Raw genomic sequence first — 53,975 nt, 5'->3', positions numbered from 1 at the left:
GTGGGTCCTCTGCTCGTATTTTGGTTTTGGGGGGTTTGTTTGTTTTTCGTTTTTTTTTTTTTTTTTTTTTTTTTGCCCCCCCCCCCCCCCCCCCCACCCGGCGTGGTTATTCGCGATGAACTATCACCAGTACTACCCCGTCGACATCGTCAACGGCCCCGGCACCCGCTGCACCCTCTTTGTATCAGGCTGCGTTCACGAGTGCCCCGGCTGCTATAACAAAAGCACCTGGCGCCTGAACTCGGGTATGCCGTTTACCGCTGAGATGGAAGACCGCATCATCAATGACCTGAACGACACGCGCATTAAACGTCAGGGGATCTCGCTCTCCGGCGGCGACCCGCTCCATCCGCAAAACGTGCCGGCGATCCTGAAGCTGGTAAAACGCATCCGCCGCGAGTGCGCGGGAAAAGACATCTGGGTCTGGACGGGTTATAAGCTGGATGAACTGAATGCGCAGCAGAAGGAAGTGGTGGATCTGATTAACGTCCTGGTCGACGGCAAGTTCGTGCAGGATCTTAAAGATCCTATGCTTATCTGGCGCGGCAGCAGCAACCAGGTTGTGCATCATCTGCGTTGAATGAAGGCGGATATCCGCTGTCCGCCTGAACGTCAAAACCGACTCACACTCTCCATTGCCTCAGCCTTAAACGCCGCAAAATCCTCGCACTGGCACAGGCGCGCCATCGCGCGTTCACGCAGGAAAGTGACAAAAATATCGTAAATCGCCATTGCCTCTTCGTACTCGCTTTTGCTGATGGCGAGCAGAAAAATGACATGGGCAGTTTCATCTCCCCACTGAATGCCCTGCGGCGCCAGCACGGTGTAGACCACCGTTTTTTGCGCCAGCAGGCCGAGGGAGTGCGGCAGCGCGATGCCGTCGCCGAGCATAGTGCTGACGATAGCTTCACGCTCGATAACCGATTCCAGAAATTCCGCACCGACAAAGCCTTCGCTTTCAAGCTGCCCACACAGTTCGCGGAACAGCGTTTGCTGGTCGACAGGCTTGTCGAGAATGCGGAAATGGGCCGCGTCGAAGTATTTCTCCAGCATCCACGGGCGGGTGCGGTCCACCAGCACCAGCTTGCCGATCTGCTCTAACTGATAATCGGTCGGGAACGGGGCGATTATCACCACCGGTTTGGATTTTTCGCTCACGCGAGCGGTAGAGATCACGAAGTCTTCGCCAATGGCATCGGCAAGTTCGTACTCGCGCAGGGTGAGCGTGCGCGTCACCTCAATCTGCGGGTATTTGCGCTGAAGCACCGCCTCGATCATGCGCACCATCGCGTTACCGGCGTCACATACCAGCAGCACGCGCGGCTGACGCTGGTAGCCGATGTTGTAGTGGCGCTCCAGACCGACACCGATATGCAGCACCAGAAAACCAATTTCGTTTTCGCTGATCACATACGGCGTGTATTTGCCCCAGCTCGACACCGCCGCGAGGGTCATATCCCACGCCATCGGGTAGTGCTGCTTGATGTTATCCAGCAGCGGATTGGGGATCATGATTTGATACCGCACGCGGGTAATCATGGTTTTGATGTGCGTGAGCAGATCTGCATGCAGTTGCTCGTCGCTCAACAGGTTGTAGTTATAGTGGGTGTTGATGTAGCGCAGGATATAGTTGACCAGGGCTTCGTCGTCGTCAGCATTAATGGCGCTGGGGGCGATCTCCTGGATCTGCCGCGCCGCAATGTGCACGCACAGCCAGCTCTCTTCCGATGGCGAAAGCGCCTTGCCCGCCAGCTCCTGGATAGCCACGGCGATATCTTTAGCCGCCTCGCGTACGTTCTCTTCCACGTCTTCAGCGTGGAATTCCGGCAGCGGATACCCCTCGCTGATGCGCCGCACCGACACCGCGCAGTACAGGCGCAGGAACAGCTCGCCTTCATCGGTCAGGCGAATGTGATGGCGCGTCAGCGCATCGTGCAGGACAGGGACCATCTTTTCCGCCACGCCCGCGTTGAGCGCCACGTCGGTCACCAGCGGGTTAAGGCTATCCTGCTGCGCCAGCTCCCACAGGAGGTCGGTCAGGCAGGCGCGGATCGCCATCTCGCTGCCAAACAGCTTCATGCCGTGGCGCGGGCGGGTTTCCAGCGTCAGGTTGTAACGGTGAAACCACTCGCGTACTTCCACCATGTCGCTCTGCAATGTGGCCCGGCTGACGAACCACTCATCGGCCAGATCCTCCAGCTTGAGGGAAAAGGCTGACGTCAGAAAACGCACCACCAGATAGTGCACGCGCTCCGGTCCGGTTCGCGGAATACGCAGCGCGCGCGGGTGGGACGACTGCAATTGTTGATAGCGCACCACATCATTGATTTTGAGCTGATAGCCGTTGCCCCGGCTCAAAATGAACTGCGCGCCGTGGCTGGCCAGCAGCGCGTTCAGGGCGGTGATATCCGCCCGGACGGTTCGCGTGGAGACCGACAGCCGCTGCGCCAGCTCGTCCTGCGGCAGCGTCTCGTTTTGCAACAGATCGAAAAGTTGTGCTAAACGTTGGTTCGGAAATCGCACGTCGTTGTCCTCTTACTGCTCAGGGTGAAATGACCATCTGGGATGGGCTGCCGACCGGGGTATAGTCTGACTCGGCGCTCAGCTTGCCGTCCGGCGCCACGCGGAAACGGGTAATGTTGTCGCTGCGCTGGTTCATGACGTACAGCCAGCGCCCCTGCTTATCAAGCGTCAGGGTGCGCGGATAGTCGCCCCGCGTCCAGACATCGTCCTGATGCGTCAGCGTGCCCTCCGCCGTTACGGTAAAGTGCCCGATGCTGTTATGCAAACGGTTAGCGACATACAGCTGTTTCCCGTCGGCGCTTAGCGCCAGCCCGGCAGCAAAACTGGTGCCTTTATAACCGTCCGGCAAGGCTGAAACCGTTTTACCCTCTTGCAGCCTGCCGTTGCTGTCCAGCGCATAATGGGTGAGCGTAGAGGCTTCTTCGTTAATCAGCCACAGGGCATCCCCCTTCGGCGTAAAGACGAAGTGGCGCGGCCCGGCCCCTTTTGAGGAGGCGCTGATAAACGGCGGATCGTTCGGGGTCAGCTTTCCGGTTCGATCGTCAAAACGGTACTGATAGATGCGATCCAGCCCCAGATCGGTGGAAAAAACGTATTTCCCGCTCGGATCGGCGGCGATCATGTGCGCGTGAGGGCCGTTATGATCGCTGATGGCGAAACTGCCCTCGACGGCAGCTTCCGGCTTTGCCGCGCCCGGTTCGCCTTTGTCCTGATGGGTGTCCGTAGCATCGCCCAGGCTGCCGTCTGCGTTAACGGGCAGCACCGCGACTGTTCCGCTGACGTAGTTTGCCACCAGCAGATGTTTGCCGTTCGGCGTCAGGGAAAGATACACCGGCCCCGCGCCGCCTGAGGCCACCTGATTCAGCTCGCTCAGCGCGCCGTTATCGCCGATGCGCAGCGCCTGCACCACGCCCTGCTCCACTTCGCTTGCCAGATACAGCGTTTTGCCGTCGTGTGAGACGGTAAGCTGCGCAGCGTTCGGGAGTTGGCTCACCAGCGTTTTATCGTTCAGCGCACCGGTTTGCGGGTCGACGGTAAAGCGGTACAGCCCTTCGCCGTTGGGATTATAGGTACCCACCCAGGCGTATTGCGTCTGGGCGACAGCGGCGGTGGCGAGCATTGAGAGTGAAGCGACAAGCAGGGTACGGGTGTGCATGGTGGCTCCTTCGGGTGTGTGCGGTGTGTTTCCCCTCACCCTAACCCTCTCCCCAAAGGGGAGAGGGGACGATTACGCCCTCTCCCCTTTGGGGAGAGGGCTGGGGTGAGGGGTAAGGTTTTATTTTACTTCACCAGCTTCTTCGTCATCGCCAGCAGCGTACGCACATCTTCCGGACGCGTATCACCGCTGGCTTTATCGATAATCGAGCTGTAGATATGCGGGATGATTTTGCTCACGCCCGCATCCAGGGCGATCTGCAAGATCGCCTCGAAGTTATCCAGATCGATACCTCCGGTCGGCTCCAGCCAGAAGTCGTGACGGGCGCAGGCTTCCGCCACCGCCTGGTATTCGTCACGGCATTTCAGGCCGCCCATCGGGAAGTACTTGATTGAGCTGCCGCCGAAATCTTTCAGCAGGGCGATAGCGGTTTCAACCGGCACAATGCCGTCCGGCGCGTTACTGCTCAGCGGGCCGGTGGAAATTTTCACCATGCCGACGGTGCCGGTCGGGGAGACCAGACCGTTGACCACGGACTCATTCTGCCCCAGCAGCGCGCGGCTGGTGGCCACGCCGGTAAAGACCTGATTGACGTGCTGCGGCTGTACCTGGCGGGAGATTTCACTCACCATCGCCGACTGGTTCGGATCGCCTGCGCCCAGCCCCACGGAGAGCGCGTTATCAATCAGTGCCGCGTACTCGCGCATATCCGCGACGGCGCTCGCCACGTCGGGGTAATTTTTGGAGAGCACGCCCACCAGCACATGACCTTCCGCCGCCTCGTAAATGGCGCTGGCGTTGGCTTTCGATCCTGCCAGCACGTTCAGGCAGACGCGGTCACGGTAAAAGTTGGGGGTCAGTTTCATGCGTTTTTCTCCTGTCCTAATACTTCGCTAATGCGGCGGTACACGATGTTCAGCTGATCAGCATTCACGCTGCGCACGTCCGCTTCGATAATCCCTTCGTTGGCTTTATAGCCACGGAAGTAAATGGCGTATTCACCCTGCTTCAGCTTCGCCACCAGGTCACCCGTGCCGACGCCGGTGGTCGCTTCGTCAAACTTAATCTCGGTGCGCGCGATATCGCGACCCGCGCTGTCCCAGACCACGCGGGCGGTGACGCCGTTCAGGGTGTTGAGCGCATCAATAAACGGCGTCATCTTCGCCACCATCTCGGCCCCGCTCTCCCTGGTGGCCGTCAGGTAGTGTTCGATGGCGCAGGTCAGGCCGAGGATCCCCTCTTTGCCCACCTTCATCGCGCGGCCAATGCCCGCCGTCTGGCGCTTCACCCACTCAACGTACTGGGTTTTGCCGATCACCAGGCCGCTGGTTGGGCCTTCAATCGCCTTCGCGCCGCTGTAGATCACCAGGTCCGCGCCGGAGCGGTAATAGGTATGCAGATCTTCTTCCGCCGCGGCATCAACGATCAGCGGCAGGTCGTGTTTACGCGCCACCACCGCCGCCTGCTCGACGCTGAGCATGCTTTTCTGTACGCAGTGGTGCGATTTAATGTAGAGGATAGCCGCTGTACGCGGGGTGATCGCTGCCGCCAGCTGATCGGCAGAGCATTCGTTGGCGTAGCCCGCTTCCACCAGCCTGCCGCCACCCAGCGCTACCATGGTGCCTACCGGCGCGCCAAAGTTAACGTTGTGGCCTTTCGGCAGGACGATCTCGTTGTTCTCAATCGGTGTGACGTGCAGGTTTTCCAGCAGCCAGTCGCTGTCTTTCACCAGTACCGCCGCCACGGACTGGGCAATGCCCGCTGACGCGCAGGAGACCACCGTTGCGCCTTCCACCTCCAGCAACTTCGCGATGTATTCGCCGGTTTTATTGACCAGATCCTTTATCTCGAAATAGTGATTCATGCCGTCCATCGCCGCCTGCACCACTTCCGGGCGCGGCGTGGAGACACCCAGCGCCGTCATGCGGCCAGAGGTGTTGATAACCTGCTTTAAGTTGTACTTCTCATAAATCGAAGGCATGTTCCGTGCTCCCTTGTTCGGTCATGTAGCCCTTGCCCGCGCGGATCGCGGCAAGCGGCACCAGAATGTGTTCAGCCTGCAGGCTGTCGTTTTCAGCATCCGTCAGCACCGTCGGCTGGCGTTTGAGGGTGAACAGCGTCAGATCAGCGTCGAGACCAGGCTGAATGCGGCCTTTGCGCGTCAGGCGCAGGCCGTCTGCGGCGTTGGCGGTGACGCAGTCAATCACCTGCGGCAATGACATGCCGATGGCGAGGAATTTCGACATCACGCTTGCCAGCGAGCCGACCGGGCCGTTGATGCGGTTGCGGCAGTAAATATCCGAGCTGATGGTGTGCGGCAGAATGCCCATCGCAATAGCGCGCTTCGCCACTTCAAAGCTGAAGCTCGCCGTACCGTGGCCAACGTCCAGACGCACGCCGCGCTTCAGCGCAGACGTGATGGAGGCGCGCAGCTCGCCGGAGGGCGTCAGGATGCGGTTAGGCTTGCCGTTGTAGCAGTGGGTGATGATGTCGCCGGAGCTTAACAGCTCGGCAATCTCATCGAGGTTCGGCGGGTTGTTGCCGATGTGCACCATCAGCGGCAGGTTGCCGTTCTCTTTCTGAATGGCTTTAGCGCGCTCCAGCGGGGTAATACCGTTTTCACCGACCACGCTGCTGCTCATGCGCGCCTTCAGGCCGACGATAAAATCCGGGTAGCGCGTCACCGCCTGCTTCACCGCATCAGCATCAATATTGGCCATATTGGCCAGCTCGTTCTGGGCAATCAGCCCCACGCGGGAGATGTTCAGCAGGGCAAACACCTCGGTGGATGCTTTGCGGGTGATGGCGTAAAAATCATCCACGTCGTCGGCCCCGGTACTGCCCGCGTCCACCACGGTGGTGACGCCGGTGGCAATGCCCACGCTGTCCGGCTCGTCGTGGTAAATTGGGGAGTTCGGGTAGCAGTGGACGTGGGAGTCAATCCAGCCCGCGCTGACGAACACGTCACCGTTAAGCTCAACCGTTTTACGAGCGGGAGCGTCAATTTGGCCTGTCGCGGCGATCTTCCCGTCCTGAATGGCGATATCGGTCAGGGTATCGTCGGCGAGGCGCGCACGGCGCAGGAGTAGATCAAACATGGGGTTCTCCTGATAAGGCGGGCACCGAAGCGCCCGCAGGTATTAAAGGGCGACCGGGAACAGCCAGCCCAAAATCATTGCGCCGAGGATGGCGCCACCGGTAATCGGCTTCTGCCAGATGTAGAACAGCAGCGCGCCCACCAGGGAACCGACGCCGATTGGAATGGAGGCGGTCATGGCGCTGAGGATAATCAACGGCCCGAGGAAGCGGCCGGAGGCGTTACCCGCGCCCATCATCACGTCTGCACCGTAGGTGGAGTTACTCTGGTTGATGGTGAACTTACGCGCCAGGATGATGACGTAGCCAATCGCCAGACCAATCACCAGGCCGGTAATCAGCGAGGCAATAAAGTTGGTCACCGGGAACATGATCCCCGCGCCCAGCAGCAGCGCCGGTACGCCGAGGCCCACGCCGGTCTGGATCGCCCCGCCGATGTCGAGAATCCCGACCAGCGACCCTTCGATGATACGGGCGAACAGGAAGCTCGCGCCGAACGCCGCCACCGCGCCGTAAACGCCGGTATCGATTCCCGCTTTCAGCATCGCCACGAAGGCCACTTCGTTAAACGCGCCGATGCCGTAGAGGTAGTACATGTGCGTCCCGGCGAAGACGCCGGAGGAGAGCAGGCCAACGAAGATCGGGAACGACCAGTCGGCATACCAAAAACCTTTATTCTGTTCCATGTCGAGGCTCCTGTTATTTACCGCTGAGCGAGTTGTGGATCATATCGAGCCAGTTCGGCACGGTCAGATGGAAGGATTCGATCATCTTCATGTCGAAGCCGCGGAAGAAGCCGCTCAGCACAAACAGCAGGACGATCGCCGCCATCATCACTTTGGTGACGTGGTTCCAGCCGCTCTCTTCCACGCCTTTACCGATCAGGATCCCCAGCACCAGGCCCGGCACGGCGTTACCCATGATCAGCTGCGCTGCGCCGCCAAAGATGGTGGCCCAGAAGCCCGATTTTTTACCCGCGTCGATGGCTGCCAGCCAGAAGATCACCGGCATCACGGTGTTGACCAACAGGTTCGCGGCAGGCACCAGCACCTTCACGGCGGTGACCTGAAGCGCAGCCGGAACGGAGGAGGCGGTCAGGTTAAGGAAGGTCACGACAATCATGCCGATAATGCCGCAGGCAATCGCCATTTTGCGCGGGTCATGCAGCGTTTCACCGACGTTACGGTTTTTGATCATCAGTGCAGCAGCACCCCAGTTCGGGATGATGCGGTGGTCAACGTCCTGTGTGAAGGCACCTGCGGCCACGGAAGAGGCCCAGGCGTTAAAGAAGAAACCTAACCCAAAGGAGAAGTGGGACGCCGGATCCCCTTCACAGGAGTTCAGTTCCCCCAATGTACGAAACGCGCCCATACCCTGAGTGGTAGGCGCATGAAACATGCGTGCAGCCCCGGCTCCAACACCGACGCCAACCAGGCCGCCAATGATGAGCGATTTTATTAATATAATTAAGAACATCAGTCTGCCCTTTTATGAATAATCAGCGTTGCGTGACGAAATCCACCTGGTCGAGATTGATGGCGGTCACGTTGACGGTCACATCCAGCTCCACGCTGTAGGTGCGTCTTTCCCGACGCAGAAAGAAGAACAAAAACGCTTCTTTTCGCACCGCTTCTTGCGCCTGAACAACCTGCACATCCTGTGGCTCAATACGCAGTAAGATATGCGGTGAGGCTTTCATCACCGCGGCCTGTACGTGGTTGAGGGCGTCGGCAAAGGCGCGCGCTTTGGCATCGCCCTTCCCCTTCACTCTCACCGTGGTCGTGAACTGTTCTTTCATGCTTACGCGCCGTATTTCTTCTGCCACGCCTGTACCAGACGCTCGCCCAGCTCTTCTTTATCCATAAAGCCAAAGCCCAGCACGTTGCAGCCTTCGTTGATAGCGGTCACCCCCTCATCCACGGAGCGCATGCCGTATTTGGCCTTGTAGCCGTATTTGGTCTGGGCGGTGATGGCACCCGCGCCGCCGCTGCCGCAGAACGAGATCCCGAAGGTGGCGTTTTCTGCTTTCATCACGTCACCGAGCTTCATATCCGCTGCCATGCCCGGTACGACAACCGCGCGTCCGCCGGCTTTTTCCACACCCGCAGCCACTTTCTGACCTTTACCCAGGCGATCGCCAATCACGACTGTAATCTGTTCCATGTGTTGCTCCTTAAAGGTTGTCTTTCGCGACTTCGAAGTGAACGGAGAGCAGCCAGGCTTCTTCATCAGGAAGATTGCCAAACTGCGCTACCACTTCACGGGCAAGTTGCATTGAATCTGGTGAAATTTCGTCGAACAGCTCTGCTTCAACCTCCGGCAGCGGCTCGCCGGTCACAGACCGGTGCGCCATTGCGCGAACGTGGGAGGTCAGCATCTGCTCCTGTACCGCGTTGGGGATGATGTTGTGCCGGGCCAGCAGGGCGTAGACCTGCTGAAGCATGGTGTTCGCGAGCTGTTCTGTTTGCACCGCCTGTTCCCCAACGTCGTTCATTACCGCTCCGTTAATCACTCGTCTTACCCCGTTAATGGCTCTGGAATAAAACTAACGTCGAGGGGGCGTTGTTTGTAGCGAGTTGTTTTCCACTTCGAAGTGGAAAGGCGAGCCGCGGCAGTGATCTGTGCCACATAAATGCGGTGAATCTGGATTAATCGCTGGATTTACGTGATGAATATCACGCTATTACGCGGCACTAAACAGGTAAGCGGAGTGGAAAAGATTACGAGCAGGCTCGTAGAAATGTGACGTGGATAAGGTTTTCTTATGGGGAGGGAGAAGAGTGTGAGCGGGGATGCTTAACGCGCCCCGCTCATCCAGACTATCAACGATACTTTTTGTGATACGCGTTGCGGGTCGCCGCAAACTGGTCGGCTGCCGCCTGGGCTTCCTTCACTTTGCCTTCGTTCGCCAGCTTCAGCGCGCCGTCGATCTGGCCGACCAGCACGTCAAAACCGTGGCGGTAGTCTTTCATCTCGGCGCTGTCCGCCGCTTTGCTTTCCAGCTTCGGCGGCGTCGCTTTTTGCGCATCCAGCGCCGCTTCACGCATTTTGGTCAGTGCGTCTTTCATCTCCGCCGCATCGTCGGTTTTCTGCACCACCTTCAGGTTTTGACTGAGGATGTCCATGTTGTCTTCAAGATCGGCAGCAAACGCAGATGAGCCAAAAACCAGCGTTGAAGCCGCGACGATCGCTAACAGGTGTTTACGCATTGCTCACTTCCTTTTTTATTATAAATCACGCTTTTACGGGGATTATTGCCCGGCGATTTTCATCTCCGGCAGTAATACAGAACCACACTGAATATTGCTGCGTGTTTCAATATCGTTACCGACCGTAACAATATTGCGCCACATGTCCTTGAGGTTGCCGGCGATGGTGATTTCGCTCACCGGATACTGAATTTCACCGTTTTCCACCCAGAAGCCCGCTGCGCCGCGAGAGTAGTCGCCGGTGATACCGCTCACGCCCTGCCCCATCAGCTCGGTGACCACCAGACCGGTGCCCATCTCTTTCAGCATCTGTTCAAAATTCAGGCCCTGCCCGGCAATGCGCCAGTTATGAATGCCGCCCGCGTGCCCGGTGCTTTTCAGCCCCAGCTTACGCGCGGAGTAGTTGGTCAGCAGCCACTGGGTCAGAATGCCGTCTTTAACGATATCCCGGCGCTCCGTGCGCACGCCTTCGCTGTCGAACGGCGTGGAGGCCAGCCCTTTCAGCAGGTGCGGGTGCTCTTCGATGGTCAGCCATTCCGGCAGGATCTGCTTGCCCAGCGAGTCGAGCAGGAAGGTCGATTTACGGTACACCGAACCACCCGCAATCGCCCCCACCAGATGACCAAACAGACCGGTTGCCACTTCGTTGGCAAAAATGACCGGGGCTTTCATGGTGGAGAGTTTACGCGGCGAGAGGCGTGACAGCGTACGTTCGGCGCACTCTTTTCCCACCCACTCCGGAGACTGCAAATCCCCCAGCGCGCGGCCAATGGTATACGCGTAATCACGCTCCATATCGCCGTTCTCTTCGGCGATCACGCAGCTGGAAAGCGAGTGGCGGGTTGAGCAGTACCCCTGCAACATGCCATGGGAGTTACCAAACACTTTGATGCCGTAGTGGCTGTTAAAGCTGCCGCCTTCGGTATTGGTGATGCGTTTGTCAGCCTGCAAAGACGCCTGCTCGGCGCGCGAGGCCAGCTCAATGGCTTCATCCGGGGTCACTTCCGCCGGATGGAACAGATCGAGATCCGGCGCGTCAAACGCCAGCAGCTCTTTATCAGCCACGCCAGCGTAAGGATCCGGGGAGGTGTACCGCGCGATATCCAGCGCCGCCTGCACTGTACGGGCGATGGCATCCGGGCTGAGATCGGTAGACGACGCGCTGCCTTTGCGATTCTGGTGATACACCGTGATCCCCAGCGCGCCATCGCTGTTAAATTCTACATTCTCCACTTCGCCATAGCGGGTGCTCACGCTAATACCGGTGGTTTTGCTGACCGCCACTTCGGCGCCATCTGATTTACCTGAAGCGAGCATCAGCGCGGTGGAGACGGCTTCTTCCAGGATCTTACGCTGCGCTTCAACTTGTGAGGTTACTTTCATCGCAAATGCCATACTGTAAGAGAGAGTTAAGTGAAGTCTAACAGAGAACCGTTTTTCAGTGCGCGTCTTAACTGGTAACATTAGCCTCTTTTTTTAAGGAGCCTGACATGACTAAGCAGCCCGAAGACTGGCTCGACGACGTTCCCGGTGATGACATCGAAGACGAAGATGATGAGATCATCTGGGTCAGTAAAAGTGAAATTAAACGTGACGCCGAAGAGTTAAAACAGCTTGGCGCAGAAATGGTAGAACTGGGTAAGAACGCGCTGGATAAGATCCCGCTCGACCAGGATCTGCGTGATGCCATTGAACTGGCACAGAAAATCAAGAAAGAAGGGCGTCGCCGCCAGCTTCAGCTTATCGGGAAACTGCTGCGTCAGCGCGATGTTGAGCCGATCCGTCAGGCGCTGGATAAACTTAAGAACCGCCACAACCAGCAGGTTGCGCTGTTCCATAAGCTGGAGCAGATCCGCGACCGTCTGATCGAGCAAGGTGATGACGCGGTACCTGAAGTGCTGAACCTGTGGCCGAATGCCGACCGCCAGCAGCTGCGTTCTTTGATCCGTAACGCGAAGAAAGAGAAAGAAGGGAATAAGCCGCCGAAGTCTGCGCGTCTGATTTTCCAGTATCTGCGCGAGCTGTCTGAGAACGAAGAGTAAACCCCTCACCCCAGCCCTCTCCCCAAAGGGGAGAGGGAGAAGAGATAATGTAGGCCCGGGAAGCGCTAACGCCACCGGGCCTTTTTTTACTCTGCGGCCGCGGCTTTCTTCGCCAGACCGTCCAGCAGCTTCTGATGGATCCCACCAAACCCGCCGTTGCTCATCACCAGAATGTGATCGCCAGGCTGTGCGGCTTTCACCACCATATCCGCTAAGACATCCACGTCCGCACTCCAGTGCGCTGGCTGAATGCAGGCGTCGGCCACTTCGGCCACCTGCCACGGAATATGCTGCGGTTGCAGGAGGAAGACCTCGTCGGCACGCCCTAAGGACGGCGCGAGATCGTCTTTGCATATCCCCATTTTCATGGTGTTCGAACGCGGTTCCAGCACGGCCAGAATACGCGCGGTGCCGCCAACTTTGCCACGCAATGCGGCAAGCGTCGCCAGAATGGCGGTTGGGTGGTGCGCGAAATCGTCGTACACCGTCACGCCATTCGCTTCACCACGCAGCTCCAGACGGCGGCGGGCGTTAATGAATGAACCCAGCGCATTGGCGGCATCCGCAGGCAGTACGCCCACGTGACGCGCCGCGGCGATCGCCATCAGGCCGTTGTGCATATTGTGCTCGCCCACCAGGCCCCACTTCACTTCGCCCACTTTTTCGCCGTCGAGCAGCACTTCCCATTCGGAAGCATCCGCGTTGAGCTTTTTCGCCTGCCAGTGCCCCTGCTCGCCAACCAGCTCCTGCTCGCTCCAGCACCCCATCGCCATAGTCTGTTTCAGGTTGATGTCGTTCTCCGGCAGGATAATGCGGCCCTGACCCGGAACAATGCGCACCAGATGGTGGAACTGTTTCTGAATCGCTTTCAGGTCGTCAAAGATATCCGCGTGATCGAACTCAAGGTTGTTGAGGATCAGCGTGCGTGGGCAGTAATGCACGAACTTGGAGCGCTTGTCGAAGAACGCGCAGTCGTATTCATCCGCTTCAATCACAAAGAACGGGCTGTCGCCCAGACGCGCGGAGACGTCGAAATTCCCCGGCACGCCGCCGATCACGAACCCCGGCTTGTAGCCGCAGGCTTCGAGGATCCAGGTCGCCATACCGGCGGTGGTGGTTTTGCCGTGCGTCCCGGCAACGGCGACAACCCAGCGGTCGCGCAGGACAAAGTCATGCAGCCACTGCGGGCCAGACATGTACGGGATATTACGTTCCAGCACCGCTTCAACGCATGGATTCCCACGGGTCATGGCGTTACCAACGATCACCAGATCCGGCTGCGGCTCGAGCTGGCTGGCGTCATATCCCTGAATCAGAGAAATCCCCTGCTTCTCCAGCAGCGTGCTCATCGGCGGATACACATTGGCGTCCGAACCTGTCACTTCATGGCCCAGCGAGCGCGCCAGCATTGCCAGTCCGCCCATGAAAGTGCCACAAATCCCCAATATATGAATGCGCATACGTCACTATCCTTCTTCAATGTGGCGCACATTTTACTCACATGTCAGCGGCTGTGAAACGCATTTCAGGTAAATCCGTATTTTGCTGGCGCGATTCACCTCTGCGCTAATATTTGAATGTTTGTTAAGATTGTTGGACATCAACCGCTTTACTCAACATAAGATGCAGGGAAAGTGTTATGAAAACGTTAGGTGAATTTATTGTCGAAAAGCAGCACGAGTTCTCTCATGCTACCGGTGAGCTCACTGCTTTGCTGTCGGCAATAAAGCTGGGCGCTAAGATCATCCACCGCGATATCAACAAGGCCGGTCTGGTCGATATCCTGGGTGCCAGCGGTGCCGAGAACGTTCAGGGTGAGGTTCAGCAGAAACTCGACCTGTTCGCCAATGAAAAACTGAAAGCAGCACTGCGCGCGCGCGACATCGTTGCGGGTATCGCCTCTGAAGAAGAAGATGAGATCGTCGTATTCGAAGGGTGTGAACACGCAAAATACGTTGTTCTGATGGATCCGCTGGACGGCTCCTCCAACATCGACGTTAACGTTTCTGTCGGTACCATTTTCTCCATCTACCGTCGCGTCACCCCGGTTGGCACACCGGTGACGGAAGAAGACTTCCTGCAGCCGGGCAGCAAGCAGGTTGCTGCCGGTTACGTGGTGTATGGCTCATCCACCATGCTGGTGTACACCACCGGCTGCGGCGTGCACGCCTTTACCTACGATCCGTCGCTGGGCGTTTTCTGTCTGAGCCAGGAGCGCATGCGCTTCCCGGAGAAGGGCAATACCTACTCCATCAACGAAGGCAACTACATCCGATTCCCGAATGGCGTGAAGAAGTACATCAAATTCTGCCAGGAAGAGGATAAAGCCACCCAGCGCCCGTACACCTCGCGCTATATCGGCTCGCTGGTGGCGGATTTCCACCGTAACCTGCTGAAGGGTGGTATTTACCTCTACCCAAGCACCGCCAGCCACCCGGACGGAAAACTGCGTCTGCTGTACGAGTGCAACCCGATGGCATTCCTGGCCGAACAGGCAGGCGGCAAAGCGAGTGACGGTAAAGAGCGTATTCTGGATATCGTGCCGGAAAGCCTGCACCAGCGCCGTTCGTTCTTTGTCGGCAACGACCACATGGTGGAAGACGTTGAACGCATGATCCGCGAATTCCCGGACGCGTAACGCGTAAATAGGGGAGCCCGACAGGCTCCCCTATTTTTATCATGCCGTTTGCGCCGTCAGTTTGAAGGATGCCATCGCCTCCATCAGCTCGCGCGATTGTTCCTCCAGGGAACGCGTTGCCGCAGAGGATTGCTGAACCAGCGCCGCGTTTTGTTGCGCCGTTTCATCCATCTGATTGACGGCAATGTTAACCTGCTCAATACCGCGGCTCTGCTCCTGAGACGCCGTCGCAATTTCTCGCATCAGTTTGGTCATACGCAGCACTTCGGTAGCGATCTCGTCCATCGTCTCACCGGCCTGTTGCGCCAGCTCGCTGCCCTCGTTCACGTGGGTTTGCGAATCGCTGATCAGCGAGCGGATCTCTTTCGCCGCATCAGCACTGCGGCTGGCGAGATTGCGCACCTCACCCGCCACGACCGCAAAACCCCGTCCCTGCTCGCCCGCGCGCGCCGCTTCCACGGAGGCGTTCAGCGCCAGAATATTGGTCTGGAAGGCAATGCCGTCGATGACGCTCAGGATATCGGCGATGCGCGCCGAGCTGCCGGCGATGTCGCGCATCTTCTCAATGACGTAGCAGACCATTTCGCTGCCATGATCGGCGGTATCGGAGACCGACTGCGCCAGCTGGTGCGCCTGCCCGGCGTTATCGGCGTTAAGTTTCACCGTGGCGGTGATCTCTTCCATGCTGGCGGCCGTCTGTTCCAGCGAGGTGGCGGTGGATTCCGTGCGCTGGGCCAGGTTCAGGTTCCCTGCCGTCAGCTCGCGGCTGCCGGTATCAATCTGCGAGCTGGCGTCACGCACCCGCAGAACGGAGTTCATCAGCGACTGGCGCATCTCTTCGATGACCGCGTTGAGGCGATTAAATTCCTGGCTCGCCGGCGCGTTCAGGGTGTGGGTTAAATCCCCGGCCGCTACGTGCTCCAGCTGGGCAATTGAGGCTGAAAGCGGCTTAAGCAGCATATGGCGCAGCACCAGCCAGGCCAGCACGATAATGCCTGCCGTCAGCAGCGCCGCGACGATAATCAGGATCAGCACACGGGTTTTACTCGCCTGCACGGCGCTCACCTCCGCTTTGCCGCGCGCTTCGCTCCACGTCTGGAACGCCTGCATATCGTTATCAAACTGCTTCGCCACCGGGACTAGCTTGCTTTCCAGCAGATCGTAATAGCCGTCCGCACTTTGCTCGTTCAGGGCTTTCAGCATCGGGCTGATACCCTGCTGGTTGTACACCGCCAGGCTCGAGGCGACGTTATCCAGCAGCTTTTGTCCCTGCTCATCCGCCACGCCGCCGCCGATCACGCCCTTGAGCGTTTTCTGTGCCAGCGCCACTTCCTGGTTAATGGTTTTGACCGCCCTGGCCGCATCGTCCAGCAAGCCGACCTCCATCATGCGGACGGCCTGACCCGCTTCGTTACGCGCGCGCAGGATCAGCGTATAGCCGGCATTTAGCTGCACCATCTGTTCACCCTGAAGATGATTGATGCGCTGGAGAGAAGCGGAGCTTTGCGTAAGGGCATAAATGCCGATGCCGCTGACAATCAGCAGCAGAAGGGTCATAACGGCCAGTAAAGAGAGCAAGCCGGTACGAATCGATAGCGTTTTAAGCATGATGTTATTTCCGGTAGCGAGATATTTCTGGGCATAAAAAAAGAGTATCGACCGCTACCGGAAAATGTTTAGAGTTTAAGCAATTTCAGCATGTTATCGCCCTGTTAAAGATGTATTCACACGGGTAACAGGCGAGCTCTGGCGGTTCTCCCACAGCACCGTCAGGCCGCGCTGGAGCGCGATAAAAATAAACAGCAGAATACCGATGGCGATTTTGGTCCACCAGGAGCTGAGCGTGCCGTCGAAGTTGATATAGGTCTGAATCAGCCCCTGGATCGCCACGCCAAACAGCGTACCGAGCACCGTCCCTACCCCGCCGCTGAGCAGCGTACCGCCAATCACCACCGAGGCAATGGCGTCAAGCTCAACGCCCACCCCCGCCAGGGCATAGCCTGCCTGGGTGTATACCGAAAACACAATCCCCGCGAGCGTGGCAAGGCCGGTCGAAAGCATATAGATGCGGATGGTGGTGCTGCGCGTGGAAATCCCCATCAGGTTCGCGGACGTGGCGCTGCCGCCAATGGCATAAACCTGGTTACCAAACCGGGTACGGTGAGCGAGGAAGATCCCGATCACCACCACGCCCAGCATCAGCAGCCCCATTGCGCTCAGGCGCCCTCCGCCGGGAATTTTCCACGCCAGGCTGGAGAGCGTGTCGTAGATCGGATGGTTAATCGGAATTGACTCCTCCGACACCAGATAGCTCACGCCGCGCAGGAAGAACATCCCGGCGAGGGTGATGATAAACGCCGGGATTTTCAGCGCGTCGATCAAAAGCCCCATAAAGGCGCCGAACGCACAGCCCATAATCAGCACCAGCGGGAACGCCAGCAACGGCGAAATGCCCCAAAAGCCAATCGCCTTGGCAAGGAAAACGCCGGTAAAGGCGATCACCGACCCAACGGAGAGATCGATCCCGCCGGAGAGGATCACAAACGTCATGCCAACGGCGATAATGCCTAAAAAGGCGTTGTCGGTCAGGATGTTGCAAATCACCCGCGTGGAGGCGAAGCCCGGGAACTGGGTCAGGCAGTAAAGGTATCCCAGCACGAACACGCCCAGCGTGATCATTAACGGCAAATTACGTTTTATCATGACCGCGGAACCCCTTAATGAGAGTGATAAAGCGCGGCGACTGCACGATAAGCACGATAAGCACCACGACCGCTTTGACGACCTGATTAAGCTCCGGCTGGAACCCGGAGAGCAAAATACCGGTATTCATACCCTGAATAATTAACGCCCCCACCACCGAGAGCAGCAGATTAAAACGTCCGCCCATCAGCGACCCACCGCCGATAACCACCGCGAGGATCGCATCAAGCTCCAGCCAGAGTCCGGCGTTGTTGGCATCCGCCCCGCGAATGTCGGCCGCCACAATCACCCCGGCAATCGCAGCACAGACGCCGCTCAGCACGTAGGTCAGCATCACCATCAGCCGTGTATTTACCCCGGCGTTTTTCGCGGCCCGAATGTTAATTCCCACCGCTTCGATGAACATCCCGAGCGCCGTTTTGCGGGTGAAAAGCCAGAACACCACCAGCGTCACGAGCGCGACGATTACCGGGGTCGGGAAGAACAGAAAATTACCGCTGCCGATCCACGCAAGATTCGGGGAGGTAAAGGTGACGATTTGACCGGAGGTGATAAGCTGCGCCACACCGCGCCCGGCCACCATCAAAATCAACGTCGCGACAAACGGCTGGATCTTGAGCACCGCGACCAGAATGCCGTTCCACAGCCCGGCTAATACACCGGAGCCCAGCGCGGCCAGCAGAACCACCGGCAGGCTGTGCCCGGCAACGGTCATCGAGGCGGCGGTGGCGCCCGCAATCGCCATAACCGCACCGACGGAGAGGTCGATCCCGCCGGTGGCAATGACCAGCGTCATACCCATCGCCAGCAGCGCCACGGGCGCGGCACGGTTTAAGATGTCGATCGGGCTACCAAACAGGCGGCCATCCTGCACGACGATCTGGAAGAAATGCGGAGCCACCAGGCTATCCACCAGCAGCACCAGCAGCAGCGCCACGATTTGCGGCGTGCCGGTCGGCCAGCTGAAGCGGCGCTTCGCTTCGCCAGTTTGCGAAAGAGAACGGGACATCACATATGACTCCTTACGCCGCGATGGCATTCATGATCGCCGGAACCGACAGTTTATCCAGCGGGATCTCTGCCACCTGCCTGCGATCGCGCATGATGATGACGCGATCGGCATAGCCAACCAGCTCCTCCAGCTCAGACGAGATCACCAGCAGCGCCAGACCGTCGGCGCACAGCGTTTCGATAAGCCGGATGATTTCGGCATGCGCGCCCACGTCGATACCGCGCGTGGGCTCGTCGAGGATCAGGAACTGCGGTTTGGTCAGCAGCCAACGCGAGAGCAACACCTTCTGCTGATTACCGCCCGAAAGGAACTCGATGGGCTGTTCCGCGCTCGGGGTACGGATACCGAGCTGGCGGATGAAGCGCTCGGCAATGGCGTTCTGCTCGCGCTTAGGGATCGGACGCAGCCAGCCGCGCTGGGCCTGTAGCGCCAGAATGATGTTTTCCCGCACCGAGGCGGCGGCAATAATCCCGTCCGTTTTTCTGTCCTCCGGGCAGAAGCCCACGCCGAGGCACGACGCCTGATGCGGTGAACGTAGCGTTTGCGGTTTGCCTTTGATCAGCGCCGTTCCGCTGTCGGCAGGTTTGATCCCGAAGATCACTTCGGCGGTTTCGGTGCGCCCGGAGCCTAACAGCCCTGCCAGACCCACAATTTCACCGGGGCGTACCTCGAGGTTAAACGGCGCGATGGTCCCTTTTTTGCCGTAATCGTGAAACGCGGCGATCGGTTTTTCGCTCAGCAGCGTGCGGCCCGCGCGCTGGAGTGCGTTGGTCTCCAGCTCGCGGCCCAGCATCATTTTGACCAGCTCAATCTGCGGCAGCTCGCGGGTTTCCCGGCAGCCGACAAAGCCGCCGTTGCGCAGCACCGTAATACGGTCGCTCACCTCGTAAACCTGATCGAGGAAGTGCGTAACAAAGATCAGGCTCACGCCCTGATCGCGCAGCTGGCGCATCAGGGTAAAAAGCATCTCCACTTCCTGGGTATCGAGGCTGGCGGTGGGTTCATCGAGGATCAGCACTTTCGCCGAGAGATCGATAGCGCGACAGATCGCCACGATCTGCTGCATCGCCACGGAAAAACGGTTCAGCGGTTCGCGCACGTCGAGAGAGAAGCCATACGATTCCATCAGCTTCGCGGCGCGCGCTTCCATCTCTTTACGGCGCAGCAGGCCAAAATGTCTGGGCTCGCGGCCAATAAACAGGTTATCCGCTACCGACATGTTTGGCAGCAGGTTCACTTCCTGGTAGACCGTGCCGATCCCCAGTTGCTGCGCATGCGCGGTGTTTTTGGGCGAAATAGCATTACCTTCCAGCCAGATAGCGCCGCGATCGGCGTGATAGACCCCGGTCAGGGTTTTAATCAGCGTCGACTTCCCCGCCCCGTTTTCGCCGAGCAACGCCATGATCTCCCCACGCCGCAGGCTGAAATCAACGTTATCCAGCGCCTTAACGCCAGGGAAAAATTTACTCAGGCCCTCTGTGCGGAGGATTTCCTGGTGTTGTTCGGTGGTCATGGTTTCCCCCTGCATTAAGCCGGATGACGCTACGCTTATCCGGCCTACAAATGAGCGTATCGTAGGCCGGGTAAGCGCAGCGCCACCCGGCAATGTCACTGATCAGTAGCCCATATTTTTCTTCTTCTCTAACTCTTCTTTCGCCGTGTCCGGCAGGTAGAGCGTGGATTTGGTGATGGTCAACTTCTCAGGCTGGGTGCCGTCTTTCTTGAATTTCTCCAGCGCATCGAATGCCGGGCCCGCCATGTTCGGCGTCAGCTCTACGCTGGCGTTCGCTTCGCCGTCAATCATCGCTTTGTAGATGTCCGGTACGCCGTCGATCGAGCCGGTGAGAATATCTTTGCCCGGCTTCAGGCCCGCTTCTTTGATGGCCTGGATGGCGCCGATCACCATGTCGTCGTTGTGGGCGTAAACCATGCAGATATTTTTGCCGTTATTTTCTGCCTTGATGAAGCTTTCCATGACCTCTTTACCTTTGCTGCGGGTGAAGTCGCCGGACTGAGAACGGATGATCTTGATGTTTGGTGCTTTGGCGATGGCCTCCGCGAAACCTTTCTTACGGTCGATAGCCACGCTCGCCCCGACGGTGCCCTGCAACTCAACCACGTTACACGGCTTGCCATCCACCTGCTTCACCAGCCAGTCACCAATCAGTTTGCCTTCCAGCACGTTATCGGCGGTGACGGTGGTCATATAGAGAGATTTGTCTTTTACGTCGATGGAACGGTCGAGCAGGAACACAGGAATTTCAGCCTCTTTAGCTTCCTTCAGCACCGGCTCCCAGCCCGTGGCAACAACCGGGGCGATAAAGATGGCATCCACGCCCTGAGCGATAAAAGAGCGCACCGCTTTAATCTGATTCTCTTGCTTTTGCTGACCATCGGCGATTTTTAGGGTAATACCGCGCTTTTCGGCCTCACTTTTCGCCACGTTCGTTTCAGCGGCGCGCCAGCCGGATTCAGATCCGACCTGCGAAAATCCAACGGTTAACGGTGCGGCCATCGCCATAGACGACATGGCTGCCGAAACTGCTGTAACAAGAAGTAAGCGCTTCCACATATGAACGTCCTCGTAGGGTAGGTTATTGTTGGTTAAAAGATGTTCTGCGGATGAACTATAGCCAATGGAATATGTTACGGATTGCGTTACATCACACTTCAGAAAAGTGAATAAAACGTTAATCACAAGTTTGTAATCGCTTTCATTTCCACATTTAAAATGCGGCTGAGTTTATGGATTATCCTGTCATGGAAACGGTCTGAAAAGTGAAAGCGCGAGGGAGATAAGACGAAAACAGGCGAAGACTTTCAGCGCCAGTTGGCTATAATACCTGCCACTTGTTTACCATCCATTTTAAAGGACACCGACATGAGCTTACTCAACGTCCCTGCGGGTAAAGAACTGCCAGAAGACATCTACGTTGTGATCGAAATCCCGGCCAACGCAGATCCAATCAAATACGAAATCGACAAAGACACCGGTGCGCTGTTCGTTGACCGTTTCATGTCTACCGCCATGTTCTATCCGTGCAACTACGGCTACATCAACCACACTCTGTCTCTGGACGGTGATCCGGTTGACGTACTGGTCCCAACGCCATACCCATTGCAGCCAGGCTCCGTCATTCGCTGCCGTCCTGTTGGCGTGCTGAAAATGACTGACGAAGCGGGTGAAGATGCGAAACTGGTTGCCGTACCGCACACCAAGCTGAGCAAAGAGTACGATCACATTAAAGATGTGAACGACCTGCCAGAGCTGCTGAAAGCGCAGATCGCCCACTTCTTCGAGCACTACAAAGATCTCGAAAAAGGCAAATGGGTTAAAGTTGAAGGCTGGGATAACGCAGAAGCGGCGAAAGCAGAAATCATCGCCTCTTTCGAGCGTGCTGCTAAGAAGTAATTCTTACTGCTGATACTAAGCCCCGCGCGTCGGGGCTTTTTTATGCCTTTCGATGCGCCCGGCGGCGCTACGCTTGCACGGGCCTACAATCAGCAAGAGGCGCAAAACGATAACGCCACCTTACGGTGGCGCTGTCGTTTTTCAGAACTGGTCTCTGTCTAACCAGTTACCGCTTTCAATCAGCGTTAACCCGTTGACCGAACGTTGGTACACATACATCCATGCACTGCCGTAAGGCGTCTGGATCAACTGGCGAGCGTATTCACCGCCCCTGGTGCGCAAGGCATCAAGTTCGGCCAGCGTAGCATTATCAATACGATAAACCTCACCCTGTACCGTTCCGTTCCCCGGAACCGCGCCTGGATAGTGGCCCAGACTGTACAACTGGTAGTTTTCGATTGTGTAATTTCCCAGCAACTGGGCGTTGGTCATCCAGTGGCTGTTGCCTTGCTTGGTTCGTAAACTGCCGTAAACAAATATTCGCATTGCTAAAACTCAAACTGATAGAGCAGATCAAGTGCCTGGTCTACGCCGGACACTGCTTCCAGATATAGCTTAGGCATCAGGCGATAACGTAACGTGAGTGTAGCCAGTGAGTCAAAGATCCCCACGCCATATTTTACCTGTAGACCCGGCAGTACATAGCCGCTGACCACTACCTGCGAAGAGTCACCCACGCCCTGAGTGTCCAGCGCCAGATTGCTTACGCCAAACGTCTCGCCGATTTTACCCACAACCTGACCACTTTGTGCAACCCCCAGACCGACTAACATCGATGTCATTGCCGCACCATCGCCCTGTTGGCTATCCAGACCCTGGCCGCGCAGCAGGTAGGAGAGCGCTTCCTGTTGCGACATGGCCGGGTCAGAGAAGATCTCTGCCTTAGGTTCATCGGCGGAGCCCGTCACGCGCACGCCCGCAATCACATCATCTTCGGTGGCTTCCGGGTTACGGATCGCTTCGATATTGAGTACCGGCTGATCCGGTGGGCCGGAGAACAGCAGCTCACCTTTACGCACAATCAAATCCTGACCGTAGGCATGGAAGCGCCCTTCAGGAATATTGATTTGTCCATTGAGGCCAAGCCCCTGTTGATCCTGCGCCACCTTCAGGTCACCCGTGAGTCTCGCCTTCAGCCCAAACGCGTCCAAACGCACGTTATTCCCCACGTGCACAATAAGATTACTATTGATCGGTATGCCAGCGCTCTTCTGTTCAACAGGTTTCAGATTTTCATTGAGCATAACTTCATCACTGGAGACGCCAACCGCGCTTTCCGGCACTTCGTGAACCACGATGCGCGCCCAGGGCACGTCGACGCGGCCGTCCAGGGTGAAGAGACTCGGCGTTGCCTCAAAGACCACGTCTGGCGACACGTCAAGGCGCACCATCGGCGGTACCGTGATACGCACCCGGCTGCCCTTGGCCGCTATACGGGCGCGCCAGTTGTCGAGCTGGCTCCAGTCTGCGTCACCATTCAGGTTGATTTGTCCCTGCTGTGTCAGCACTGAGCCACTGAGGGTTGAGCTTTGGCCGTTAAAGTTCATCGTCAGCTGGCTTGGCTGCATATCGAACGGCATAAAGTTACCGTCAATGTCCACGCCGTTTAACCGCATCTGGCCAAACAGCTGCGGGCTTTGCGCATCCCCCGCCAGACGCAGGTTGGCGCTGAGCATCCCCGCCGCCTTTTCTCCCCGCGAGAAAATCGGATTCACCATCGCCAGGTTGAAGTTGCGAATATTGACGTTGCCGCCGAGATTGCGCCGCCCTTGCGGATCGGTAATTTGCACCTGTCCGTCAAGCTGACCGTTGTTGGTCAGACGAATAAGCCATCCCAGTTCCGCACGATTGTTACGCAGGTCAGCGTTCACATTCAGGGTGTCGAACGCCACTGGCAGCGGCGCGTCATTGACCTCCTGCGTCACCTTCACGTTACGCCCGGAGAGGGTAACGCTGCCCTGCGGCAGTCCCTCTTTGGTGGTGTCCCACGCGACGTCCGCTTTACCGCTGAAGACCCCGCTGGCCTGGGTGGTTTCCGGCATAAACGGTTTCAGCATCGCCAGGTCAAAACGGTTGAGGTTGATCTGCGCGCGTCCTTCCGCGCCCGCATCAATGGTCTGCGGCACGCACAGCTCAGCATTCGGGTTGGTCCAGCAGTGTGGCCCAATGCTGATCTTTTGCTCCGCATTGCGGTAGTCCAGCGCGATGGATCGGGACAGCACCAGCGGGCCGACCGGCGTGCTGAAGCGGGTGTTATCCAGCACGCCCTTCCAGCGCGTTGCCTGGCGGTCAAAACTGCCCGTCAGGTGCAGCTGCCCGGAGACCGGCTCGCCCTGCACGCGCAGCTGGAGATCGTGCTGCTTTTCGTTACCTTTTGCCGCCAGCGTGACCAGACTGATGTTCACGTCCGGCTGGGAGATACGCTCCACGCGCAGGTCCAGGTTTCCGCCGATCTGATCGGTGGATTTCACGTCCCCTTCGACGCGCACGCGGGCAATGGAAAGTTCCTGCCAGCGCAGGTTATTGGCGGTGATGTCCGCCAGCAGCTGCGGCGCCTCCACTGTACCGCGAACCTTCACTAACCCCTTCGCCGTCCCGCCAAGACCCGGCAGGGCGTTATCGAGATTTGGCGCGTCGATGGTGGCATCCAGATCGAGATCTTTCACCCCCAGCTCGCCTTTGATATCTGCCGTGTTGCGGCCCAGCGCCACGTGCAGGCCCGGGATCACCCACTGGAGATAGCTGTTGCCCTTAAGCGAGCCCTCTACATTGACTTTGTTCTGCTTCACATTACCGGTGAGCTTGAGTTCCGGCACGTCCATCTGCCAGGTGCCGCCGTACAGGCTACCGCGGGTTTTGATCAGACCATTCAGTTTTGACGGCCAGTCCGGGACTTCTTTAGCGGTGTTGATCCCGGTCAGCTTCAGCTCGCCGCGCCAGCTGATCGCCTGCTGCCAGTCGAGCAGCGCGGTCAGCTCGGTTTTCCCTTCCAGCGCCGCCACGGTCAGCTTGTCGAGGTTAACCTGCAACTCGTTACCCTTCGCATCCAGAGTAATATCGGCGGGCGGTACTCCCTGCCCCTTCACTGCCGTACGGAACGACAGCGTGTAGTCGGTCATTTTGCCACTCAGCTTCAGCTTTAGATCGTCGGCCTGGAACTGCTTTTCACCGGTGAACGGCCAGTAAAGCTGCTTGCTGACAATCTCAAGGTTGAGCGGTAGACCGGCCTCTGCCAGCTGGGTTTGCCCGCGCAGTACCATATCCACAGGGCCGGAGAGGTTCACGCCGAACTCCAGCTTCTCGCGCAGCGCGCCGCCGACTTTCACCTTCACCTTCTCGCCTTTCAGCGGATCGATGTTCAGGGCGCTGTTAAGGGTAATATCTACCGGCCAGTTATCGCGCAGCAGCGCATTGCCTGAGGCGTTTACCGACCCCTGGTTGGTATCGATATCCAGCGCGTCGAGCTTCATGTTGCCGTCGATACTGCTGACTTTAAGCAGCATGTTGAAGACCGTCAGATCGGTATCGCCGGTCAGACGCAACTGCTCGCCTTTAAACTCTTCGATATTGAGGTTCAGCGGCAGATGCACGTCGGTCATCTCCGGCAGAACCGGTTTCGAGAAGAGATCTTTCAGCGTTTCACCCAGCGGTTTTTCTTCCGGCTGCGGGTTCTGGATCTTCGGCTCGACGATCTCTTCCTGCGCCACGTCGGCCACCTTCGGCAGCGCAATCAGCAGCCCTTGCAGGGAGGTTGGGGTCAGGGTGAGGTTTTTCTCCTGCCAGCGCAGACCGGAGGTGAAATCCATCACCGATACCGTCGTGTCGTCGATTTTGATATTGACGTTATCCAGCGCGACCCGGTAGAGCGCAATCGGGTACGGCGTGGAGAGATTCAGCGGGCCGCTGTCCTCTTCCTCGACAGGCTCAGACTTCGGCATTTTTTTGGAGTCTATCGCCACGTTAACGTCTTTTAGCGACAGATCGTTTACGCACAGCTGGCTGTCCCGCAGGCAGCCGAGCTTTACCGCCAGATGAAATTCGCCCGCGTTCACCGCCACGCCGGGCTGTTCATAACGAATATTATTCAGGCGCAGATCGCGCCAGCCGCCCGTCACCTGGCCGATTTCCAGCCCTGGCACCCAGCGGTTCGCGGCGTTAAACAGCAGATGCAGGCCCGTGGTGGTACCCACCAGAAATGCCACCGTACCGAGCAGTAATACGATAAAAATCAGCACCCCGAGGCTTATCTTCTTCCATAAACTCATAATTCAGGCCCCAGACCGATGTAAAACTGTAAACCGTGTTCTTCTTTGTCGCCCACCGGAACGGCGAAATCGAGCTTGATCGGCCCGACCGGTGACTGCCAGCGCACGCCCACACCCGCGCCGGTTTTGAAATCGCTGCGGCGGATGTCGTTCACCGCCTCGCCGCTGTCGACAAACATGGCGCCCCACCATTTGCCGCTGACGTTGTACTGATACTCCAGCGAGCCGGTCGCCAGTTTAGAGGCCCCGGTCAATTGGCCTTTCTCGTTTTCAGGTGAGATCGATTTGTACTTATATCCGCGAATGCTGCGGTCGCCCCCGGCGAAGAAACGCAGATCTGGCGGAACGCGTTCGAAGTCACCGGTTTCGATCCAGCCCAGGTTGCCGCGAACCACAAAGCGGTGCTTGTCGTAGAGGGTACGGATCCAGACGTTTTGCGCCTGCACGACGGAGAAATCCACGTCTGAGCCCCAGGCGGAGTTGGAATAATCGATGGAGTAGCGCTGTGAATCGCCCCAGGTCGGCATCAGGCCACCGCGCGAGCGGGTACGGCTGATCATCACGCCCGGATAAAGCAGCATGGTGGTGTTGGTGACGTTTGCCTGAGTAAAGTGGTCAAGGCTCCAGCGCAGGTTAATGGCGCGCTGCCAGCCGCTGGAGAGATCCCAGAAGCGTGATACCGCAAGCGTCGTCGAATCCTGCTCGGTATCGTTCAAATCGGTACGTTTAAAGCCGCCCTGCACGAGGTAGTATTGCTCAAGCGGATTTTTCAGCAGCGGCATTTTATAGCTGAAGTCCAGCTGCTGTTCAGGCGCAGACAGGCTGAGGCTGGTGGTCAGGCTGTGACCGTAGGAGTTCATCCACGGTTTTTTCCACGAGGCTTTCACGCGCGGGCCGACGTCCGTGGAGTAGCCGACACCGGTCTCAATGGTGTTCTCGGTGCGCGGTGAGACCACGCCATGCAGCGGTAACACTTTCGTTTTACGGGATTTATCAAATTGCGGTGCCACCACCACGGAGTTAAACCAGCCGGTGGCAGATAAACGACGGTTCAGCTCGCCCAGGTCGCTAGACTGGTAGTAGTCGCCCTTTTTGAACGGCACCAGGTTTTGCAGATACTCATCACGGATTTGCGATCCTTCAAAGGTTACATCGCCAAACCGATAGCGCTCGCCGCTGTCGTAATCGATATCCCAGAATGCCTGACGTCGTTCAAGCGCAACGCCCAGCTGGCTTTTGTTGAACTGGCTGTCAAAGTAGCCTTTGCGCAGCGAAACGCTGGTTAAGGATTTTTTAAAGCGATCGTAATCCCCGTGATTAAGCACGGTGCCCACTTTCGGGCGGTTGCTGAGCAGATCCAGGTAGTCACGATCCGTGCGTGCACCGCCGCGCAGCACCACGTTCGTGCCGCCAATCAGGACGGGTTCTCCCGGCGAGACGCGGGCAATCAATACCTGACGTCCTTTAGCCGGCGGCGGGCGTAAATCGAAATCAATGGTGGGTTCGTAGTACCCCAACGCCTTTAAGCCTTCGCGAATGGCGTCATCCACGCGCGCGCGAAAACGCCGATCCGGCGTGACTTCATCGCTCTGGATGGTGGAAAGCTGCGCACGCACGTTTTTTTCCAGCGCCCCGGATAACCCCTCAACCTGCAAACGGACATTCGCCGCGCTGGCAATCCCGCTTGTCAGCATTAAACTGACTAAACATAACTGGCGGATCTTTGTCACGTTTTCTCCTGAATATCCCTGTTTCCACCCTGGAAGCAAATGCAGTGCCGCTCCGCGGCAAAATACGGCCTGAAAGCCAAAAACCCAAATTACGGGTTGAAAAAGGGCCTAACACCCAAATATTTCTTATGATTAAATCTAGACTCATTCATCGCATTTATTGTGTTCAATTAAACGCTTCGTGACAACCTTAACCGAAACAACGCTACCCCGGAGGCCCCACCGTGAGTTTATTTGATAAAAAGCATCTGGTATCACAAGCCGATGCGTTACCGGGACGCAACACCCCTATGCCAGTGGCGACATTACACGCCGTAAACAACCATTCAATGACAAACGTTCCTGATGGAATGGAGATCGCCCTGTTTGCCATGGGCTGCTTCTGGGGCGTAGAACGCCTGTTCTGGCAACTGCCGGGCGTGTACAGCACCGCTGCGGGCTACACCGGAGGATATACGCCTAACCCAACCTACCGCGAAGTCTGTTCCGGTGAGACCGGTCATGCTGAAGCGGTGCGTGTGGTGTATGACCCGAGCGTCATTAGCTATGAACAGCTGCTCCAGGTGTTCTGGGAAAATCATGACCCGGCGCAGGGCATGCGTCAGGGTAACGATCACGGCACCCAATACCGCTCGGCCATCTATCCGCTCACCCCTGAGCAGGAGGCTGCGGCCCACGCCAGCCTGACGCGTTTCCAGGAAGCGATGCAGGCAGCCGGTGATAAACGTCAGGTCACGACGGAAATCGCTACTGCGAAACCGTTCTACTATGCCGAAGACGACCACCAGCAGTACCTGCATAAAAATCCGTACGGCTACTGCGGCATTGGCGGCATCGGCGTCTGTCTGCCTCCACAGCAGGACTGATTACTGCATCAGCGCCACGCGAGCCGCGTGGCGCGCCTGTAAGCAAAAGTGTCAGTTCATTACTTAACCACTCTCTGCCTTTTCATCCGGCCACTTTTTGCCGAAAACGTGACCTCTGGCAGATTTACACGCCTTTACGCTATACTACCGCTGAAATAATCGGCTCAACGCTACGAGCTGAGTTCAATGTGTCTTCACACGAATGGTATCAACTCCCCTTCTGAGGATCTGGCGAGAAGCCGGATAAACTATGTTAAACAGTATTTTAGTAATACTTTGTCTTATTGCCGTCAGTGCATTTTTCTCGATATCGGAGATCTCGCTGGCTGCCTCCCGTAAAATCAAACTGAAGCTGCTTGCCGACGAGGGCAACATCAACGCATCACGCATTCTGAAAATGCAGGAAAACCCAGGCATGTTCTTTACCGTGGTGCAGATTGGCCTGAACGCGGTCGCCATTCTTGGCGGTATCGTGGGCGATGCAGCATTTTCTCCGGCGTTTTATAGCCTGTTTGTAAAGTACATGTCCGCAGAGCTGGCCGAGCAGTTGAGCTTCATCCTCTCCTTCTCGCTGGTCACCGGTTTGTTCATTCTATTCGCGGACCTGACCCCGAAACGCATCGGTATGATTGCGCCAGAAGCTGTGGCTTTGCGTATCATCAACCCGATGCGCTTCTGCCTGTATGTCTTCCGTCCGCTGGTGTGGTTCTTCAACGGCCTGGCGAACGTCATTTTCCGCATCTTCAAGCTGCCGATGGTGCGTAAAGACGACATCACCTCCGACGATATTTATGCGGTGGTGGAAGCCGGGGCGCTGGCAGGCGTGCTGCGCAAGCAGGAGCACGAGCTGATCGAGAACGTTTTCGAACTGGAATCCCGTACCGTGCCGTCCTCCATGACCGGCCGTGAGAACATCATCTGGTTCGATCTGCATGAAGACGAGCAGAGCCTGAAGACTAAAGTGGCGCAGCATCCGCACTCCAAGTTCCTGGTCTGTAACGAAGATATCGACCATATCATCGGCTATGTGGACTCCAAAGACCTGCTGAACCGCGTACTGGCAAACCAGAGCCTGGCGCTGAACAGCGGCGTGCAGATCCGCAACACCCTGATTGTGCCGGACACCCTGACGCTCTCCGAAGCGCTGGAAAGTTTCAAAACCGCCGGTGAAGACTTCGCGGTGATCATGAACGAATATGCGCTGGTGGTGGGCATTATCACCCTCAACGACGTCATGACGACGCTGATGGGCGACCTGGTCGGCCAGGGGCTGGAAGAGCAAATTGTGCAGCGTGATGAGAACTCATGGCTGATCGATGGTGGTACGCCGATTGAAGACGTCATGCGCGTGCTCGACATCGACGAGTTCCCGCAGTCCGGAAACTACGAGACCATCGGCGGCTTTATGATGTTTATGCTGCGTAAGATCCCGAAACGTACCGACTCGGTGAAATTCTCTGGCTTCAAGTTTGAAGTGGTGGATATTGATAACTACCGCATCGACCAGCTGCTGGTAACGCGCATTGATAGTAAACCGACCGTGCTGGTACCGAAGCTGCCAGATGCGGAAGATAAGGTGTCGGCGTAACCCTTTGTATGTCCCACAAACATCAACGGCTCCCATTGGGAGCCGTCTTTTTAACTACTACTGCATAGCACGTTGGTTAAGCCATCTCAGTTTGCAGACGCATAACCTGACGGTTGACTTCGGACATCACAGACAAGTGCTGTTTGTCCTTCACTTTCGGGATAAGGATTTTGCCCTTATCGAACTCAAAAGCGCCAACATCCTTGATATACAACCGTCCACGGAACAGGATCTTCACGTACTTCGCCACCTGAAGCGGGTTGTAGCGTTGGAAAATTTTCATTCTTGTATCTCCTGCGAATCATACGCCCTTGCGGTGCCACAATCGGCCCGACTGTCCTGAGCGCAAATTTTGATGCCCAATGACTATAGACCAGAACCTCGTACTTACCCAGTGTGCATAAGTTTATTTACCGTTTGATTACAATTATTCAGAATAATCTTTGCAAAGCGTGATACAGAGCAGTATATGCCGTCGTTTTTGCGTGGATATGTGCGTTCGCCCGCAAACTGGCATCGGGATTGCGGGAAAAGCCCATTGATCGCACTTATGATTAAAAGCGCATGACCAAGTGGTCGGATCACCTGCTCACAATAAGGAAACACCATGACCCTACGTAACCTCCTGGCAGCAGCTTGCCTGTTGCTGCCGCTGATGGCTTCCGCACACAACATTGAAAAAGGACAACGTGTCCCGCCGGTCGGCATTGCTGACCGGGGAGAATTGATTCTCGACAATGATAAGTTTAGCTATAAAGCCTGGAATAGCGCGCAGCTTGCGGGCAAAGTGAGAGTTGTACAGCATATTGCCGGACGTACATCCGCTAAAGAGAAAAACGCCACCCTCGTGGAAGCGATCAAGGCCGCAAAACTCCCGCACGATCGCTACCAGACCACCACCATCGTGAATACCGACGACGCGATTCCCGGCTCCGGGATGTTTGTGCGCTCAAGCCTTGAGAGCAATAAGAAGCTCTATCCCTGGTCGCAGTTTATTGTCGACAGCAACGGCGTGACGCGTAAGGCGTGGCAGCTGGAAGAAGAGAGTTCAGCGATTGTTGTGCTGGACAAAAACGGTCGCGTACAGTGGGTTAAAGACGGCGCGCTGACGCAGGATGAGGTGCAGCAGGTGGTTGCCCTGCTGCATAAGCTACTAGCTCAGTAAAGTGACACCCTGAAGCCAGGGTTGAGGAACGACTCGCGCGGGGTGTAGTCCAGTGGCTTACCCTGCCAGTCATGCACATGCGCGCCTGCGGCCGCAGCCACCGCATGCCCTGCCGCCGTATCCCAGACGTTCGTCGGCCCGAAACGGGGGTACAACTGCGCCTGCCCTTCCGCCACCAGACAGAACTTCAGCGACGAGCCGATCGACGTCGTCTGGTGTTCCCCCAGCTGTTGCAGGTACTCCTCCAGCTCGCTGTCGCTGTGCGAGCGGCTGATCACCACCAGCGGAGGACGGGCATCTCGCACCTGGATCTGCTTACGCACGCCGCACTCTTCCTTCCAGGCTTTACCTTCCGCCGCGCTGTACATCACCTTCATCACCGGGGCATAAACCACGCCAAGCACCGCCTTTCCTTTTTCAATCAGGGCGATATTCACGGTAAATTCACCGTTACGCTTGATGAACTCTTTCGTGCCGTCCAGCGGGTCCACCAGCCAGTAACGCTGCCAGTGCTGACGTTCGTCCCAGCCCTGGGGCGCTTCTTCAGAAAGGACCGGAATATCCGGCGTCAGGGTCTGCAAACCTTTCAGGATCACCGTATGCGCCGCGATATCCGCCGCCGTCACCGGGGAGTCGTCCGCTTTGCTGACAACATCCATCGGTTTCGCACCGTCGTACACCTGCATAATGGCATCACCCGCATCCCGTGCGAGCTGACAAATTTGATCTAACATTCTCCACCTCTTCGTTAACGCAGTGGGCATAACTTATTGTTTTAGTTATATCGTAATGTGAACAATTCCGCTATCTGTGAAGCAATTCTGGTTTCAGCGTTCTTTTTTCTGGCAGCATTCACACTTCTGTAAGCAACAAATACTACATACATACTCTTTTGTGGCTTGGATCGAAAAAAGGACTCCTCAGATGATTAAGTTTAGCGCAACGCTCCTGGCAACGCTGATTGCGGCAAGCGTTCAGGCAGCGACGGTGGATCTCCGCATTCTGGAAACCACCGATCTGCACGGCAACATGATGGACTTCGATTACTACAAAGATACGCCTGTCGAAAAATTCGGACTGGTACGTACGGCAAGTTTGATCAACGCCGCCCGCAGTGAAGTGGAAAACAGCGTGCTCGTCGATAACGGGGACTTAATTCAGGGCAGCCCGCTCAGCGACTACATGGCGGCGAAGGGGCTGAAGAAAGGCGAGATCCATCCTGTTTATAAGGCAATGAATACGCTGGACTATGCCGTCGGCAACCTGGGCAACCACGAATTTAACTACGGCCTGAAATACCTGCACGATGCGCTGGCAGGAGCAAAATTCCCGTACGTTAATGCCAATATCATCGACGTTAAGACGAAAAAGCCGCTCTTTACCCCTTACCTGATTAAAGAGACCGAGGTTGTCGACCAGGATGGTAAAAAACAGACGCTGAAAATCGGCTATATCGGCTTTGTGCCGCCGCAGATCATGACGTGGGATAAAGCCAACCTCGACGGGAAAGTAACCGTCAACGACATTACCGAAACGGCGCGCAAATACGTGCCGGAGATGCGGGCGAAAGGCGCAGATGTGGTGGTCGTTGTGGCCCACTCTGGCCTCTCGGCCGACCCGTATCAGGCGATGGCTGAGAACTCCGTGTATTACCTCAGCCAGGTACCGGGCGTGGATGCGATCCTGTTTGGTCACGCCCACGCCGTCTTCCCGGGCAAAGATTTCGCCAGTATCAAAGGCGCGGACATCGAAAAAGGGACGCTCAACGGTGTGCCATCGGTGATGCCGGGCATGTGGGGCGACCACCTTGGCGTGGTAGATCTGGTGCTGAATAACGACAGCGGGAGCTGGAAAGTCACGCAGTCGAAAGCGGAAGCGCGTCCGATTTATGATGCCGCTGCAAAAAAATCCCTGGCCGAAGAAGATAAAAAGCTGGTCGACGTCCTGAAGCATGACCACGACGCAACGCGTGAATTTGTCAGCAAGCCGATCGGTAAATCGGCTGATAACATGTACAGCTTCCTCGCGCTGGTACAGGATGACCCGACCGTGCAGGTAGTCAACATGGCGCAGAAAGCCTATGCCGAGCACTATATTCAGGGCGATCCGGATCTGGCCAATCTGCCGGTTCTGTCTGCCGCGGCGCCATTCAAAGTGGGCGGGCGTAAGAACGATCCGGCCAGCTACGTTGAGGTGGAAAAAGGCCAGCTGACCTTCCGTAATGCCGCCGATCTCTACCTCTATCCCAACACCCTCGTGGTGGTGAAAGCCACCGGGAAAGAGGTGAAGGAGTGGCTGGAGTGCTCTGCCGGACAGTTCAACCAGATCGATCCGCACAGCAGCAAACCGCAGTCGCTGATAAACTGGGACGGTTTCCGCACCTACAACTTCGACGTGATCGACGGCGTGGAATATCAGATTGATGTAACCCAGCCCGCGAAATATGACGGCGAATGTCAGGCCATTAATCCGCAGGCAGAACGCATTAAACACCTGACCTTCAACGGCAAAGCGATTGATCCGAATGCCACTTTCCTCGTGGTGACCAACAACTACCGCGCCTATGGCGGTAAGTTTGCCGGTACGGGTGACAGCCACATCGCCTTTGCCTCGCCGGATGAGAACCGTTCGGTGCTGGCGGCGTGGATTAGCGCGGAGTCGAAAAAAGCGGGTGAAATTCATCCGGCGGTGGATAACAACTGGCGTCTGGCGCCGATCCACAGCGACACGACGCTGGATATTCGCTTTGAGACATCACCGTCCGATAAAGCAGCCGCGTTTATCAAGGATAAGGCGCAGTATCCGATGAAACAGGTCGCGACGGATGATATTGGGTTCGCGATTTATCAGGTGGATTTGAGCAGGTAGCGATGATTGTGCCGGGTGGCGCTTGCGCTTGCCCGGCCTACGGGATCGAGGATTGCGGGTAGGCCGGGTAAGGCGAAGCCGCCACCCGGCATTTCATGCCGCACGATCGTCCCGATTCGCCATCACCTTCGGCGTATTCACCTCAATCCAGTCAGCCAGCGCGGCCACCTTCTCGCTCACCTCCAGCCCCATCGGCGTCAGGCTATATTCCACGTGCGGCGGCACAACCGGATAAGAAACGCGATCGACAAACCCGTCCTGCTCCAGCGCCTGAAGCGATTGGGCCAGCATCTTCTCGCTCACACCGCCCAGCTTGCGGCGCAGATCGCTAAAACGATGCGTCCCCTGACGTAACGCCACCAGGATCAGCACGCCCCAGCGGCTGGTAACATGTTTGAGCACTTCCCGTGACGGGCACTGTTCTGCAAAGAGATTGCCATCGCGCATTTGCTCGCTGAGCGTCGGTATCGGTGCTTTCATACTTACCTTTTTGTGCGTACTTACTAAAAGTTAGTTATGGTGATAGTGTGCCACAACACCAGACAAACACGAAGGAGATTCATCATGATCGCGATTACCGGCGCAACCGGCCAGCTTGGCCAACACGTTATTGAAGAACTGCTGAAAACCGTTCCGGCCAGCCAGATCGTGGCTATTGTGCGTAACCCGGCAAAAGCCGACGCCTTAAGCCAGCGGGGAATTGTGGTACGTCAGGCGGACTATACCGACCAGGCCGCGTTCACCACCGCCCTGAACGGCGTGGATAAGCTGCTGCTTATCTCCTCCAGCGAAGTGGGCCAGCGCGCCGCACAGCATCAGAACGTGATTAACGCCGCCAAAGCCGCCGGGGTGAAACTTATCGCCTACACCAGCCTGCTGCATGCGGATACCTCCCCGCTGGGTCTGCACGTTGAGCACGTCGAAACCGAAAATGCACTGGCGGCTTCAGGCGTGCCTTACGCCCTGCTGCGCAACGGCTGGTACACCGAAAACTATCTGGCAAGCGCGCCGCCAGCGCTGGAACACGGCGTATTTATAGGTGCCGCAGGCGAAGGCAAAATTGCCTCTGCGACCCGTGCGGATTACGCGGCGGCTGCGGCAAAAGTGATTTCTGAAGAGGGTCACGCCGGCAAGGTGTATGAACTGGCAGGTGACAATGCCTGGACGCTGAGCGAACTGGCTGCGGAGCTGAGCAAGCAGAGCGGTAAGCCGGTAACGTATCAGAACCTCAGCGAAGCCGATTATGCCGCCGCACTGAAAGGCGTTGGTCTGCCTGCCGGGCTGGCGGAGATGCTGGCGGATTCTGATACCGGTGCGTCCAAAGGCGGCCTGTTTGACGACAGCCGTACCCTGAGCAAACTGATTGGCCGTCCGACCACGCCGCTGGCAGAGAGCATCAAAGCCATTCTGTAATTGTTAAGAATTGGTTATTTTTTGTGGCATCCCTTCGGGTCATCTCGGATAATGAAGCGATGACCCACAAGGAGGCTCACCGTGCAAGGCGTACCGGAACAGTTTACTGATGAGAGAGACAGAGCGCGCTTTCGCCATCTGGCGCAGTTGCCGGGTCTGGAGCTATATCACGCGCATATTGCTGACTACGCCTTTGAGCCTCACACGCATGAAGCCTTCGGTATCGGCACCATTGAAACCGGCGCCGAACGCTTCCGTTACCGCGGAACCCAACACTTAGCCGCTGAAAAATCGGTCGTGACCATGAACCCGGACGAGATCCACACGGGCGAATCCGCCACCGAAGGCGGCTGGCGCTACCGGATGGTCTATATCGAACCCGACCTGCTGGAAGAAGTCACCGGCCTTCGCCACTGGTGGTTTAGCGACGTGACCCGCCACGACCCGCTGCGCTCGCAGCAAATTGGCCAGCTGATTTACGGCCTTTGGCATACGAACGATGCGCTGGCACAAAAAGGGTTGCTGCTGGATCTGATTGAGACGTTCCAGCCGCTGGCCCGTCACGCGCCGGTAGCCCGGGAGGGCGCGCACCGCTTCGAGCGCGTTCGCGACTATCTGCACGACAACTATATGCGCGCGCTCACCCTGGACGAACTGGCGAACGTTGTGTCGCTCAGTCCGTACCATTTCCAGCGCCAGTTTAAGGCCCATTTTCACGTCACCCCACACCAGATGCTGATGGCCATCCGGCTGTGGCGCGCCAAAGCATTCCTCACCCACGGCATGCCTGCCGCCGAGGTGGCCGCCGCAACGGGGCTGACCGATCAGTCTCACCTGACCCGCGCCTTTACCCGCCGCTACGGCATTACGCCCGTGCGTTACCAGAAGCAGGTTTCGCCGCGCTAATGCGCAACCTCATACAATACGCGTGCATCTGTGCCTCCTACACTGGCTACAACATGTATTACTGTGGACGAAAAGATGATTAGTGGCGTGTTGTATGCCCTGCTTGCAGGGTTGATGTGGGGGCTGATTTTCGTCGGCCCACTGATTGTGCCGGAGTACCCGGCAATATTGCAGTCGACCGGACGCTATCTGGCGCTGGGGCTTATTGCCGTGCCGCTGGCATGGCTGGGGCGTGCGCGTCTGCGCCAGCTGAGTTGCCAGGACTGGCTCACCGCGCTGTGGCTGACCATGATGGGTAATCTTATCTACTACGTCTGCCTGGCCAGCGCCATTCAGCGTACCGGTGCGCCGGTGTCGACCATGATTATCGGCACGCTGCCGGTGGTCATTCCGGTTTTCGCAAACCTGCTTTATAGCCAGCGAGACGGCAAACTGGCGTGGTCAAAAATGGTGCCTGCGCTGGTATGCATCGCCGTGGGGCTGGTGTGCGTGAATATTGCCGAGCTACGCCACGGCCTCGAAAACTTCAGCTTGTGGCGTTACGGTTCAGGGATCTTTCTGGCGGTTATTTCGGTTGTCTGCTGGGCCTGGTATGCCCTGCGCAACGCACGCTGGCTGCGGGAAAACCCGGATAAGCATCCGATGATGTGGGCGACGGCGCAGGCGCTGGTCACGCTTCCTGTCTCGTTGCTGGGCTATGTGGGTGCATGTATCTGGCTGGGTAGCCAGCATCCGGATTTCGCCCTGCCCTTCGGACCGCGCCCGTGGGTATTCGTCGGGTTAATGGTCGCCATTGCCGTGCTCTGTTCGTGGGTTGGCGCGCTGTGCTGGAACATTGCCAGCCAGAAGCTGCCGACGGTGATACTGGGGCCGCTGATTGTCTTTGAAACGCTGGCCGGGCTGCTCTATACCTTCCTGATGCGCCAGAGCGTGCCGCCGCTGCTAACGGCCTGCGGGATCGCGCTGCTGGTCGTTGGGGTGGTGATTGCGGTGAGAGCGAAGCCGGAAAAACCGATGGTCGTTCCGGCGTCGGAGGGGTGAGCTTTTCGCCCAGCGGCGCTTCGCTTGCAGGGCCTACAAAACCGTAGGCCGGGTAAGCGTCAGCGCCACCCGGCACAGTATCAGAACGTTTCCCAGTTCGCTTCAGACGCCGCTACGGTCTGCGCTTTAGGTACATAGGTCTTTACCGGCGCGGCTTTCACCGCCTGGTTACGGGTGATCTTAAACACCGCCACCGCGTCGTTCAGGCGCGCGGCCTGATCTTCCAGCGCCGCCGCCGCCGCCGCAGACTCCTCCACCAGCGAGGCGTTCTGCTGGGTAACGCGATCCATCTCCGCCACCGCCTGGCCCACCTGGTCGATACCGCGGCTCTGTTCGTCGGAGGCCGACGCAATCTCCCCCATGATGTCCGTCACGCGCGTAACTGCATTGACGATCTCTGCCATCGTCGCGCCCGCTTCATTTACCAGCTGAGAGCCCGCGTTAACGCGCTCGCCGGAATCATCGATCAGGGCTTTGATCTCTTTCGCCGCCTGAGCGCTGCGCTGGGCAAGGGTACGCACCTCACCCGCGACAACCGCGAAGCCACGCCCCTGCTCGCCCGCACGCGCCGCTTCTACCGCCGCGTTCAGCGCCAGAATATTGGTCTGGAAGGCAATGCCATCGATTACGTTGGTAATTTGCGCAATTTTGCTGGAACTGGTGGCGATTTCGTCCATGGTGCGCACCACGCCTTCTACCACATTTCCGCCCTTCTTCGCGGTGGAGGAGGCGTCCAGCGCCAGACGAGAAGCCTGACGCGCGTTATCGGCGTTTTGCTTCACGGTGGCGGTTAACTGTTCCATGCTGGCTGCCGTCTCTTCCAGAGAAGCGGCCTGCTGCTCTGTGCGAGACGAGAGATCGTTGCTGCCCGCCGAGATTTCACCCGCGCCGGTGTAGATGGTATCTGCGCCTTCACGCACCACGCCCACCGTGTTGGCCAGCGCAGTCTGCATCTCTTGGACATTGCGCGCCAGGATCGCCATTTCATTTTTACCCTCAGCCTGAATCGGCTGGGTTAAATCCCCTGCCGCAATGGCGCGGATATGGCTGATCACCTCTTCCAGCGGCAGCAGCAGCACGCGGCGCATCGCAATCCAGCTGGAAATAATCACCGCGATCACCAGCAGCATCACCGCAGACAGGATCCACAGAATGCGTTTGTAGTCGCTTTCATTGTCCTTGATGCCTTTGTCGGTGAGCGCGGCCTGCGCCTCCCGCCACTCGCGATAGACCTTTTGCATCGCGGTCTGCTTCTGTTCGGCATTTTGTTTGAACATATCTTCCAGATTGCCCTGCCCCAGCAGAACGTTCATTTGCGTCAGCGTGGCGGAGTAGATGCGGTAGTGCTCTTCCAGCCTGTCGGCCAGGTGCTCGTCCATACCCGGCGTTTCCGGCAGCGCGTAATATTTATCGTAATGTGTCTGGGCATCAGCCAGCAGGTTTTTCGCGGTATTGACCAGCTCGTTCAGCTGCCCGCCGTTAATCTGCGACGCCATGCTGCTTTGCAGACGCAGCATGCCGCGGTTAAGGGTGACACGCGCCTGATTCAGGCTGATCCAGGCGTCGGTAAACTCCGCGACGTTCTGGCTGGAAAGCTGAGAAACGGTGAAGTTCTCTTTGTCGTTATTGAGCGCATTAATGAAAATGCCGGCGGAGATCAGTTGCATGATGCCGAGCACAAGCAGCACCGAAATCAAAAGAGTAATGACTTTTATACGTTTAAACATGCGTTGCCTTTTTTATATACAGGTATTGTCTGACCTGTATCTATCGGCACGCGCGGCAGGTTGTTTACTGTTTCTCCACCTTTAAAAACTTTCGAAAGCCCTTTTCTGCATTCAATCAGCAAGTTAAAAGCACGATTTTTTTGTGATCCCCTTCTCATTTTTACCCTTGCCTCTAAAGGGTTATAGTATCCCCATAAAGATGCATTTAAAATGCATCTTATATTCCTGATGATGAGGTAACTGCTATGGCCTTCCGCGACCAACCCTTAGGCGAGCTGGCGCTCTCCATCCCTCGCGCTTCAGCGCTGTTCCGTAAATACGATATGGATTACTGCTGCGGCGGTAAGCAAACGCTGGCGCGCGCAGCGTCGCGTAAAGAGCTGGATGTAGAAGCTATCGAAGCGGAGCTGGCTAAGCTGGCAGAACAGCCTGTCGACAAAGACTGGCGCACCGCGCCGCTGGCTGAAATCATCGACCATATCATTGTGCGTTACCACGACCGTCACCGCGAACAGCTGCCGGAGCTGATTTTACAGGCCACCAAAGTTGAGCGCGTTCACGCCGATAAACCTTCCGTACCGCGCGGCCTGGCGAAATACCTGACCATGCTGCACGAAGAACTATCCAGCCACATGATGAAAGAGGAGCAGATCCTCTTCCCGATGATCAAACAGGGCATGGGCAGCCAGGCAATGGGGCCAATCAGCGTGATGGAAAGCGAACATGATGACGCCGGAGAACTGCTGGAAGTGATCAAACACACCACCCACAATGTCACACCGCCGCCAGAGGCGTGCACCACCTGGAAAGCGATGTACAACGGCATCAACGAGATGATCGACGATCTGATGGAACACATCAGTCTTGAGAATAACGTTCTGTTCCCGCGTGCATTATCGGGTAAATAAAAAAGCCCGGTGGCGCTAGCGCTTACCGGGCCTACAACGTCCTCGAACGTAGGCCGGGTAAGCGTCAGCGCCACCCGGCAACATGCTTAACGCATGCCTGCCATCCGTTTCTTACCGATAAACAGCCAGCCCAGCCCCAGCGCGATAAACCACAGCGGCGTGACGATGAGCGCCTGACGGGTATCTTCTTCCAGCGTCAGTAGCACCAGCACGAAGACGAAGAACGCCATACACACCCAGCACATCAGCTTGCCCAGTGGCATCTTGTAGATCGACTTCTCATGCAGATGTGGACGCTGTTTGCGGTACACCAGGTATGAGCAGAGGATGATGGTCCAGACGAACATAAACAGGATCGCCGACACAGTGGTGATCATGGTGAACGCGCCGATTACGCTCGGGTTAACGTAGAGCATCACCACACCGCCCAGCAGACAGATGCAGGAGAAGGTCAGCCCTTTCGCCGGTACCGCACGTTTAGACAGTTTGGCGAACGCGCTCGGGGCAACGCCCTCCTGCGCCAGACCAAACAGCATACGGCTGGTGGAGAAAACGCCGCTGTTCGCGGAAGAGGCCGCAGAGGTCAGCACCACGAAGTTAATCAGGCTCGCGGCAGCGGGCAGCCCCACCAGCACGAACAGCTCGACGAACGGGCTCTTGGTTGGCACTACCGAGCTCCATGGCGTCACGGACATAATGATGATCAGCGCGAACACGTAGAACATGATGATACGCAGCGGAATGGAGTTGATCGCGCGCGGCAGGGATTTCTCCGGATCTTTAGTTTCCGCCGCCGTGGTTCCCACCAGCTCAATCCCGACAAACGCGAACACCGCAATCTGGAAACCGGCGAAGAAGCCGCTGATGCCTTTCGGGAACCAGCCGCCATCATTCCACAGATGGGCAAACGAGGCCTGAACGCCAGTTGGCGACTGGAAGTGCGTCAGCACCATTACCAGCCCGACGACAATCAGCGCGATGATGGCGACGATTTTGATCATCGCGAACCAGAACTCCATCTCACCGAACATTTTAACGGTCGCGAGGTTGAGGCTCAGCAGCAGGACAATCACCGCCAGCGAGGCCACCCAGTCCGACAGGCCGGGGAACCAGAATTGGGCGTAGGCCGTAATAGCGACAACATCCGCCATGCCGGTAACCACCCAGCAGAACCAGTAGGTCCAGCCGGTAAAATAGCCCGCCCACGGGCCAAGCAGGTCTGACGCGAAGTCGCTGAAGGATTTGTATTCGAGGTTCGAGAGCAGCAATTCACCCATTGCACGCATCACGAAAAAGAGCATAAAACCGATGATCATATAAACGAAGATGATCGACGGGCCTGCAAGACTGATAGTTTTGCCCGAGCCCATAAACAGCCCTGTGCCGATGGCGCCGCCAATGGCAATGAGCTGAATGTGACGGTTCGTGAGATTTCGCCGTAGCGACTGTTCAGACGTCGCCTCTTCTGCGGCGGCGACTTTGACCTGATCTACCATGTGATATTTTCCTGTTTATGCCTGTCTGTGTTGTTAAGGCTCTTCTGGCCTTTAAATACGCCAAATAAATGACGGTCCCTTTGTAAGGGCTTATCGATAGTAGGTAAGAATCGGCGGGATGAATACTATGATTTGAATATTATGTTAATAATATGTTGAAAGTGAGTGTCATATCACTCATACAGCGCGAAACAGCTCACAAAAATACACGTAACAGTTTCGTTTGCAATACAAAATGTTGATTCCGTCGTAACTCCAGGTTTTATCGCTATTTTCCTCTCCCCGATCGGAGAGAGGAAAATAAGAAAAACCGATTACAGGATTTCCAGCAGCTCGACTTCAAACACCAGGGTGCTGAATGGCGGAATGGACGCGCCAGCGCCACGCTCGCCGTATGCCAGGTTGTGCGGGATAGTCAGTTCCCATTTTGAACCTACTGGCATCAGGGTCAGGGCTTCGATCCAGCCTGCAATCACGCCGTTGACCGGGAATTCAGCCGGTTCGCCACGCGCGACGGAGCTGTCGAACACGGTGCCGTCGATCAGCTTACCGGTGTAGTGTACGCGAACGTGGTCGGTACGCGCCGGGATTGCGCCATCACCCTGATTGATTACGCGGAACTGCAAGCCGGACTCGGTGCTGTTCACGCCTTCACGCTCACGGTTCTCTTCCAGATATTTCACGCCTTCTGCCGCCATCTCTTCGAAACGCGCGCGACGTACAGTGTCAGCACGTTCGTGGATTTCACGCAGCGCACGGTGCACAACGTCAACCGGCACAGCGGGCTGCTTGCCTTCCAGCGCGTCAGCGATACCCGCCACCAGCGCTTCCGGTAACAGACCTTCCAGGCCGGATTCGCTCAGCTGCTGTCCTACCTGCAAGCCGATGCCGTAGCTTGCCTGCGCTTCGATAGTGTCAAAAGTCGGGGTGGTCATGGGTTTTCCTTCCATCACATTTAAAGTAGCGGGCAGCATATCAGCCATGCCCTTATGGGTAAAACTTTGTCTTAAGTAAAGGTGACAAACTGCGACGAAACGGAAACAATAGTAGCCGTCAGGATTTTCCCTAATATATGTCACGAAAGCTGGCTTTGTTACGCCCATCAGGCAGTTAGCAAACTACACTTCTCAGGACAGGATAAAAAGACGCGGAGCAGGAGGAGAGCCATGCCCGGGCGATTTGAACTGAAACCTACCCTGGCGAAAATCTGGCATGCGCCGGATAACTTTCGCATCATGGACCCGCTGCCGCCTTTGCACCGCAGAGGCATTATCATCGGCGCGATGCTGATGGTCATCGGTTTCCTGCTTCCTTCCGGCAGTGACAACGTTGATACCGGCCCGGTAAGCCGCAATGCTGAGCTGGATATCCAGTCGCAAAGCCAGCCGCAGCCTGATTCACAGCCGATGCAGACGCAACTGGTCACACCGTCTAACGATCCGGGCCAGGTTGCGCCGGTTGAACCTGAACCTGTTCAGGAAGATCAGGAGCAGGCCGCCGCCCCTTCAGAGCCACAGGCGCAACAGCCCACCGGCATTGAGCAGCAGTGGCGTTCGTATCGCGTAGAGCCAGGGAAAACCCTTGCTCAGCTGTTCCGCGACCACAATCTGCCGGCAACGGATGTGTATGCCATGGCGCAAGTCGAGGGGGCTGGCAAGCCGCTCAGCAACCTGCAAAATGGTCAGATGGTGCAGATCCGCCAGAATGCCAGTGGGGTGGTGACCGGGTTAACGATCGATACCGGAAACGGGCAGCAGATACTGTTTACCCGCCAGCCGGACGGCAGTTTTATCAGAGCACGTTAATAGCCCAGGCCGGGTAAGGCGAAGCCGCCCCCCGGCACTTTTGTTCTCAGGCACGACGTTTATTCACCCACCAGATCCCCGAGCAGACCAGCACCAGCGCAATCGCGTATTTGATGTCCAGAATGTCTTCGCCGAGGAATATGGCGGAGAGCACCGTTCCTGCTACAGGTATGACAAAGTTGAACGGGGCAATCATACTCACGCGGTTCACTTTCAGCAGCGCGCTCCACAGGGCGAACGCCACGGATGAGAGCAGCGTCAGATACCCCAGCACGGCGACGGCCTTCATGCTGTGCACCTCCAGCGCCCCGCCCGTGGCATAGCCTCCCACAACCAGTGCCGCCCCGCCTATCGCCAGCTGCCATCCCGTCATCACCGTCGGGTCAACGGTCTGGGAAATGCGTTTCCCGTAAAGCGTGGCCGCAGAGAGAATAAAGGCCGCCAGCACCACAAATCCGTCACCTTGCCAGACAAACTGGAAATCACTTAACCCGCCGTGGAAGTTCACCAGCATCACGCCGGTAAAGCCCAGAACACAGCCCAGCGTTTTGTTATAGCTGAGTTTGTCGTTGTGGTAGATAAAGTGCGCCAGCAGCACGCTGAAGAAGGTCCCGGTGGCATTCATGATCGAGCCGTTCACCCCGGTGGTGTAAGCAAGGCCGATATAAAAGAAGGTGTACTGGATGGTGGTCTGGGTCAGCCCGAGGATCGTTAGCTGACCAAACTGCGTGGGTGTGAGCCTGGCAATCGGTTTACGCTGGGCCAGGGCAAAGAGCAGCAGCAACGCACCGGCAAACAGAAAACGGTATCCGGCAAAGACGACTTTGGACGGAATATCATCGGTCGCGATCTGGAAGAGTTCGTAGCCGCTTTTAATGGCCGGGTATGAGCTTCCCCAAAGCAGACAGCAGAGCGTGGCGCAGGCATAGGCCACATTTCGACGGGCAAAGACGGGCGTGGGCAGAGCGGTATCCATGACAAATCTCATAAATAAAATTGCGTTTCAATTTATTATCAGAGAATGCATCAGGAATAGCGACCTTACAATCGCAAAACATGACGTAGGGTCACGCTAAAAAGCAAAACGCCGGCACAAGGCCGGCGCTTCGACGTGAGCAGAGTAAAAAATTACTCAGCTACTACGTTAACAACCAGTTTAGCGAACACTTCGCTGTGAACCTGGAAGTCAACTTCGTGCTCACCAGTGGTACGCAGAACGCCGTTCGGCATGCGAACTTCGCTCTTAGCCACTTTAACGCCTGCTGCAGTGACTGCATCAGCGATATCGCGGGTACCGATGGAACCGAACAGTTTACCTTCATCGCCAGCTTTAGACGCGATGGTAACGGTGCCCAGTGCGTTGATTGCTTCAGCGCGAGCGTTAGCAGCCGCCAGAACGTCAGCCAGTTTGGCTTCCAGTTCAGCACGACGTGCTTCGAAAAACTCTACGTTTTTCTTAGTAGCTGGAACAGCTTTACCCTGTGGTACCAGGAAGTTACGAGCGTAACCCGCTTTAACGTTTACCTGATCACCCAGGCTGCCCAGGTTTGCTACTTTATCAAGCAGAATAACTTGCATTACCTTATCCTCTTAAAGTCGTATTAATGGACCGTGCCCGATTACTGATGACGATCAGTGTACGGCAGCAGAGACAGGTAGCGAGCGCGTTTGATAGCGCGAGCCAGCTGACGCTGATATTTTGCACGAGTACCGGTGATACGGCTTGGGACAATCTTACCGCTTTCGGTGATGTAGTTTTTCAGCGTTGCGATATCTTTATAGTCGATCTCTTGAACGCCTTCCGCGGTGAAACGGCAGAACTTGCGACGACGGAAATAACGTGCCATTTGGCTAGTCTCCAGTATCTATCAAATCAATCTGCTCGGCATGCAGAACCATTTTGCTCAGGCCGTTCTTTGCCTTGTGGCAAGAGATGAACCCCTGAACGATTACTGCACTACCGACCGTTAAACTGTGAGTAATGGCCTGGTTTTCGTGTCCGCTAATGATAACGGGCATTTGGCACCACGCCTGCCGGTGAAACCCGGCTTCCTCTTGCACAGAACGATGCTCAAGCACGAACTGGCAATGCGGAATTCCTGATGGGCTGACCTTTCGAAGGGGGGTCCTGCACACGGTGCCGGACAACACCAGACGGTTGGTCATCAGAAATTACTCTTCAGAATCCCCAGCATCAGAATCATCTGCGGTTTCGTTTGCGAAATCATCGCGACGCTCACGGCGCTCGTCTTTCGCTTTAACCATCGGAGATGCTTCGGTCACTGCGTGTTTGGTACGCATAACCATGCTGCGGATAACGGCATCGTTGAAGCGGAAGGTAGTTTCCAGCTCATCAATCACTTCCTGCGGCGCTTCAACGTTCATCAGAACGTAGTGAGCTTTGTGCAGTTTGTTGATTGGGTAAGCCAGCTGACGGCGGCCCCAGTCTTCCAGACGGTGGATCGTGCCTTCTGCACCAGTGATGGCAGCAGAGTAACGCTCGATCATACCCGGAACCTGTTCGCTCTGGTCAGGATGGACCATAAAAACGATTTCGTAATGACGCATCGAATTGCTCCTTACGGATTATTCAGCCTCCTGTCTGGGTCAGCCGAGGCCCGGGGAGGCAAGGAACGTGTTAAAGGTCGGCTGAAAAATTGACGCGTCATAATACTTGCGCGCCCCGCTAAACACAAGGTGATTGCACAAATAATTCGCACAAAGGGTAAAGCTGTTCTAAGTGGGTGATTTAAAATCTCACTTATCAGAAACGCTGTTTTTTTGAACAACACCATCAGAAATGGTCACCCATCGCAACCCGAGTAGCGATTACACTTTAATCAGAAGCCTTAAGCAGAGAAGGAGAGCATTACCCCATATCACAGCACGCAGTCGTGGAGCGCATATCATGAAAAGAATCGCATTCGCCATTTTGGCTGCGCTTTTGCTCAGTGCAAACGCGATGGCAGCCATCAAGATAGACAGCCGACAGGCCAGAAACATGGATGATGTGCAGAGCTTAGGCGTTATTTACATCAATCATAACTTCGCCACTGAAAGTGAAGCAGATCAGGTGCTTAATGAAGAAACCGATGCGCAGGGCGCAAAATACTATCACGTCATACTGAAACGTGAGCCCGGCAGCAACGGCAATATGCGCGCCAGTGCAGATATTTACCAGTAACGCTTTATCGCCAGCACCAGGAAAGCCAACGAAAATCATAGCTATATATGATTGCCCCCTGCCGGGGGCTTTTTTTATGAATGGCTCCGGAATACCACCGGTTACAACTGTTTCGGTATTCCAGAGCACTTATTCACTTCTGCCCGTAATAAGCATTCGGGCCGTGCTTACGCATGAAATGCTTGTTCATCAGATAATCATCAATGCCCTGAAGCTGTGGGTTAATGCCGCGCGCAATCCACGCCATTCGAGCCACCTCTTCCAACACCACCGCGTTATGCACGGCGTCATGCGCATCTTTACCCCAGGAGAATGGACCATGCTGGTACACCACAATACCCGGCGTATGCAGTGGTTCCGTCTCACCCAGCGTTTCGATAATGACCCTGCCGGTGTTAAGTTCGTACTCGCCTTCGACCTCAGCCTGCGTTAACGCCCGCGTGCAGGGAATATCGCCGAAGAAGTAGTCCGCGTGCGTCGTACCCAAAGCAGGGATCGCCAGCCCGGCCTGTGCCCAGGCGGTGGCGTGCGTGGAATGGGTATGCACAACACCACCCAGGGACGGGTAACGCTGGTACAGCGCCAGATGGGTTGCCGTATCTGAAGAAGGACGCCATTTGCCTTCAACAACGTGTCCTTCCAGGTCAACCACCACCATATCGTCCACTTTCATGGCGTCATAGGCCACGCCGCTCGGCTTAATCACCACCAGCCCCTGATCGCGATCGATGGCGCTTACGTTGCCCCAGGTAAACGTCACCAGTCCATAGCGCGGGAGATCCATATTGGCCTCAAAGACCTGCTGTTTCAGCTTAAGCATGTTCCGCCTCCAGTAAGCCTGCCCGCGCCATGCGCTCGCGCACCCAGTCCCGGGCTTTCGCCACTTCTGCCGCCGGGTCGTCCGCGGTTTCGCTCCACATCTCAATCAGGTAAGGTCCGCAATAACCTGTCTGTTTAAGCGTCTGGAAGCACCGTTCGAAATCCACCACCCCGGTGCCGAACGGTACGTTTTTAAACACGCCGGGACGGGTATCTTTTACGTGCACCGCCACGATATGCCCGATGCCCGCCTGAAGCTCCATCTGTACGTCGTTATCCCATGCCGACAGGTTGCCGATATCCGGATAAAGCTGGAACCACGGATTGTTCAGATAGTGCGCGTAGCCCAGCGCCTTGCTGATGGAGTTCATCAATGGATAATCCATGATCTCCATCGCCAGCGTCACCTGCGCACGGCTTGCCATCTCAACGCTCTCTTTCAGGCCGTCACGGAAACGACGGCGCGTCTCATCGTTGGCTTCCTGATAGTAAACATCGTAACCCGCCAGTTGGATCACGCGGATGCCAACATCCTGTGCAAAGCGAATGGCTTTACGCATGATCTCCAGCCCTTCGGCGCGTACGGCATCATCTTCGCTGCCAAGCGGAAAACGACGGTGAGCGCTCAGGCACATGGATGGCACGCGCACGCCGGTTTCGGCAATGGCGCTCACCAGCGCCAGACGCTGGTCGCGGCGCCAGTCCAGGCGAGAAAGACGCTCGTCCGTCTCATCCACCGACATTTCGACAAAATCGAAACCCAGCTGCTTCGCCAGCTGTAACCGCTCCAGCCAGCACTCCCCCGCAGGGAGTGCCTTTTCATAGATGCCAAGCGGGACCTGTTTTGACAACATACCCGCTCCTTAACCCCAAAGCTGAGCGATTGAGCTTTTGAACTGACGCGCCGCTTCCACCGGAGACGCAGCATCACGAATGCTACGACCGGCAATAAAGACGTGAATCGGGATACCCTGGAACAGCGGCAGATCCTCCAGCGCCAGGCCACCGGTGACGGTCACTTTGAAGCCCATATCGGCCAGACGTTTGATCGCGCTGATATCGGCTTCGCCCCACGCCACGCCTGCGGCCTGCGCATCACGGCTACGGTGATAAACCACCTGCTGGATACCCGCTTCGCGCCACTCCTGCGCCTGCTCCCAGGTCCAGAAACCAGTCAGTTCAATCTGCACGTCGCCGTTGAACTCTTTCGCCACGTCCAGCGCGCCTTTCGCGGTGTTGATATCCGCACAGCAGATCACGGTGACCCAGTCGGCGTTGGCTTCAAAGCACATGCGAGAGAGAATTTTGCCCGCATCGGCAATTTTGGCATCCGCCAGCACGATTTTATGCGGATAGAGCGCCTTCAGGTCACGAACCGCACGAACGCCTTCGCCCACGCACAGAATGGTGCCGACTTCGATGATGTCCACCTCTTCCGCAATCAGACGGGTGGTTTCGTAAGCGTGAGACAGCGTCTGGTTATCCAGCGCGACCTGCAACATTGGTAATGACATTTTCAATTCCTCTTAAACGGCCGCCGCAGTGGCGTTATCAATTAAATCCAGCACGTCCTGCGCGGTACGGCAGGCACGTAAACGGTCAAAATTAGCTTCGTCATCAAACAGGTTAACGATCTGCATGATGCCCACTTCCTGGTGGGTGTTGGCATCGACAGCTGCCATGGTGATCAGAATGTCGACCGGGTCGTTATCTTCGTGGTTGAACACCAGCGGGGTTTTCAGCGTCACCAGCGCAAAACCGGTTTTCTTGACACCCTCTTCCGGGCGGCCATGCGGCATTGCCAGCCCCGGGGCAATCACAAAATAGGGGCCGTGCTGCGCCACGCCATCCAGGATGGCCTGGTAATAACGCGGCTCGACAACGTCCGCCTTAACCAGCAGGTCCACGCTCAGCTTCACCGCTTCCTGCCAGGTACTGGCTTCGGCCTGTAAAAGGATGGAGTTATTCTCAGCCAGCGAATCACGTAGTTTCATGTGGCATCCTTACTTCACGTCTTGTGGGAAGTGCTCTTTGATCACTTCCAGCAGTTTTGGCCCAAAATCCGCAGGCGACAGCATGTTGCGCACGCCTACCACGTATTTGTTGCCCGATACGCTAATCTCGCCGGCAATGTGCGTTGAAGCGATGATGATGTCCGCGCCGTTCAGTTCACTTTTGTATTCACCCACTGCGCAGCTGTTTACCGTGTGGTCAATGTTTGACTGGGTTAAAAACTGATCCACTTTCATTTTCATGATCATGGAGCTTCCTTGCCCATTGCCACACACAGCCAGGATACGTACGGTCATAATCGAAACTCCTTAGTGAGCAGAAACTTCTGCTGTTTGTTTTTCCGCATCTTCTTCAGCTCGCAGCGAACGGCCAGCGAAGAACATATAAGTCAGTGCAATCAGGATGATGACGGCCATAAAGACCAGCCCGACGGACGCAAAGCCCTGCATCATTGGCGGCGCCAGAATTGACCAGTCCGCCATGCCCATCCAGGCGCTCATGCCGGTGAGCTTGACCGCCCACACGCACCCGAAGATTTCAACCATGCCCATCACCAGGCAGATCTTGAGCGCGGCGCGCCATCCGCCGAAGTGGTTAGCAAACACGCCGATAGTGGCGTTGGAGAAGAACATCGGGATAAAGCCAGGAATAATCAGGATTGAGGAGCCACAGCCCACCAGGATGCCGACCGCAATCAGCTGGCCGATGGTGCCCCACATAAAGCCCCAGACGACGGCGTTTGGCGCAAAGCTATAGATAGCCGCACAGTCAATCGCCAGCACCGCGCCAGGGATCAGGCGCTGAGAGATACCGTTGAACGCTTCCGACAGCTCGGCGACGAACATACGCACGCCCTGAGTGATGATGAAAATGGCCACGGCAAAGGAGAAACCGGTTTGCAGGATATAGACCGTCCAGTGGGTTTTACCCGCCATCGCCTGCACCACGTCAATGCCAAAGGAGAGCAGGATGGCACCGAAGAAAAGGGTCATCACAATCGCCGTGGAGACGATGTTGTCGTGGAAGATATTCAACCAGCCAGGCAATTTGAGGTCTTCAACACTCTCCTCTTTTTTACCCAGGTACGGTGCAACTTTGTACGCAATCCAGGAGGCGAACTGCTGCTGGTGACCGATGGAGAAGCCGCAGCCGTCAGTAACGTCCTGCGTTGGCTTATACATCATGTTGGAGGTGATGCCCCAGTAAAGCGAGACCAGCACTGCCGTGCAGATGACCGTGGTCCACATTGGGTAGCCGAAGATATAGAGAGAAACGGCAATCAGCCCCGCCTGCTGGAACATGATGTGCCCGGTGAGCATGATGGTGCGAATACCGGTGATGCGGCGCAGGAGCACGTAAATGATGTTCAGCGCCAGCGCGAGCAGTACCGCATACCCAACCCAGCTGTACGCATCCCCCATGCGATCGATGGTGGCCATCATGGACGCGTAAGTGTCAGAGATGGCGCCGTTAATGCCATATACCTCAGACATTTTGGCAACGACCGGCTTAAACGTGCTGGTCAGAATGCCAGACCCCGCCTGCAACAGCATAAAACCAATGATGGTTTTGATGGTGCCTTTGATAATCACGCTGACGCTTTTGCGCAGCAGGATGTACCCCAGGCACGTCACGATACCCAGCAACAGCGGGGCGTTGGTCATTACCTGATTAAAGAAAACGGTAAAGACGTTGTAGAGGATCTCCATAACTCTCTCCAGAAAATGAGAACACGAGGGGCAATCCCTGTGTGGTTGGTGTCATCACTCTATTAATCACAAATAATCACCACAAGATTGCATTTGATTATTTGTGACGGATCACGCAATTTATTTCCATGGAGTTAGTAATGATTTTCACTACCGATCCAGAAAGACAAATAAATTCTTAATTTTCAATATATTAATTATATGTAGCGGTTATCTTAACAACGACGAGGTGTATTTTCTGTGATGTGGCGAGGGGAATTTTCCGCAAATCAGCCATTGCAAATCGATTCAAACAGTGCCAGCATTAATCACAACAAGTCACAGTATGATTACTTTTGATTAATACCAGGAGTCAAACGATGAGTAAAGTGAAAACCATCACCCGTGAATCATGGATTTTGAGTACCTTTCCGGAGTGGGGTAGCTGGCTGAACGAAGAGATCGAGCAGGAACAGGTTGCTCCTGGCACATTTGCGATGTGGTGGCTTGGATGCACCGGGATCTGGCTGAAATCAGAAGGCGGCGCCAACATTTGTGTCGATTTCTGGTGCGGCACCGGCAAACAGAGCCACGGCAATCCACTGATGAAAAAAGGCCACCAGATGCAGCGTATGGCCGGCGTTGAAAAGCTCCAGCCGAACCTGCGCACCACGCCTTTTGTGCTTGATCCTTTCGCCATTCGCCAGATCGACGCCGTTCTCTCTACCCACGATCACAACGATCATATCGACGTGAACGTGGCGGCAGCGGTAATGCAAAACTGCGCGGACGACGTACCCTTTATCGGGCCGCAGACCTGCGTGGATTTGTGGATTGGCTGGGGCGTGCCAAAAGAGCGCTGCATTGTGATGAAGCCGGGCGACGTGGTGAAAATCAAAGACGTTGAAATTCACGCGCTGGATGCCTTTGATCGCACCGCGCTGATCACCCTGCCTGCCGACCAGAAAGCCGCAGGCGTACTGCCAGACGGGATGGACGAGCGCGCAGTGAACTACCTGTTCAAAACGCCTGGCGGTTCCCTGTATCACAGCGGTGACTCTCACTACTCCAACTACTACGCGAAGCACGGTAACGAGCACCAGATTGACGTGGCGCTTGGCTCTTACGGTGAAAACCCGCGAGGGATTACCGACAAAATGACCAGCGCGGACATGCTGCGCATGGCCGAAGCGCTGAACACCAAAGTGGTGATCCCCTTCCACCACGATATCTGGTCAAACTTCCAGGCCGATCCGCAAGAGATCCGCGTCCTGTGGGAGATGAAAAAAGACCGACTCAAGTATGGTTTCAAGCCGTTCATCTGGCAGGTTGGCGGCAAGTTCACCTGGCCGCTGGATAAAGACAATCTCGAGTACCACTACCCGCGTGGTTTTGATGATTGCTTCACCATTGAGCCAGACCTGCCGTTCAAGTCCTTCCTCTGATTGTGCAGCCAATCGCCAGACACCGTGTCTGGCGATGTCATATTTAATTTAGTAATTTCATGCTATTTCAAATATCATCTTTTCAAATCAATTCTTTTCGGAATAGCTCATGACGGAAGCGCAACGGCATCAAATTTTACTGGAACTCCTGGCGCAAACAGGGTTTATCACCGTCGAGAAAGTGATCGAACGTTTAGGGATCTCCCCTGCTACCGCGCGGCGGGACATTAACAAGCTGGATGAAAGCGGCAAGCTGAAAAAAGTCCGCAACGGCGCAGAGGCCATCAGCCAGCAGCGTCCACGCTGGACGCCGATGAATATTCACCAGGCGCAGAATCACGATGAAAAGGTGCGGATTGCCAGAGCGGCATCACAGCTGGTGAATCCCGGGGAAAGCGTGGTGATTAACTGCGGCTCGACAGCGTTTTTACTGGGCCGAGAGATGTGCGGCAAGCCGGTGCAAATCATTACCAACTATCTGCCGCTGGCCAACTATCTCATTGACCAGGAACATGAAAGCGTGGTGATCATGGGGGGCCAGTATAACAAGAGCCAGTCCATAACCCTGAGCCCGCAGGACAGTGAAAACAGCCTCTACGCCGGGCACTGGATGTTTACCAGCGGCAAAGGCCTGACGGCGGATGGCCTGTATAAAACCGATATGCTCACCGCAATGGCAGAGCAGAACATGCTCAACGTGGTGGGTAAACTGGTGGTGCTGGTCGACAGCAGCAAGGTCGGTGAACGCGCCGGCATGCTTTTCAGCCGCGCCGAGCAAATCAGCATGGTGATCACCGGCAAAAACGCCAACCCCGAGATCCTCAGCAAGCTCGAGGATCAGGGTGTCACGGTGCTGCGCGTTTAAAGGTGCTGACGGAAAAACTCCACGGTGGCTTCCAGCGCAGCCGGAGTAATACGGTGCCGGACACCGGCACCCCACAGGCAGGTCAGATTGCTGTCCAGCCCTTCACGCTGTAGCGCCTGTTGCAGACGGAACGTTTCACCGGGCGGTACGACATCGTCGGCATCCCCATGCCACAGCAACAGGGGACGATCGGCCAGCTGTGAAAGCGCATGGCTGACGTCCCATTCAGACAACAGGGCCTCAATCTCCTGAGGTGCCTGCGGCGGGAACAGCGTCTTTGCCAGTGACATTAAGTAGCCCGATCCCATCAGGCAAGCCACGGACGTCACCTCCGGATGCCTGGCCATGAGCCCCAGCGCCGTCATTCCGCCCATTGATGCGCCTGCGACCGC

The 53,975-nt window shown here is 56.5% G+C and carries 55 protein-coding genes (1 of these 55 only partly in view); 16 read left to right on the top strand and 39 right to left on the bottom strand.

Annotation, left to right across the window (positions count from 1 at the left end; all coding sequences use genetic code 11):
- Positions 1-115: 115 nt before the first annotated feature.
- On the top strand, positions 116-580 hold the full coding sequence (gene nrdG / locus ACNQ0T_RS14945; protein ID WP_022646867.1) for an anaerobic ribonucleoside-triphosphate reductase-activating protein: 465 nt from the start codon (positions 116-118) through the stop codon (positions 578-580).
- A 32-nt stretch (positions 581-612) separates the two neighbouring features.
- Here the strand turns inward: nrdG and ACNQ0T_RS14940 are convergent, their stop codons facing one another.
- From ACNQ0T_RS14940 to pmbA, 12 genes are all read right to left on the bottom strand, one after another.
- Positions 613-2,523 (bottom strand): BglG family transcription antiterminator, encoded by a 1,911-nt coding sequence (locus tag ACNQ0T_RS14940; protein ID WP_023305322.1) that lies wholly within the window; start codon positions 2,521-2,523, stop codon positions 613-615.
- Positions 2,524-2,542: 19 nt separating this feature from the next.
- On the bottom strand, positions 2,543-3,679 hold the full coding sequence (locus tag ACNQ0T_RS14935) for a lactonase family protein (protein ID WP_417930201.1): 1,137 nt from the start codon (positions 3,677-3,679) through the stop codon (positions 2,543-2,545).
- A 125-nt stretch (positions 3,680-3,804) separates the two neighbouring features.
- Positions 3,805-4,545, bottom strand: a complete 741-nt coding sequence (gene dagF, locus ACNQ0T_RS14930; RefSeq protein ID WP_417930200.1) for a 2-dehydro-3-deoxy-phosphogluconate aldolase — start codon at positions 4,543-4,545, stop codon at positions 3,805-3,807.
- Entirely contained in the window at positions 4,542-5,660 is a 1,119-nt protein-coding gene (locus ACNQ0T_RS14925; protein ID WP_063138006.1) for a DgaE family pyridoxal phosphate-dependent ammonia lyase, read from the bottom strand. The genes dagF and ACNQ0T_RS14925 overlap by 4 nt, the downstream gene beginning before the upstream one ends.
- Complete coding sequence (locus tag ACNQ0T_RS14920; RefSeq protein WP_063148818.1) at positions 5,644-6,777, bottom strand: amidohydrolase/deacetylase family metallohydrolase; 1,134 nt, start codon at positions 6,775-6,777, stop codon at positions 5,644-5,646. The genes ACNQ0T_RS14925 and ACNQ0T_RS14920 overlap by 17 nt, the downstream gene beginning before the upstream one ends.
- 42 nt (positions 6,778-6,819) lie before the next feature.
- A complete protein-coding gene (locus tag ACNQ0T_RS14915; protein WP_003856081.1) occupies positions 6,820-7,461 on the bottom strand; it encodes a DUF4310 family protein in 642 nt (213 codons plus the stop codon).
- Positions 7,462-7,474: 13 nt separating this feature from the next.
- Positions 7,475-8,251, bottom strand: a complete 777-nt coding sequence (locus tag ACNQ0T_RS14910) for a DUF4311 domain-containing protein (protein ID WP_006810337.1) — start codon at positions 8,249-8,251, stop codon at positions 7,475-7,477.
- A 22-nt stretch (positions 8,252-8,273) separates the two neighbouring features.
- Positions 8,274-8,573: a DUF4312 family protein gene (locus tag ACNQ0T_RS14905; protein ID WP_006810338.1), complete on the bottom strand. Its 300-nt coding sequence runs from the start codon at positions 8,571-8,573 to the stop codon at positions 8,274-8,276.
- Between the two features lie 2 nt (positions 8,574-8,575).
- Positions 8,576-8,938 carry an SFCGS family glycine-rich protein gene (locus tag ACNQ0T_RS14900; protein ID WP_006810339.1) on the bottom strand — a complete coding sequence of 121 codons (363 nt, stop codon included), beginning with the start codon at positions 8,936-8,938 and terminating at the stop codon, positions 8,576-8,578.
- Positions 8,939-8,948: 10 nt separating this feature from the next.
- Positions 8,949-9,287 (bottom strand): PRD domain-containing protein, encoded by a 339-nt coding sequence (locus ACNQ0T_RS14895; protein WP_026080657.1) that lies wholly within the window; start codon positions 9,285-9,287, stop codon positions 8,949-8,951.
- Between the two features lie 310 nt (positions 9,288-9,597).
- A complete protein-coding gene (gene cybC, locus ACNQ0T_RS14890; RefSeq protein WP_046621035.1) occupies positions 9,598-9,984 on the bottom strand; it encodes a cytochrome b562 in 387 nt (128 codons plus the stop codon).
- A 42-nt stretch (positions 9,985-10,026) separates the two neighbouring features.
- Positions 10,027-11,379: a metalloprotease PmbA gene (pmbA, locus tag ACNQ0T_RS14885; protein ID WP_023299182.1), complete on the bottom strand. Its 1,353-nt coding sequence runs from the start codon at positions 11,377-11,379 to the stop codon at positions 10,027-10,029.
- A gap of 95 nt (positions 11,380-11,474) precedes the next feature.
- Between pmbA and yjgA the strand changes: the two genes are divergently transcribed.
- Entirely contained in the window at positions 11,475-12,026 is a 552-nt protein-coding gene (gene yjgA, locus ACNQ0T_RS14880; protein ID WP_003856072.1) for a ribosome biogenesis factor YjgA, read from the top strand.
- An 86-nt stretch (positions 12,027-12,112) separates the two neighbouring features.
- Here the strand turns inward: yjgA and mpl are convergent, their stop codons facing one another.
- Entirely contained in the window at positions 12,113-13,486 is a 1,374-nt protein-coding gene (gene mpl / locus ACNQ0T_RS14875; protein WP_022646859.1) for a UDP-N-acetylmuramate:L-alanyl-gamma-D-glutamyl-meso-diaminopimelate ligase, read from the bottom strand.
- 179 nt (positions 13,487-13,665) lie between these two features.
- Here mpl and fbp point away from each other — a divergent pair, with 179 nt between their 5' ends.
- On the top strand, positions 13,666-14,664 hold the full coding sequence (gene fbp, locus ACNQ0T_RS14870) for a class 1 fructose-bisphosphatase (protein ID WP_022646858.1): 999 nt from the start codon (positions 13,666-13,668) through the stop codon (positions 14,662-14,664).
- Positions 14,665-14,703: 39 nt separating this feature from the next.
- Here the strand turns inward: fbp and ACNQ0T_RS14865 are convergent, their stop codons facing one another.
- From ACNQ0T_RS14865 to ytfQ, 5 genes are all read right to left on the bottom strand, one after another.
- Entirely contained in the window at positions 14,704-16,272 is a 1,569-nt protein-coding gene (locus ACNQ0T_RS14865) for a methyl-accepting chemotaxis protein (RefSeq protein ID WP_045307825.1), read from the bottom strand.
- Positions 16,273-16,365: 93 nt separating this feature from the next.
- The gene (gene yjfF, locus ACNQ0T_RS14860; RefSeq protein WP_023299180.1) at positions 16,366-17,367 is read right to left on the bottom strand and encodes a galactofuranose ABC transporter, permease protein YjfF; all 1,002 of its coding nucleotides are present in this window, start codon (positions 17,365-17,367) and stop codon (positions 16,366-16,368) included.
- A complete protein-coding gene (ytfT, locus tag ACNQ0T_RS14855; protein WP_161177600.1) occupies positions 17,354-18,379 on the bottom strand; it encodes a galactofuranose ABC transporter, ATP-binding protein YtfT in 1,026 nt (341 codons plus the stop codon). The genes yjfF and ytfT overlap by 14 nt, the downstream gene beginning before the upstream one ends.
- Before the next feature lie 10 nt (positions 18,380-18,389).
- Complete coding sequence (gene ytfR, locus ACNQ0T_RS14850; RefSeq protein WP_417930199.1) at positions 18,390-19,892, bottom strand: galactofuranose ABC transporter, ATP-binding protein YtfR; 1,503 nt, start codon at positions 19,890-19,892, stop codon at positions 18,390-18,392.
- A gap of 102 nt (positions 19,893-19,994) precedes the next feature.
- A complete protein-coding gene (ytfQ, locus tag ACNQ0T_RS14845) occupies positions 19,995-20,951 on the bottom strand; it encodes a galactofuranose ABC transporter substrate-binding protein YtfQ (RefSeq protein WP_022646853.1) in 957 nt (318 codons plus the stop codon).
- Positions 20,952-21,260: 309 nt separating this feature from the next.
- Between ytfQ and ppa the strand changes: the two genes are divergently transcribed.
- Positions 21,261-21,791: an inorganic diphosphatase gene (gene ppa, locus ACNQ0T_RS14840; RefSeq protein WP_006810347.1), complete on the top strand. Its 531-nt coding sequence runs from the start codon at positions 21,261-21,263 to the stop codon at positions 21,789-21,791.
- Between the two features lie 141 nt (positions 21,792-21,932).
- On the opposite strand, the gene ACNQ0T_RS14835 is transcribed toward ppa, so the two are convergent.
- From ACNQ0T_RS14835 to tamA, 3 genes are read right to left on the bottom strand one after another with little or no spacing between them, the layout of a single operon-like run.
- Positions 21,933-22,277, bottom strand: a complete 345-nt coding sequence (locus tag ACNQ0T_RS14835; RefSeq protein WP_022646852.1) for a gamma-glutamylcyclotransferase family protein — start codon at positions 22,275-22,277, stop codon at positions 21,933-21,935.
- Between the two features lie 2 nt (positions 22,278-22,279).
- On the bottom strand, positions 22,280-26,056 hold the full coding sequence (gene tamB / locus ACNQ0T_RS14830) for an autotransporter assembly complex protein TamB (RefSeq protein ID WP_417930198.1): 3,777 nt from the start codon (positions 26,054-26,056) through the stop codon (positions 22,280-22,282).
- Complete coding sequence (tamA, locus tag ACNQ0T_RS14825) at positions 26,053-27,786, bottom strand: autotransporter assembly complex protein TamA (RefSeq protein ID WP_022646850.1); 1,734 nt, start codon at positions 27,784-27,786, stop codon at positions 26,053-26,055. Before tamA ends, tamB begins: the two co-directional genes overlap by 4 nt.
- Positions 27,787-28,010: 224 nt before the next feature.
- Here tamA and msrA point away from each other — a divergent pair, with 224 nt between their 5' ends.
- Both msrA and ACNQ0T_RS14815 read left to right on the top strand, forming a co-directional pair.
- Positions 28,011-28,652 (top strand): peptide-methionine (S)-S-oxide reductase MsrA, encoded by a 642-nt coding sequence (msrA, locus tag ACNQ0T_RS14820; protein WP_003856057.1) that lies wholly within the window; start codon positions 28,011-28,013, stop codon positions 28,650-28,652.
- 250 nt (positions 28,653-28,902) lie between these two features.
- Positions 28,903-30,240 carry a hemolysin family protein gene (locus tag ACNQ0T_RS14815; RefSeq protein ID WP_022646849.1) on the top strand — a complete coding sequence of 446 codons (1,338 nt, stop codon included), beginning with the start codon at positions 28,903-28,905 and terminating at the stop codon, positions 30,238-30,240.
- Between the two features lie 76 nt (positions 30,241-30,316).
- Here the strand turns inward: ACNQ0T_RS14815 and ACNQ0T_RS14810 are convergent, their stop codons facing one another.
- Positions 30,317-30,523 carry a DUF1107 domain-containing protein gene (locus tag ACNQ0T_RS14810; RefSeq protein ID WP_003856054.1) on the bottom strand — a complete coding sequence of 69 codons (207 nt, stop codon included), beginning with the start codon at positions 30,521-30,523 and terminating at the stop codon, positions 30,317-30,319.
- Positions 30,524-30,847: 324 nt separating this feature from the next.
- Between ACNQ0T_RS14810 and ACNQ0T_RS14805 the strand changes: the two genes are divergently transcribed.
- Positions 30,848-31,405 (top strand): YtfJ family protein, encoded by a 558-nt coding sequence (locus tag ACNQ0T_RS14805; RefSeq protein WP_045620972.1) that lies wholly within the window; start codon positions 30,848-30,850, stop codon positions 31,403-31,405.
- Here ACNQ0T_RS14805 and cysQ read toward each other — a convergent pair.
- Complete coding sequence (gene cysQ / locus ACNQ0T_RS14800) at positions 31,399-32,139, bottom strand: 3'(2'),5'-bisphosphate nucleotidase CysQ (RefSeq protein ID WP_022646848.1); 741 nt, start codon at positions 32,137-32,139, stop codon at positions 31,399-31,401. The genes ACNQ0T_RS14805 and cysQ overlap by 7 nt on opposite strands.
- Positions 32,140-32,329: 190 nt before the next feature.
- On the opposite strand from cysQ, the gene ACNQ0T_RS14795 reads away from it, so the two are divergent.
- Positions 32,330-34,273 (top strand): bifunctional 2',3'-cyclic-nucleotide 2'-phosphodiesterase/3'-nucleotidase, encoded by a 1,944-nt coding sequence (locus ACNQ0T_RS14795; RefSeq protein WP_417930197.1) that lies wholly within the window; start codon positions 32,330-32,332, stop codon positions 34,271-34,273.
- Between the two features lie 93 nt (positions 34,274-34,366).
- Here ACNQ0T_RS14795 and ACNQ0T_RS14790 read toward each other — a convergent pair whose 3' ends face one another.
- Positions 34,367-34,753, bottom strand: coding sequence for a winged helix-turn-helix transcriptional regulator (locus tag ACNQ0T_RS14790; RefSeq protein ID WP_276170239.1), 387 nt, complete (start codon positions 34,751-34,753; stop codon positions 34,367-34,369).
- Positions 34,754-34,837: 84 nt separating this feature from the next.
- Between ACNQ0T_RS14790 and ACNQ0T_RS14785 the strand changes: the two genes are divergently transcribed.
- From ACNQ0T_RS14785 to ACNQ0T_RS14775, 3 genes are all read left to right on the top strand, one after another.
- Positions 34,838-35,686, top strand: a complete 849-nt coding sequence (locus ACNQ0T_RS14785) for an SDR family oxidoreductase (RefSeq protein WP_022646845.1) — start codon at positions 34,838-34,840, stop codon at positions 35,684-35,686.
- A gap of 81 nt (positions 35,687-35,767) precedes the next feature.
- Positions 35,768-36,592 (top strand): AraC family transcriptional regulator, encoded by an 825-nt coding sequence (locus ACNQ0T_RS14780; RefSeq protein ID WP_199125635.1) that lies wholly within the window; start codon positions 35,768-35,770, stop codon positions 36,590-36,592.
- A gap of 75 nt (positions 36,593-36,667) precedes the next feature.
- The gene (locus tag ACNQ0T_RS14775; protein WP_032625208.1) at positions 36,668-37,633 is read left to right on the top strand and encodes a DMT family transporter; all 966 of its coding nucleotides are present in this window, start codon (positions 36,668-36,670) and stop codon (positions 37,631-37,633) included.
- 80 nt (positions 37,634-37,713) lie between these two features.
- Here ACNQ0T_RS14775 and ACNQ0T_RS14770 read toward each other — a convergent pair whose 3' ends face one another.
- On the bottom strand, positions 37,714-39,360 hold the full coding sequence (locus ACNQ0T_RS14770; protein ID WP_171932312.1) for a methyl-accepting chemotaxis protein: 1,647 nt from the start codon (positions 39,358-39,360) through the stop codon (positions 37,714-37,716).
- 245 nt (positions 39,361-39,605) lie between these two features.
- Between ACNQ0T_RS14770 and ytfE the strand changes: the two genes are divergently transcribed.
- A complete protein-coding gene (ytfE, locus tag ACNQ0T_RS14765; protein WP_023299148.1) occupies positions 39,606-40,268 on the top strand; it encodes an iron-sulfur cluster repair protein YtfE in 663 nt (220 codons plus the stop codon).
- Between the two features lie 86 nt (positions 40,269-40,354).
- Here the strand turns inward: ytfE and cycA are convergent, their stop codons facing one another.
- Both cycA and fklB read right to left on the bottom strand, forming a co-directional pair.
- Entirely contained in the window at positions 40,355-41,764 is a 1,410-nt protein-coding gene (gene cycA, locus ACNQ0T_RS14760; protein ID WP_022646840.1) for a D-serine/D-alanine/glycine transporter, read from the bottom strand.
- 314 nt (positions 41,765-42,078) lie between these two features.
- Entirely contained in the window at positions 42,079-42,699 is a 621-nt protein-coding gene (gene fklB, locus ACNQ0T_RS14755; protein ID WP_022646839.1) for an FKBP-type peptidyl-prolyl cis-trans isomerase, read from the bottom strand.
- 231 nt (positions 42,700-42,930) lie between these two features.
- Here fklB and ACNQ0T_RS14750 point away from each other — a divergent pair, with 231 nt between their 5' ends.
- On the top strand, positions 42,931-43,569 hold the full coding sequence (locus tag ACNQ0T_RS14750) for an OapA family protein (RefSeq protein ID WP_417930196.1): 639 nt from the start codon (positions 42,931-42,933) through the stop codon (positions 43,567-43,569).
- A 46-nt stretch (positions 43,570-43,615) separates the two neighbouring features.
- Here the strand turns inward: ACNQ0T_RS14750 and ACNQ0T_RS14745 are convergent, their stop codons facing one another.
- The 5 genes from ACNQ0T_RS14745 to rpsF form a co-directional block, all read right to left on the bottom strand.
- Positions 43,616-44,545 carry a DMT family transporter gene (locus tag ACNQ0T_RS14745; RefSeq protein WP_022646837.1) on the bottom strand — a complete coding sequence of 310 codons (930 nt, stop codon included), beginning with the start codon at positions 44,543-44,545 and terminating at the stop codon, positions 43,616-43,618.
- Positions 44,546-44,697: 152 nt separating this feature from the next.
- On the bottom strand, positions 44,698-45,147 hold the full coding sequence (gene rplI / locus ACNQ0T_RS14740) for a 50S ribosomal protein L9 (protein WP_006810372.1): 450 nt from the start codon (positions 45,145-45,147) through the stop codon (positions 44,698-44,700).
- Between the two features lie 41 nt (positions 45,148-45,188).
- Positions 45,189-45,416, bottom strand: coding sequence for a 30S ribosomal protein S18 (gene rpsR / locus ACNQ0T_RS14735; RefSeq protein WP_000135199.1), 228 nt, complete (start codon positions 45,414-45,416; stop codon positions 45,189-45,191).
- Between the two features lie 4 nt (positions 45,417-45,420).
- On the bottom strand, positions 45,421-45,735 hold the full coding sequence (gene priB, locus ACNQ0T_RS14730; RefSeq protein WP_022646836.1) for a primosomal replication protein N: 315 nt from the start codon (positions 45,733-45,735) through the stop codon (positions 45,421-45,423).
- Between the two features lie 6 nt (positions 45,736-45,741).
- A complete protein-coding gene (rpsF, locus tag ACNQ0T_RS14725) occupies positions 45,742-46,137 on the bottom strand; it encodes a 30S ribosomal protein S6 (protein ID WP_003856034.1) in 396 nt (131 codons plus the stop codon).
- A gap of 340 nt (positions 46,138-46,477) precedes the next feature.
- Here rpsF and yjfY point away from each other — a divergent pair, with 340 nt between their 5' ends.
- Complete coding sequence (gene yjfY / locus ACNQ0T_RS14720) at positions 46,478-46,753, top strand: DUF1471 family protein YjfY (protein WP_417930195.1); 276 nt, start codon at positions 46,478-46,480, stop codon at positions 46,751-46,753.
- 133 nt (positions 46,754-46,886) lie between these two features.
- Here the strand turns inward: yjfY and ACNQ0T_RS14715 are convergent, their stop codons facing one another.
- Genes ACNQ0T_RS14715 through ulaA form a run of 6 tightly spaced genes read right to left on the bottom strand, consistent with a single transcriptional unit; the run spans position 46,887 to position 51,294 of the window.
- Positions 46,887-47,573, bottom strand: a complete 687-nt coding sequence (locus ACNQ0T_RS14715) for an L-ribulose-5-phosphate 4-epimerase (protein ID WP_126503220.1) — start codon at positions 47,571-47,573, stop codon at positions 46,887-46,889.
- Positions 47,566-48,426 (bottom strand): L-ribulose-5-phosphate 3-epimerase, encoded by an 861-nt coding sequence (locus ACNQ0T_RS14710; protein WP_022646833.1) that lies wholly within the window; start codon positions 48,424-48,426, stop codon positions 47,566-47,568. Before ACNQ0T_RS14710 ends, ACNQ0T_RS14715 begins: the two co-directional genes overlap by 8 nt.
- 9 nt (positions 48,427-48,435) lie before the next feature.
- A complete protein-coding gene (gene ulaD / locus ACNQ0T_RS14705; RefSeq protein ID WP_058677069.1) occupies positions 48,436-49,086 on the bottom strand; it encodes a 3-keto-L-gulonate-6-phosphate decarboxylase UlaD in 651 nt (216 codons plus the stop codon).
- Between the two features lie 12 nt (positions 49,087-49,098).
- Positions 49,099-49,566 (bottom strand): PTS ascorbate transporter subunit IIA, encoded by a 468-nt coding sequence (gene ulaC, locus ACNQ0T_RS14700; RefSeq protein ID WP_003856024.1) that lies wholly within the window; start codon positions 49,564-49,566, stop codon positions 49,099-49,101.
- 9 nt (positions 49,567-49,575) lie between these two features.
- Positions 49,576-49,881: a PTS ascorbate transporter subunit IIB gene (gene ulaB / locus ACNQ0T_RS14695; protein ID WP_003856022.1), complete on the bottom strand. Its 306-nt coding sequence runs from the start codon at positions 49,879-49,881 to the stop codon at positions 49,576-49,578.
- A 12-nt stretch (positions 49,882-49,893) separates the two neighbouring features.
- The gene (ulaA, locus tag ACNQ0T_RS14690; protein WP_022646831.1) at positions 49,894-51,294 is read right to left on the bottom strand and encodes a PTS ascorbate transporter subunit IIC; all 1,401 of its coding nucleotides are present in this window, start codon (positions 51,292-51,294) and stop codon (positions 49,894-49,896) included.
- A gap of 359 nt (positions 51,295-51,653) precedes the next feature.
- On the opposite strand from ulaA, the gene ulaG reads away from it, so the two are divergent.
- Both ulaG and ulaR read left to right on the top strand, forming a co-directional pair.
- Entirely contained in the window at positions 51,654-52,718 is a 1,065-nt protein-coding gene (gene ulaG / locus ACNQ0T_RS14685; protein ID WP_023299142.1) for an L-ascorbate 6-phosphate lactonase, read from the top strand.
- 109 nt (positions 52,719-52,827) lie between these two features.
- Positions 52,828-53,583 carry an HTH-type transcriptional regulator UlaR gene (ulaR, locus tag ACNQ0T_RS14680; RefSeq protein WP_003856014.1) on the top strand — a complete coding sequence of 252 codons (756 nt, stop codon included), beginning with the start codon at positions 52,828-52,830 and terminating at the stop codon, positions 53,581-53,583.
- On the opposite strand, the gene yjfP is transcribed toward ulaR, so the two are convergent.
- Positions 53,580-53,975, bottom strand: partial view of an esterase gene (gene yjfP / locus ACNQ0T_RS14675; RefSeq protein ID WP_063148057.1) — the 3' portion only. The gene runs 327 nt beyond the window's last position; 396 of the gene's 723 nt are visible here — the last part of the coding sequence; the start codon falls outside the window, past its right edge — the gene reads right to left on this strand; the stop codon is at positions 53,580-53,582. The two genes, ulaR and yjfP, sit on opposite strands and share 4 nt — an antisense overlap.

The sequence above is a fragment of the Enterobacter cloacae complex sp.6700776 genome (genome assembly GCF_048284255.1).
GTDB lineage: Bacteria > Pseudomonadota > Gammaproteobacteria > Enterobacterales > Enterobacteriaceae > Enterobacter > Enterobacter intestinihominis.
Note: the sequence above shows the minus strand (reverse complement) of the source record. Positions and strands in the feature narration are given on the sequence as shown.

What these genes read in the sequence shown, in the direction of transcription:
- nrdG (WP_022646867.1), top strand. Translation starts at nt 116, where the DNA reads ATGAACTATCACCAGTACTACCCCGTCGACATCGTCAACGGCCCCGGC.
- ACNQ0T_RS14935 (WP_417930201.1), bottom strand. Translation starts at nt 3,679, where the DNA reads ATGCACACCCGTACCCTGCTTGTCGCTTCACTCTCAATGCTCGCCACC.
- dagF (WP_417930200.1), bottom strand. Translation starts at nt 4,545, where the DNA reads ATGAAACTGACCCCCAACTTTTACCGTGACCGCGTCTGCCTGAACGTG.
- ACNQ0T_RS14925 (WP_063138006.1), bottom strand. Translation starts at nt 5,660, where the DNA reads ATGCCTTCGATTTATGAGAAGTACAACTTAAAGCAGGTTATCAACACC.
- ACNQ0T_RS14920 (WP_063148818.1), bottom strand. Translation starts at nt 6,777, where the DNA reads ATGTTTGATCTACTCCTGCGCCGTGCGCGCCTCGCCGACGATACCCTG.
- ACNQ0T_RS14915 (WP_003856081.1), bottom strand. Translation starts at nt 7,461, where the DNA reads ATGGAACAGAATAAAGGTTTTTGGTATGCCGACTGGTCGTTCCCGATC.
- ACNQ0T_RS14910 (WP_006810337.1), bottom strand. Translation starts at nt 8,251, where the DNA reads ATGTTCTTAATTATATTAATAAAATCGCTCATCATTGGCGGCCTGGTT.
- ACNQ0T_RS14905 (WP_006810338.1), bottom strand. Translation starts at nt 8,573, where the DNA reads ATGAAAGAACAGTTCACGACCACGGTGAGAGTGAAGGGGAAGGGCGAT.
- ACNQ0T_RS14900 (WP_006810339.1), bottom strand. Translation starts at nt 8,938, where the DNA reads ATGGAACAGATTACAGTCGTGATTGGCGATCGCCTGGGTAAAGGTCAG.
- cybC (WP_046621035.1), bottom strand. Translation starts at nt 9,984, where the DNA reads ATGCGTAAACACCTGTTAGCGATCGTCGCGGCTTCAACGCTGGTTTTT.
- pmbA (WP_023299182.1), bottom strand. Translation starts at nt 11,379, where the DNA reads ATGGCATTTGCGATGAAAGTAACCTCACAAGTTGAAGCGCAGCGTAAG.
- yjgA (WP_003856072.1), top strand. Translation starts at nt 11,475, where the DNA reads ATGACTAAGCAGCCCGAAGACTGGCTCGACGACGTTCCCGGTGATGAC.
- mpl (WP_022646859.1), bottom strand. Translation starts at nt 13,486, where the DNA reads ATGCGCATTCATATATTGGGGATTTGTGGCACTTTCATGGGCGGACTG.
- fbp (WP_022646858.1), top strand. Translation starts at nt 13,666, where the DNA reads ATGAAAACGTTAGGTGAATTTATTGTCGAAAAGCAGCACGAGTTCTCT.
- ACNQ0T_RS14865 (WP_045307825.1), bottom strand. Translation starts at nt 16,272, where the DNA reads ATGCTTAAAACGCTATCGATTCGTACCGGCTTGCTCTCTTTACTGGCC.
- yjfF (WP_023299180.1), bottom strand. Translation starts at nt 17,367, where the DNA reads ATGATAAAACGTAATTTGCCGTTAATGATCACGCTGGGCGTGTTCGTG.
- ytfR (WP_417930199.1), bottom strand. Translation starts at nt 19,892, where the DNA reads ATGACCACCGAACAACACCAGGAAATCCTCCGCACAGAGGGCCTGAGT.
- ytfQ (WP_022646853.1), bottom strand. Translation starts at nt 20,951, where the DNA reads ATGTGGAAGCGCTTACTTCTTGTTACAGCAGTTTCGGCAGCCATGTCG.
- ppa (WP_006810347.1), top strand. Translation starts at nt 21,261, where the DNA reads ATGAGCTTACTCAACGTCCCTGCGGGTAAAGAACTGCCAGAAGACATC.
- ACNQ0T_RS14835 (WP_022646852.1), bottom strand. Translation starts at nt 22,277, where the DNA reads ATGCGAATATTTGTTTACGGCAGTTTACGAACCAAGCAAGGCAACAGC.
- tamB (WP_417930198.1), bottom strand. Translation starts at nt 26,056, where the DNA reads ATGAGTTTATGGAAGAAGATAAGCCTCGGGGTGCTGATTTTTATCGTA.
- ACNQ0T_RS14815 (WP_022646849.1), top strand. Translation starts at nt 28,903, where the DNA reads ATGTTAAACAGTATTTTAGTAATACTTTGTCTTATTGCCGTCAGTGCA.
- ACNQ0T_RS14810 (WP_003856054.1), bottom strand. Translation starts at nt 30,523, where the DNA reads ATGAAAATTTTCCAACGCTACAACCCGCTTCAGGTGGCGAAGTACGTG.
- ACNQ0T_RS14805 (WP_045620972.1), top strand. Translation starts at nt 30,848, where the DNA reads ATGACCCTACGTAACCTCCTGGCAGCAGCTTGCCTGTTGCTGCCGCTG.
- cysQ (WP_022646848.1), bottom strand. Translation starts at nt 32,139, where the DNA reads ATGTTAGATCAAATTTGTCAGCTCGCACGGGATGCGGGTGATGCCATT.
- ACNQ0T_RS14795 (WP_417930197.1), top strand. Translation starts at nt 32,330, where the DNA reads ATGATTAAGTTTAGCGCAACGCTCCTGGCAACGCTGATTGCGGCAAGC.
- ACNQ0T_RS14790 (WP_276170239.1), bottom strand. Translation starts at nt 34,753, where the DNA reads ATGAAAGCACCGATACCGACGCTCAGCGAGCAAATGCGCGATGGCAAT.
- ACNQ0T_RS14785 (WP_022646845.1), top strand. Translation starts at nt 34,838, where the DNA reads ATGATCGCGATTACCGGCGCAACCGGCCAGCTTGGCCAACACGTTATT.
- ACNQ0T_RS14775 (WP_032625208.1), top strand. Translation starts at nt 36,668, where the DNA reads ATGATTAGTGGCGTGTTGTATGCCCTGCTTGCAGGGTTGATGTGGGGG.
- ACNQ0T_RS14770 (WP_171932312.1), bottom strand. Translation starts at nt 39,360, where the DNA reads ATGTTTAAACGTATAAAAGTCATTACTCTTTTGATTTCGGTGCTGCTT.
- ytfE (WP_023299148.1), top strand. Translation starts at nt 39,606, where the DNA reads ATGGCCTTCCGCGACCAACCCTTAGGCGAGCTGGCGCTCTCCATCCCT.
- cycA (WP_022646840.1), bottom strand. Translation starts at nt 41,764, where the DNA reads ATGGTAGATCAGGTCAAAGTCGCCGCCGCAGAAGAGGCGACGTCTGAA.
- fklB (WP_022646839.1), bottom strand. Translation starts at nt 42,699, where the DNA reads ATGACCACCCCGACTTTTGACACTATCGAAGCGCAGGCAAGCTACGGC.
- ACNQ0T_RS14750 (WP_417930196.1), top strand. Translation starts at nt 42,931, where the DNA reads ATGCCCGGGCGATTTGAACTGAAACCTACCCTGGCGAAAATCTGGCAT.
- ACNQ0T_RS14745 (WP_022646837.1), bottom strand. Translation starts at nt 44,545, where the DNA reads ATGGATACCGCTCTGCCCACGCCCGTCTTTGCCCGTCGAAATGTGGCC.
- rplI (WP_006810372.1), bottom strand. Translation starts at nt 45,147, where the DNA reads ATGCAAGTTATTCTGCTTGATAAAGTAGCAAACCTGGGCAGCCTGGGT.
- rpsR (WP_000135199.1), bottom strand. Translation starts at nt 45,416, where the DNA reads ATGGCACGTTATTTCCGTCGTCGCAAGTTCTGCCGTTTCACCGCGGAA.
- priB (WP_022646836.1), bottom strand. Translation starts at nt 45,735, where the DNA reads ATGACCAACCGTCTGGTGTTGTCCGGCACCGTGTGCAGGACCCCCCTT.
- rpsF (WP_003856034.1), bottom strand. Translation starts at nt 46,137, where the DNA reads ATGCGTCATTACGAAATCGTTTTTATGGTCCATCCTGACCAGAGCGAA.
- yjfY (WP_417930195.1), top strand. Translation starts at nt 46,478, where the DNA reads ATGAAAAGAATCGCATTCGCCATTTTGGCTGCGCTTTTGCTCAGTGCA.
- ACNQ0T_RS14715 (WP_126503220.1), bottom strand. Translation starts at nt 47,573, where the DNA reads ATGCTTAAGCTGAAACAGCAGGTCTTTGAGGCCAATATGGATCTCCCG.
- ACNQ0T_RS14710 (WP_022646833.1), bottom strand. Translation starts at nt 48,426, where the DNA reads ATGTTGTCAAAACAGGTCCCGCTTGGCATCTATGAAAAGGCACTCCCT.
- ulaD (WP_058677069.1), bottom strand. Translation starts at nt 49,086, where the DNA reads ATGTCATTACCAATGTTGCAGGTCGCGCTGGATAACCAGACGCTGTCT.
- ulaC (WP_003856024.1), bottom strand. Translation starts at nt 49,566, where the DNA reads ATGAAACTACGTGATTCGCTGGCTGAGAATAACTCCATCCTTTTACAG.
- ulaB (WP_003856022.1), bottom strand. Translation starts at nt 49,881, where the DNA reads ATGACCGTACGTATCCTGGCTGTGTGTGGCAATGGGCAAGGAAGCTCC.
- ulaA (WP_022646831.1), bottom strand. Translation starts at nt 51,294, where the DNA reads ATGGAGATCCTCTACAACGTCTTTACCGTTTTCTTTAATCAGGTAATG.
- ulaG (WP_023299142.1), top strand. Translation starts at nt 51,654, where the DNA reads ATGAGTAAAGTGAAAACCATCACCCGTGAATCATGGATTTTGAGTACC.
- ulaR (WP_003856014.1), top strand. Translation starts at nt 52,828, where the DNA reads ATGACGGAAGCGCAACGGCATCAAATTTTACTGGAACTCCTGGCGCAA.